Annotated in this window: 61 protein-coding genes, 1 other RNA gene and 1 other annotated feature (2 of these 63 only partly in view); of the genes, 4 read left to right on the forward strand and 58 right to left on the reverse strand. The window is 39.9% G+C overall.

All coding sequences use genetic code 11. The features are described 5' to 3' along the window. On the reverse strand, window positions 1-1335 hold the 5' portion of the coding sequence (gene ilvB / locus CLOL250_RS04285) for a biosynthetic-type acetolactate synthase large subunit (protein WP_008400914.1). Its footprint begins 390 nt before the window's first position; only the first 1335 of its 1725 coding nucleotides appear in the window; its start codon is at window positions 1333-1335; the stop codon falls past the left edge of the window. 87 nt (window positions 1336-1422) lie between these two features. Next, window positions 1423-1686 (reverse strand) — a binding site (T-box leader). Window positions 1687-1800: 114 nt separating this feature from the next. Between ilvB and asnB the strand changes: the two genes are divergently transcribed. Further along, on the forward strand, window positions 1801-3657 hold the full coding sequence (gene asnB, locus CLOL250_RS04290; RefSeq protein ID WP_008400916.1) for an asparagine synthase (glutamine-hydrolyzing): 1857 nt from the start codon (window positions 1801-1803) through the stop codon (window positions 3655-3657). A 358-nt stretch (window positions 3658-4015) separates the two neighbouring features. On the opposite strand, the gene CLOL250_RS04295 is transcribed toward asnB, so the two are convergent. The 25 genes from CLOL250_RS04295 to thiM form a co-directional block, all read right to left on the reverse strand. After that, the gene (locus CLOL250_RS04295) at window positions 4016-4600 is read right to left on the reverse strand and encodes a dipicolinate synthase subunit B (protein WP_044945074.1); all 585 of its coding nucleotides are present in this window, start codon (window positions 4598-4600) and stop codon (window positions 4016-4018) included. Between the two features lie 150 nt (window positions 4601-4750). After that, window positions 4751-5614: a dipicolinate synthase subunit DpsA gene (locus CLOL250_RS04300; RefSeq protein WP_049941083.1), complete on the reverse strand. Its 864-nt coding sequence runs from the start codon at window positions 5612-5614 to the stop codon at window positions 4751-4753. An 84-nt stretch (window positions 5615-5698) separates the two neighbouring features. Beyond that, entirely contained in the window at window positions 5699-7000 is a 1302-nt protein-coding gene (locus CLOL250_RS04305; RefSeq protein ID WP_274922237.1) for a D-alanyl-D-alanine carboxypeptidase family protein, read from the reverse strand. A 108-nt stretch (window positions 7001-7108) separates the two neighbouring features. Next, window positions 7109-7897 (reverse strand): SMC-Scp complex subunit ScpB, encoded by a 789-nt coding sequence (scpB, locus tag CLOL250_RS04310; protein WP_008400920.1) that lies wholly within the window; start codon window positions 7895-7897, stop codon window positions 7109-7111. 10 nt (window positions 7898-7907) lie between these two features. Further along, window positions 7908-8774 carry a segregation and condensation protein A gene (locus CLOL250_RS04315; RefSeq protein WP_008400921.1) on the reverse strand — a complete coding sequence of 289 codons (867 nt, stop codon included), beginning with the start codon at window positions 8772-8774 and terminating at the stop codon, window positions 7908-7910. Between the two features lie 42 nt (window positions 8775-8816). Further along, a complete protein-coding gene (spoIVA, locus tag CLOL250_RS04320; protein WP_044944980.1) occupies window positions 8817-10289 on the reverse strand; it encodes a stage IV sporulation protein A in 1473 nt (490 codons plus the stop codon). 149 nt (window positions 10290-10438) lie between these two features. After that, window positions 10439-11440: an NAD(P)H-dependent glycerol-3-phosphate dehydrogenase gene (locus CLOL250_RS04325; RefSeq protein ID WP_008400923.1), complete on the reverse strand. Its 1002-nt coding sequence runs from the start codon at window positions 11438-11440 to the stop codon at window positions 10439-10441. Between the two features lie 58 nt (window positions 11441-11498). Beyond that, the gene (gene plsY / locus CLOL250_RS04330) at window positions 11499-12176 is read right to left on the reverse strand and encodes a glycerol-3-phosphate 1-O-acyltransferase PlsY (protein WP_008400925.1); all 678 of its coding nucleotides are present in this window, start codon (window positions 12174-12176) and stop codon (window positions 11499-11501) included. Further along, on the reverse strand, window positions 12176-13498 hold the full coding sequence (der, locus tag CLOL250_RS04335) for a ribosome biogenesis GTPase Der (RefSeq protein WP_008400926.1): 1323 nt from the start codon (window positions 13496-13498) through the stop codon (window positions 12176-12178). Before der ends, plsY begins: the two co-directional genes overlap by 1 nt. Next, entirely contained in the window at window positions 13491-14366 is an 876-nt protein-coding gene (pgeF, locus tag CLOL250_RS04340; RefSeq protein WP_044944983.1) for a peptidoglycan editing factor PgeF, read from the reverse strand. The genes der and pgeF overlap by 8 nt, the downstream gene beginning before the upstream one ends. A gap of 17 nt (window positions 14367-14383) precedes the next feature. After that, entirely contained in the window at window positions 14384-14812 is a 429-nt protein-coding gene (locus CLOL250_RS04345; RefSeq protein WP_446714950.1) for a YraN family protein, read from the reverse strand. After that, window positions 14782-15555: a ribonuclease HII gene (locus CLOL250_RS04350; protein WP_008400931.1), complete on the reverse strand. Its 774-nt coding sequence runs from the start codon at window positions 15553-15555 to the stop codon at window positions 14782-14784. The genes CLOL250_RS04345 and CLOL250_RS04350 overlap by 31 nt, the downstream gene beginning before the upstream one ends. A gap of 60 nt (window positions 15556-15615) precedes the next feature. Further along, entirely contained in the window at window positions 15616-16509 is an 894-nt protein-coding gene (lepB, locus tag CLOL250_RS14310) for a signal peptidase I (protein ID WP_008400932.1), read from the reverse strand. A gap of 5 nt (window positions 16510-16514) precedes the next feature. Next, window positions 16515-17372, reverse strand: coding sequence for a ribosome biogenesis GTPase YlqF (gene ylqF / locus CLOL250_RS04360; protein ID WP_008400933.1), 858 nt, complete (start codon window positions 17370-17372; stop codon window positions 16515-16517). Continuing rightward, window positions 17369-17941 (reverse strand): signal peptidase I, encoded by a 573-nt coding sequence (lepB, locus tag CLOL250_RS04365; protein ID WP_008400934.1) that lies wholly within the window; start codon window positions 17939-17941, stop codon window positions 17369-17371. Before lepB (CLOL250_RS04365) ends, ylqF begins: the two co-directional genes overlap by 4 nt. An 80-nt stretch (window positions 17942-18021) precedes the next feature. Continuing rightward, window positions 18022-18372 carry a 50S ribosomal protein L19 gene (gene rplS, locus CLOL250_RS04370; protein WP_008400935.1) on the reverse strand — a complete coding sequence of 117 codons (351 nt, stop codon included), beginning with the start codon at window positions 18370-18372 and terminating at the stop codon, window positions 18022-18024. A gap of 167 nt (window positions 18373-18539) precedes the next feature. Next, window positions 18540-18886, reverse strand: a transfer-messenger RNA (tmRNA) gene (ssrA, locus tag CLOL250_RS13525). A 42-nt stretch (window positions 18887-18928) separates the two neighbouring features. Beyond that, entirely contained in the window at window positions 18929-19318 is a 390-nt protein-coding gene (locus CLOL250_RS04375) for a hypothetical protein (RefSeq protein ID WP_008400937.1), read from the reverse strand. A 151-nt stretch (window positions 19319-19469) separates the two neighbouring features. Continuing rightward, window positions 19470-19937: an SsrA-binding protein SmpB gene (gene smpB / locus CLOL250_RS04380; protein ID WP_008400938.1), complete on the reverse strand. Its 468-nt coding sequence runs from the start codon at window positions 19935-19937 to the stop codon at window positions 19470-19472. Beyond that, window positions 19900-22086, reverse strand: a complete 2187-nt coding sequence (gene rnr / locus CLOL250_RS04385) for a ribonuclease R (protein WP_008400939.1) — start codon at window positions 22084-22086, stop codon at window positions 19900-19902. The genes smpB and rnr overlap by 38 nt, the downstream gene beginning before the upstream one ends. Before the next feature lie 74 nt (window positions 22087-22160). After that, window positions 22161-22403 carry a preprotein translocase subunit SecG gene (gene secG, locus CLOL250_RS04390; RefSeq protein WP_008400940.1) on the reverse strand — a complete coding sequence of 81 codons (243 nt, stop codon included), beginning with the start codon at window positions 22401-22403 and terminating at the stop codon, window positions 22161-22163. A gap of 97 nt (window positions 22404-22500) precedes the next feature. Further along, the gene (thiD, locus tag CLOL250_RS04395; protein WP_008400941.1) at window positions 22501-23301 is read right to left on the reverse strand and encodes a bifunctional hydroxymethylpyrimidine kinase/phosphomethylpyrimidine kinase; all 801 of its coding nucleotides are present in this window, start codon (window positions 23299-23301) and stop codon (window positions 22501-22503) included. A gap of 83 nt (window positions 23302-23384) precedes the next feature. After that, the gene (locus tag CLOL250_RS04400; protein WP_008400942.1) at window positions 23385-24035 is read right to left on the reverse strand and encodes an HAD family hydrolase; all 651 of its coding nucleotides are present in this window, start codon (window positions 24033-24035) and stop codon (window positions 23385-23387) included. Between the two features lie 2 nt (window positions 24036-24037). Beyond that, entirely contained in the window at window positions 24038-24691 is a 654-nt protein-coding gene (thiE, locus tag CLOL250_RS04405; protein WP_008400944.1) for a thiamine phosphate synthase, read from the reverse strand. 15 nt (window positions 24692-24706) lie between these two features. After that, entirely contained in the window at window positions 24707-25528 is an 822-nt protein-coding gene (gene thiM, locus CLOL250_RS04410; protein WP_044944986.1) for a hydroxyethylthiazole kinase, read from the reverse strand. 216 nt (window positions 25529-25744) lie between these two features. Here thiM and CLOL250_RS04415 point away from each other — a divergent pair, with 216 nt between their 5' ends. Further along, the gene (locus CLOL250_RS04415; protein ID WP_008400946.1) at window positions 25745-26725 is read left to right on the forward strand and encodes a hypothetical protein; all 981 of its coding nucleotides are present in this window, start codon (window positions 25745-25747) and stop codon (window positions 26723-26725) included. Between the two features lie 13 nt (window positions 26726-26738). Here the strand turns inward: CLOL250_RS04415 and CLOL250_RS04420 are convergent, their stop codons facing one another. From CLOL250_RS04420 to CLOL250_RS04465, 10 genes are all read right to left on the reverse strand, one after another. Further along, complete coding sequence (locus tag CLOL250_RS04420; RefSeq protein ID WP_008400947.1) at window positions 26739-27464, reverse strand: hypothetical protein; 726 nt, start codon at window positions 27462-27464, stop codon at window positions 26739-26741. Window positions 27465-27477: 13 nt separating this feature from the next. Beyond that, window positions 27478-27963, reverse strand: a complete 486-nt coding sequence (gene coaD, locus CLOL250_RS04425; RefSeq protein ID WP_008400949.1) for a pantetheine-phosphate adenylyltransferase — start codon at window positions 27961-27963, stop codon at window positions 27478-27480. A gap of 1 nt (window position 27964) precedes the next feature. After that, complete coding sequence (gene rsmD, locus CLOL250_RS04430; RefSeq protein ID WP_008400951.1) at window positions 27965-28522, reverse strand: 16S rRNA (guanine(966)-N(2))-methyltransferase RsmD; 558 nt, start codon at window positions 28520-28522, stop codon at window positions 27965-27967. Between the two features lie 62 nt (window positions 28523-28584). Beyond that, on the reverse strand, window positions 28585-30213 hold the full coding sequence (locus CLOL250_RS04435) for a cellulase family glycosylhydrolase (protein WP_008400952.1): 1629 nt from the start codon (window positions 30211-30213) through the stop codon (window positions 28585-28587). An 18-nt stretch (window positions 30214-30231) separates the two neighbouring features. Beyond that, the gene (locus CLOL250_RS04440; RefSeq protein ID WP_008400953.1) at window positions 30232-31482 is read right to left on the reverse strand and encodes a hypothetical protein; all 1251 of its coding nucleotides are present in this window, start codon (window positions 31480-31482) and stop codon (window positions 30232-30234) included. Continuing rightward, a complete protein-coding gene (locus CLOL250_RS04445) occupies window positions 31472-32593 on the reverse strand; it encodes a DUF58 domain-containing protein (RefSeq protein WP_008400955.1) in 1122 nt (373 codons plus the stop codon). The genes CLOL250_RS04440 and CLOL250_RS04445 overlap by 11 nt, the downstream gene beginning before the upstream one ends. Window position 32594: 1 nt before the next feature. Further along, window positions 32595-33545 (reverse strand): AAA family ATPase, encoded by a 951-nt coding sequence (locus CLOL250_RS04450; protein WP_044944989.1) that lies wholly within the window; start codon window positions 33543-33545, stop codon window positions 32595-32597. A gap of 13 nt (window positions 33546-33558) precedes the next feature. Continuing rightward, window positions 33559-35589: an ATP-dependent DNA helicase RecG gene (gene recG / locus CLOL250_RS04455; RefSeq protein ID WP_008400957.1), complete on the reverse strand. Its 2031-nt coding sequence runs from the start codon at window positions 35587-35589 to the stop codon at window positions 33559-33561. Between the two features lie 15 nt (window positions 35590-35604). Then, window positions 35605-37287 (reverse strand): DAK2 domain-containing protein, encoded by a 1683-nt coding sequence (locus CLOL250_RS04460; RefSeq protein ID WP_008400958.1) that lies wholly within the window; start codon window positions 37285-37287, stop codon window positions 35605-35607. A gap of 17 nt (window positions 37288-37304) precedes the next feature. After that, the gene (locus CLOL250_RS04465) at window positions 37305-37664 is read right to left on the reverse strand and encodes an Asp23/Gls24 family envelope stress response protein (RefSeq protein WP_008400960.1); all 360 of its coding nucleotides are present in this window, start codon (window positions 37662-37664) and stop codon (window positions 37305-37307) included. 283 nt (window positions 37665-37947) lie between these two features. On the opposite strand from CLOL250_RS04465, the gene rpmB reads away from it, so the two are divergent. Continuing rightward, window positions 37948-38133, forward strand: coding sequence for a 50S ribosomal protein L28 (gene rpmB, locus CLOL250_RS04470; protein WP_008400961.1), 186 nt, complete (start codon window positions 37948-37950; stop codon window positions 38131-38133). A 351-nt stretch (window positions 38134-38484) separates the two neighbouring features. Here the strand turns inward: rpmB and CLOL250_RS04475 are convergent, their stop codons facing one another. The 6 genes from CLOL250_RS04475 to CLOL250_RS04500 form a co-directional block, all read right to left on the reverse strand. Beyond that, a complete protein-coding gene (locus tag CLOL250_RS04475) occupies window positions 38485-38892 on the reverse strand; it encodes a GerW family sporulation protein (RefSeq protein WP_008400964.1) in 408 nt (135 codons plus the stop codon). Then, window positions 38892-39947 (reverse strand): DUF2953 domain-containing protein, encoded by a 1056-nt coding sequence (locus tag CLOL250_RS14115; RefSeq protein ID WP_274922238.1) that lies wholly within the window; start codon window positions 39945-39947, stop codon window positions 38892-38894. Before CLOL250_RS14115 ends, CLOL250_RS04475 begins: the two co-directional genes overlap by 1 nt. A gap of 32 nt (window positions 39948-39979) precedes the next feature. Beyond that, the gene (locus CLOL250_RS04485) at window positions 39980-40309 is read right to left on the reverse strand and encodes a hypothetical protein (protein WP_044945085.1); all 330 of its coding nucleotides are present in this window, start codon (window positions 40307-40309) and stop codon (window positions 39980-39982) included. Window positions 40310-40341: 32 nt separating this feature from the next. After that, window positions 40342-41769: a hypothetical protein gene (locus tag CLOL250_RS04490; RefSeq protein WP_008400967.1), complete on the reverse strand. Its 1428-nt coding sequence runs from the start codon at window positions 41767-41769 to the stop codon at window positions 40342-40344. 40 nt (window positions 41770-41809) lie between these two features. Continuing rightward, on the reverse strand, window positions 41810-42652 hold the full coding sequence (locus CLOL250_RS04495) for a hypothetical protein (RefSeq protein ID WP_044944992.1): 843 nt from the start codon (window positions 42650-42652) through the stop codon (window positions 41810-41812). A gap of 210 nt (window positions 42653-42862) precedes the next feature. Next, window positions 42863-43198, reverse strand: coding sequence for a LysM peptidoglycan-binding domain-containing protein (locus tag CLOL250_RS04500; RefSeq protein ID WP_008400969.1), 336 nt, complete (start codon window positions 43196-43198; stop codon window positions 42863-42865). A 249-nt stretch (window positions 43199-43447) separates the two neighbouring features. Between CLOL250_RS04500 and CLOL250_RS04505 the strand changes: the two genes are divergently transcribed. Then, window positions 43448-47674 carry a 2-hydroxyacyl-CoA dehydratase gene (locus CLOL250_RS04505; RefSeq protein ID WP_008400971.1) on the forward strand — a complete coding sequence of 1409 codons (4227 nt, stop codon included), beginning with the start codon at window positions 43448-43450 and terminating at the stop codon, window positions 47672-47674. 478 nt (window positions 47675-48152) lie between these two features. Here CLOL250_RS04505 and hisF read toward each other — a convergent pair whose 3' ends face one another. The 16 genes from hisF to CLOL250_RS04585 form a co-directional block, all read right to left on the reverse strand. Continuing rightward, window positions 48153-48914: an imidazole glycerol phosphate synthase subunit HisF gene (hisF, locus tag CLOL250_RS04510; RefSeq protein ID WP_008400973.1), complete on the reverse strand. Its 762-nt coding sequence runs from the start codon at window positions 48912-48914 to the stop codon at window positions 48153-48155. 2 nt (window positions 48915-48916) lie between these two features. Beyond that, window positions 48917-49528: an imidazole glycerol phosphate synthase subunit HisH gene (gene hisH / locus CLOL250_RS04515; protein ID WP_021943968.1), complete on the reverse strand. Its 612-nt coding sequence runs from the start codon at window positions 49526-49528 to the stop codon at window positions 48917-48919. Window positions 49529-49667: 139 nt separating this feature from the next. Next, window positions 49668-50729 carry a HipA domain-containing protein gene (locus CLOL250_RS04520; RefSeq protein ID WP_008400975.1) on the reverse strand — a complete coding sequence of 354 codons (1062 nt, stop codon included), beginning with the start codon at window positions 50727-50729 and terminating at the stop codon, window positions 49668-49670. 21 nt (window positions 50730-50750) lie between these two features. Then, window positions 50751-51521: a Fic family protein gene (locus CLOL250_RS04525; RefSeq protein WP_008400976.1), complete on the reverse strand. Its 771-nt coding sequence runs from the start codon at window positions 51519-51521 to the stop codon at window positions 50751-50753. 9 nt (window positions 51522-51530) lie between these two features. Next, window positions 51531-52508: a hypothetical protein gene (locus CLOL250_RS04530; protein WP_008400977.1), complete on the reverse strand. Its 978-nt coding sequence runs from the start codon at window positions 52506-52508 to the stop codon at window positions 51531-51533. Between the two features lie 85 nt (window positions 52509-52593). Then, window positions 52594-53064, reverse strand: coding sequence for a hypothetical protein (locus CLOL250_RS04535; RefSeq protein ID WP_008400978.1), 471 nt, complete (start codon window positions 53062-53064; stop codon window positions 52594-52596). Continuing rightward, complete coding sequence (locus CLOL250_RS04540; protein WP_008400979.1) at window positions 53061-53507, reverse strand: DUF4869 domain-containing protein; 447 nt, start codon at window positions 53505-53507, stop codon at window positions 53061-53063. Before CLOL250_RS04540 ends, CLOL250_RS04535 begins: the two co-directional genes overlap by 4 nt. Before the next feature lie 75 nt (window positions 53508-53582). After that, window positions 53583-53924 carry a hypothetical protein gene (locus tag CLOL250_RS04545; protein ID WP_008400980.1) on the reverse strand — a complete coding sequence of 114 codons (342 nt, stop codon included), beginning with the start codon at window positions 53922-53924 and terminating at the stop codon, window positions 53583-53585. Beyond that, entirely contained in the window at window positions 53908-54696 is a 789-nt protein-coding gene (locus CLOL250_RS04550; protein ID WP_008400981.1) for a hypothetical protein, read from the reverse strand. The genes CLOL250_RS04545 and CLOL250_RS04550 overlap by 17 nt, the downstream gene beginning before the upstream one ends. 193 nt (window positions 54697-54889) lie before the next feature. Continuing rightward, window positions 54890-55309, reverse strand: coding sequence for an ATPase (locus CLOL250_RS04555; RefSeq protein WP_008400982.1), 420 nt, complete (start codon window positions 55307-55309; stop codon window positions 54890-54892). Next, entirely contained in the window at window positions 55281-55733 is a 453-nt protein-coding gene (locus CLOL250_RS04560) for a DUF4869 domain-containing protein (RefSeq protein ID WP_008400983.1), read from the reverse strand. The genes CLOL250_RS04555 and CLOL250_RS04560 overlap by 29 nt, the downstream gene beginning before the upstream one ends. Continuing rightward, the gene (locus CLOL250_RS04565; protein ID WP_008400984.1) at window positions 55711-55920 is read right to left on the reverse strand and encodes a hypothetical protein; all 210 of its coding nucleotides are present in this window, start codon (window positions 55918-55920) and stop codon (window positions 55711-55713) included. Before CLOL250_RS04565 ends, CLOL250_RS04560 begins: the two co-directional genes overlap by 23 nt. Further along, window positions 55910-56380 (reverse strand): DUF4869 domain-containing protein, encoded by a 471-nt coding sequence (locus tag CLOL250_RS13260; RefSeq protein WP_008400985.1) that lies wholly within the window; start codon window positions 56378-56380, stop codon window positions 55910-55912. The genes CLOL250_RS04565 and CLOL250_RS13260 overlap by 11 nt, the downstream gene beginning before the upstream one ends. A gap of 14 nt (window positions 56381-56394) precedes the next feature. Next, entirely contained in the window at window positions 56395-56718 is a 324-nt protein-coding gene (locus CLOL250_RS04575) for a hypothetical protein (protein ID WP_044944999.1), read from the reverse strand. Window positions 56719-56814: 96 nt separating this feature from the next. Then, window positions 56815-57141: a hypothetical protein gene (locus tag CLOL250_RS04580; protein ID WP_008400988.1), complete on the reverse strand. Its 327-nt coding sequence runs from the start codon at window positions 57139-57141 to the stop codon at window positions 56815-56817. Then, window positions 57138-57671 carry the 3' portion of a hypothetical protein gene (locus CLOL250_RS04585; protein ID WP_008400989.1) on the reverse strand. Its footprint extends 291 nt past the window's final position, so 534 of the gene's 825 nt are visible here — the last part of the coding sequence; its start codon lies off the right edge, out of view — the gene reads right to left on this strand; the stop codon is at window positions 57138-57140. The genes CLOL250_RS04580 and CLOL250_RS04585 overlap by 4 nt, the downstream gene beginning before the upstream one ends.

The raw sequence follows: 57671 nt of genomic DNA on the forward strand, positions 1-57671 counted from the left end.
CTCCTGAATATTCATCTGCACACCACCGTCACCGGAAATACAGATAACATTTTTATCCGGATTACCAATCTTGGCACCGATGGCAGCAGGAAGTCCATATCCCATCGTACCAAGGCCACCGGAGGTTAAGAGCTGGTTCTCTCCGCCAAGTGCGATATACTGTGTTGTCCATAACTGATTCTGCCCTACATCGGTTGTAATGATGAGATTGTCATACATCTCATTAATGGTCTTAATGATCTTCTCCGGTGTAACACCTTTATAAGAATTCATGTTGATCGGATACTGTCTCTTCACCTCCATGATCTCATCTACCCAATCGCTTATATCTAATTTCTTTGCATATTTTAACATCTTTGTAATCGCAAGCTTTGCATCTGCTACGATCGGGATGTCTACCTCGATATTTCTGGAGATTGATGCTGCGTCGATATCGATATGTATGATCTTTGCATTCTTTGCAAATGTGTCGATCGTACCGGTGATACGGTCATTGAATCTGGTTCCGATTGAGAACAAGACATCACATTCCATGATTGCTTTATTGGATGCAAGATTTCCATGCATTCCGATATTACCAACATATAAAGGATGGTCCGTCGGAATTGCTCCCTTACCCATGATCGTAGTAACAACAGGGATTCCTGTCAATTCACATAATTCCTGCATTTCTTTTCTTGCATGCGCGATATTTACACCACCGCCGATCAAAAATACCGGTTTTTTGGCACGATTTAATTCTGCCAGAGCCTTCTTAAGCTGACCGGAATGTACGCCTTCAGACGGCTTATATCCTCTGATATTTACCTCATCCGGATATTCATCCGACCCCATTGCCAACTGGATATCCTTCGGTATATCAACCAGTACCGGACCCGGCTTACCTGTTCTTGCGATATAGAATGCATTCTTGATAATCCTTGCCAGATCTTCTCTCTTTCTGACTGTTACCGCATACTTACAAATACTTCTCGTGATACCTACGATGTCAACCTCCTGAAAGGCATCGTTACCGATCAGATTCATCGGTACCTGTCCGGTAAAACATACAAGTGGAACACTGTCATAGTTTGCTGTTGCAATTCCTGTAACCAGATTGGTTGCACCGGGACCGCTGGTAACCAAGCATACACCAACCTTCCCTGTTGATCTTGCATATCCATCTGCCGCATGAACAAGTGCCTGTTCATGTCTTGGAAGGATCATATCGATTCCTTCCGCATCATATAATGCGTCAAATAAGTCGATCGCTGTTCCACCCGGATAGGCAAACAGTGTATCAACATGTTCTTCCTGTAATGCTTTTACAAACATCTGTGCTCCATTAATCTCCATAACCTATATCCTCCTTTAATTTCATTCATATAAATTTCCTAAAAGAGCTTTTTCACATCCATTAAAAAAGCCCTAAGCCGTATATCAGCTTAGGGCGAATAATCATATCCGTGGTACCACCTAAATTCAGGTTCTTCCTGCTCTTATCCGATACTTGCAAGTTTTACCTGTGTCATATCGTTTTCCTGTAACGGGGAAATCCGTTGAATCCTACTTAGCACTTCATAAGAAATTATGCTTTTCAGTCCACTGCTCGAAGGCTACTTCCATACATCCTAGCTGAAGATTCTCACCACCATCTTCTCTCTGGGAGCCGGTCCTGTATGTACTCCTCCTTGTCATTGCATTTGACATATAAACTGTTGTTACTTTAGCATAAATGAGGAAAAAAGTCAACGTGTTATTTAGGAATAATAACCAAATACTTCTCATACAATTATACGAAAAATATGAAGTGAGTTAGCTATGTGTTCTATCTCTGGATTCTATAATGTACATGGCAGATATACCGAAGCAGAAAATCATTTTCAAAATATTCTATCTGACATGAACATAAAACAAAAACACCGCGGGCCGGATGATGACGGTATCCTTCTGACGGATACCTGCGGTCTGTCGCATACCAGATTATCCATCCGTGATATCAAGGCCGGAATCCAACCAATGACCCGTACGGTCGCAGGCAGAAGCTTTACGATTGTATTTAATGGTGAGATCTATAATACAGATAAATTAAAGCAGCCTCTTATCTCACATGGATACAGTTTTACCACAACATCGGACACCGAAGTCCTGCTGCTCTCCTACATATACTACGGACCTGATTTTGTAGAAAAGGTAAATGGTATTTTTGCATTTGCGATCTATGACCATATGGAGCAGTCCATCTTCCTTTACCGTGATCCGTTCGGGGTAAAACCACTTTACTATACTTTTCTGTCTGACGAAACGCTGGTATTTGCCTCAGAGCGAAAGGCACTGTTCTGTTATCCCGGCACATTTCCTAGACTGGATAAAAAAGGCTTATGTGAAATCTTCGCCATTGGGCCGTCCAAAACTCCGGGCTGTGGCGTATTTAAAGGAATAAATGAAATCAAGCCAGGATATTATCTGCGGTACGATCGTTTCGGTCAATCCACGATCTGCTATTTCCGAATAAAGAGCATGCCTCATACCGACGATTACAAAACAACGATCGAGAAGACTGCCGATCTTCTTAAAAATGCGATCAAACGACAGATTGTATCCGATGTTCCAATCTGTACCTTCCTGTCAGGAGGTATCGATTCCTCGATCGTAAGTGCTGTCTGTGCAAATGAATTAAAAGAACGCGGACAGGTGCTTGATACCTATTCCTTTGACTTTACAGATAATGCGCGTTATTTCAAATCAAATGCCTTTCAGCCGGAACAGGATCGTCCTTATGTCGATCAGATGGTATCCTATCTCGGAACCTCCCATCACTACTTAACCTGTAATATGGAGGAACTTGCCGATCTTCTCTATGACTCGGTTCTGTCGAGGGATCAACCAACCATGGCAGATGTCGACTCTTCGTTATTGTATTTCTGTAAACGGGTGTCCGAACACAATAAGGTTGTTTTGACCGGCGAATGTGCAGACGAGATATTCGGTGGTTATCCATGGTTCTACCGGGAAGATCTGCTTGCATCCGATACATTTCCATGGATGATCGATCTCACACCGAGAAAGCAGCTGTTAGATCCGGAGTTTGCAGATGCCTTACAGATGGATGACTATGTGAAAAATCTTTACCACCAGATCATCTCGGAGATTCCGGTTCTGCCGGAAGAATCAGATATCGAGAAATCCCGCCGCCGGATTGGCTATATGAACATCCGGATGTTTATGCAGACCCTGCTTGACCGTATGGATCGTACCAGTATGTATAATGGTCTGGAAGCCAGAGTACCATTTGCGGATATTCATCTTCTGCAATATGTCTTCAATGTTCCGTGGAAATACAAATACAGAAATCAGACCGAAAAAAGTCTGCTCCGCCATGCTGCCGTGAATCTCGTGCCAAATGAGATCCTGTTCCGGAAGAAAAGCCCGTATCCAAAGACATATAACCCGCTTTATGAAACGATCCTTGCCGACCGCTTAAGAGAAGTGATCGATGATCCTACAAGCCCTGTCAACCGATTTCTGGAAAAAAAAGCAGTTCTGCAGTTTCTGGAATCACCGAAAGATTACGGAAAGCCTTGGTATGGTCAGTTGATGGCAGGTCCACAGATGATGGCGTACTTATTACAGATCAACTACTGGCTGAAAGAATACCAGATCTCCATCGAATTCTGATCATAACACCCACCAGCCGGTGGGTGTTTATATCTTATATACCAGAACTCCAAAATGCCCGATACTCTATCGCCCCTTTTCCAGCAGATTATTTATCTTATAAAAACAAACCTCCTATAAAGTAAATAAAGAGCATGTAACCTATAATTCAGTATGATGCCCTACATAAATTACTAACATTTGCGTAATTTCGTTATGAGACTTGCACCAGCTGTCAGCACCAAGCCCATGTTTGAACCCGTTAGGGTGAGTTTGGGCGACTGCTGACAAATACGCGTGCGAGTCGAATAGAAATGAAGCAAGTCATGTAATTATATAGGGCATCAAATGAAATTAAGGTTACAGGCTCTCATTCTTTTTATTTGTCACATAACACCGGCTGAATCTGCTTCCCCTTTAAAGCCTCCTCTATCGTATCCGGTATCATAGACAGTTTTCCGATCAGGGAATTCGGTTTCTTTACAGGATCATCCTGATAAAAAGGAACAAAATAAATATTTTTCATATTCATAAGCATTCCGATATTCTTAAAATTCATTCCCATCGCATCATTTGTCGATATGCTGATGATCAGTGGTTTATTATTCCTGATATGTGCCTTTGCTGCCATCAGCACAGGAGAATCCGTTATACCGTTACACAGCTTTGCGAGTGTATTTCCGGTACATGGGGCGATCACCAATACATCCAGATATGCCTTAGGACCGATCGGTTCTGCCTCCTGAATCGTAAATATTCCCTTCTTCCCTGTAATCCTCTGAATGTCTTTTACAAATTCATCACTTTTACCAAATCTGGTGTCGTATGTCGCCGAACGATCAGAAAAGATCGGATACACCGATATTCCCATTTTCGTCATTTCCTCTATCTCTATCTTTACTTTATCAAAAGTACAAAAAGAACCGGTTATTGCAACGCCGCAATTGCACCCTGATAAACTCATATCTATAATCCTTTCCATGCTATATGAACTCCATAAAATCAATATTCCGGCAGGTAGTCAGGTTTTTATTTAATTAACTCATAAAACAATTACCTTTGCAGAGAAATTTTATGTTTATTATAGATTATGCAGAACATCATGACATGTGACTCAAAAAAGCAGATACTCCAAAACCGCCTCTCCAAGGATCTCGCCCGAAGTCTTCGGTGAATAGCGTCCCGGAATACCCAGACTGTGTCGGTATCTTATCCCTCTTTCATCCAGATAGGAAAAATCTGTTCCACCGGGCATCGATGCGATATCAAGGATCACTATATTTTGTCGGAACTTTGATAATATATCTCGATTTAATACAGGCGCAGGTATGGTATTATAACAAAAATCAAACTGATCAAGCTTATTGTCTGAGCCAAGCTGATTTAATAGAATCGTATGGCAGTCTCCCATTGCCGCCTTAAAACATGCTTCCACACTTCTGGTTGTAACCGTTACCTCAGCGCCCATACGAAGGAGCTTCTGTGCAAGCACACGGCCACATCTTCCATATCCGGTGACAAGACATTTGCTGTTCTCAATATTAATATCACTCATCATAAAGCTTTCAGCTATAGCCCCCTCCGCCGTAGCAACTGCGTTCTTTAACGCCACACAATCATCCTTCATATAATCATAATATGGTACACCGGCTGCTGTACAGGCATCTGTCAGCCCGGATGGGAGCACTCCCCCGCATACAAAATCAAAAGCTGTAAGACTCCCTGCAATATTTTCTATCGCAAGCTCTGTACATCCATTGATATGGATTCCGTCTTTTGCAACCGGAACAGGTAATAACAATACCCTTTCTTCAACAGTACTGTCATTTCTGAAAGTTTCAGAAAGCATTGGCCAGCTGCTGTATTCATCCTCACAGTCTGGCACTTTATATGTTGTAACATATACTCCCTGTTCTTTTAAATATGCTGCCAGATAATGACAACGCATATCTCCGCCTATCATTACAAACTGTCTCAAATTATATCCTCCTTATAGACTTTCTTACATCTGTCATCTATTATAGATCATACTCTTTCCGATTACTGAATTATTACAGTCTAATCAGAAGAAATTCCTGTCTATGTAGTCTTTTACATATTCCTTCATGAAATCATACAAAGATTCACTTTGAACATTTTCTGTTATTGTCACCGAATAGATTGCAAATGCTTTCCCACCAATTAACAACACCACAGAACCTGCCTGCATTCCTGCATATATCGGGCATTTCAGATACTCAGGCAGCAGATACTTAACCGAGATCTGTTCATCTGTCCGCAAAAGCAGAGTTTCCGAAAAATGACATTCCCAGCCAACTGTCTCTGTATCTTCTTTTATTGTTCCATAAACAGAATCCGAAAGAACCGGTATCTTATTCTTTTGAAGTATATCATCAGTAATTACATGCTCCTGATAATTTGCTAGTCCGTAATTCATTAATTTTTTTGTATCTGCCCATTTATAGGTCTTATTTCCCGGCCACCCACAGCCAAGAAGGGCAACGATCAGTATTTTTCCATCCCGCTCCAACGCTCCGACATAACAATATCCTGCAGATCCGGTAAATCCCGTTTTTCCGGTCAAAGCTCCATCCATCATATTCAGAAAAGCATTATGATTGGAACAGCTAAAGCTTCTCGTTCCCCCTACATTTGTAAAGGAATATGTAGCTGTTCTTGTTATAGCAAGAAACTGTTCCCGTTTCGGTGACTCTCTGATACAATACCGCATGATCCGGGCAAGATCCTCTGCGGTCGTTCCGTGAATCCCATATTCATCCTTTGCATCCAGCCCATTAGGCGTAATAAAATGTGTATTTGTACAGCCGACTTCTATTGCTTTTCGATTCATCAGATCGGCAAATGCTTCAACGCTTCCACCAATATATTCAGCTATTGCAACAGCACTGTCGTTATGACTTTCAAGCATCAGCGAATAAAGCAGATCTTTTAACCGGTATTCTTCACCCTCTCTGATATTCAACTGAACATCCGGCATCTTTGCCGCATAAGAGGATACTATAACGATATCATCGGGATCACCATATTCCAGCGCAAGGATACAGGTTAAAATCTTCGTTGTACTGGCATTTGCCCGAACCTCTTCACCAGCTTTATCATACAGTACCCTGCCATTTTTTCCATCCAACAGGATAGCTGATAAAGCATGAAGGTCATTGTCCGAGAGCTTCACTTCTGAAGCAGTCCGACCGGTATTATTATCCTGCCTGATGCCCTCCGTTCGATAATATGGTATCTGGCATACAGGCATATTTAACGCTTTTACAGGGATCACGGAACCAAGCAGCACGGCTGCTGTCAGAAACCATGCAAACAGAAAACCTGCCGGAATTTTTTGTTTCATTCTTCCCGCAGGTTTCTTTCTTTTTTTATGATATTTTTTATATATTTCAGTCATATCATCACCGGATATATTCTTTATTCATAAAATTATATTCCGTATCCGGCTGCTTTATGACTCATTATCCAAACCAAGTGTGATCTCGTTTGCCTCTTCCTGAGCTTCTTTCTTGAAATCCTCAATCTTATCCGGGCTGATCATCGGAAGTTCTTCCGTGGATGCAACACCAAAGCTTCGCAGAAACTCTTCTGTTGTTCCAAAAAGAATCGGTCGTCCCGGAGCATCCAACCGTCCAACCTCATCTACTAATCCATATTCCATAAGCTTATTGATCGCATGTGCACAGGAAACTCCTCGAATAGCCTCTATCTCCGGTCTGGTGATTGGCTGTTTATAAGCTACGATTGATAAGGTTTCAAGAAGTACATCTGTCAGATTCGGCTTCTTAGGTGTACAGACAACCTTTGTAAGTACATCGTAGTATTCATTTCTGGTACATAATTGATAAGCGTTTTCAAGTTCTACCATCTTGATGCCACGATCTGACTGATTGTAGATCGCAAGTACCTCTTCCATCTGTTTGGACAGCTTTTTTATTTCCATCTCAAGTGCCTTTGCCAATCTGTCAACCGACACAGATTCTCCGATGGAAAACAGTATAGCCTCAACCGCAGATACAAGATATTCTGTACTGTATTCTTTATAAGTAACCGGCTGTTTCTCTGTATTCTCCGGCGTCATATCTTGCTCACCTGCATCTGACAGATCTGCCTGAACTGTTCTGGATACATCTTCCTCATTACTCTTATCGCTGTCATATTCTTTTAAATTATATGCTGCTTCGTTCTCTTTTATCTTATCCATACCTGTTTTATCCTCGTCCTGTCTCATCCGTTTCATTATCAGCCTCTTAAATCGTGTCCGGCTTTTCCTCTGCGGAAGCAGACTCATTCGTATCTTCTTTATCTGCGCTGACAGTAAAACTGTTCAACTCATATGTTTCAATGTCATCCCGAGAATCAATGATGATCTCTCCAAAGATTTCTTCCTGCCGAATCTGGATCGCTCCGATTTTCATAAGCTCTAAGATTGCAAGAAACGTTACTATAATGTTCGACCTTGAAGCCTGCATCTCAAGCAGCGTCCGAAAGTTGATTCCGGCAAGTCCACGAACCTGTTCCCGAATCTCAGCCATCTTAGCTTCCAGAGAGATTTCTTCTCTTTCAATGTTCTTAAACTTACTACGGATCGGATCTACCTTTTCAACCTGTTTCCGCATCACAGACTTAAAAATCTCATTCAGCCTTTCCAGATTGATGTCATATTCAGAGATCAAAGCAACCGTATCTACTGCTGGCTTGAAATTCTTCACCTCAGCAGGAATGCTTTCTTTTTTATAGAATGCCTTTGCGCCATCAAGCTCCAGATCCTTCAGCTCACTTGCTGCATATTTGTACATCTTATATTCCAACAGCCTTCGAACAAGCTCGTCTCTTGGATCTTCTTCCTCTTCGTCATCTTCCGTCACTTTAGGAAGAAGCATTTTGGATTTAATACGAATCAGAGTTGCCGCCATTACGAGGAACTCACTCATAACATCCAGATCTTCCTCCTCCATATGATTCACATAATCCAGATACTGTTCTGTGATCGTTACAATCGGTATATCATAGATATTTACTTTATTCTTTTCGATCAGATGAAGGAGCAGATCAAGCGGTCCTTCAAATACGTTAAGTTTTACATCGATTGCCGACATAGTTTCTCCCTTTATCACTCACAGATACCATGTAAGTCTCTGCATCTGTTCTTTGTATGATTATATAATAATACAGACCAGTCCACCATTTCCGTCATTCACGATCTTTTCCATGGTGTCCTGTAACTTCTGCTTACTTTCTACATTCATCTTGTTTGTCTTAGTATTTAATCCATCTTCTACAAGCTGCTCGATCGATTTTCCAAATATATTAACATCCCAGATATCTTCTCCGTTTTCTCCGGTACTGGTCTTAATATACTCTACCAGATCTTCTGCTTGTTCCTTCGTACCAATGATAGGTGCGATCTCCGTTGTGATATTCGCCTTGATCATATGTACGGAGGGCGCTTCTGCTTTGATCTTAACACCATATTTGTTACCGGATTTTATAAGCTCCGGTGTCTCAAGCGTAATATCCTCTTTTTCGGGCATTACAAGCCCGTATCCGCCATTTTTTACACCTTCAAGTGCATTCATGACTCCATTGCAGAATTTCTTCTTTTCTGCCATTTCCTTTATTTCAGTTATAAAATCATATTCATTATGAATATCTGTTCCCAGCATATCGGAAAGCATCTCGTAATAATATCTGTTATAGATCGTTACCTGTACATTCAATGAACCGTCTGCCAGATTTATATTGTTATATGTATATTTTTCCACATATTCGTTTTCAGGGAACGAACAATGAACCATGTCATAGATATGCTGATTGCCATTCAGTATATCCATGGCATTCTCGATGACACTCTTTTTGATCTTGTTTTCATTTTCCGATACTTCTAACCATTTGGGAATTACAAAATTAATACATGTGATCGGAAAACTGTATAACATGGAAGTAAAGATCTCATTGATATCCTTCCTGTTCAGTTGATCGCAGTTAACCGGAAGAACAGCTACTCCATACTTTTCTACCATCAAATCTGCCAGTTCCTTTGTCTCGGCTGCACCCGGACGATTCGAATTCAATATAACAACAAAGGGTTTCCCGATTGACTTTAACTCTGCAATTGTTTTTTCCTCTGCATCGATATAACTCTCTCTGGCAAGATCGCCAAAGCTTCCATCACAGGTCACCACAATCCCGACCGTTGAATGACTGTTTATAACCTTCTTCGTTCCGATCTCTGCCGCCTTGGCAAATGGAATATCATAATCATACCATGGTGTCTTAACCATACGCTCTTTTCCATCTTCCGTCTGCCCTTCAGCTCCGTCTACCACATATCCGACACAATCGATCAGACGAACCCTCATATCAATCTCATCATCTACCCGGATTTCCACCCCTTCTTTCGGAATGAATTTCGGTTCTGTCGTCATGATTGTCTTACCGGATGCCGATTGCGGCATCTCATCCAGAGCAATTTCGCGGTCATTCTCATCTTTTATGTTCGGAAGAACCATCATCTCCATAAAACGTTTGATAAATGTTGATTTTCCTGTCCGAACAGGTCCGACAATACCCAGATAGATCTCTCCGTTTGTTCTGGCATTGATGTCATTATACACATTAAAGCCTTCCATATATACCTCCTGCATTTCTTACACATTTTCCGTTCCTGTTTTTGTATTCCGCAATATATGTGTCCAACCCGAAATACAAAATCTGTTTCCTATGTAAAGATTATCATATAAGTAATATATGAATGTACTTTTATAAGTATGTCAGAAAATTATTCCTCTACAGATATCTCTGCTTTTCTGTCTCTGGTAAGCAGATCTACCACTGCTTCACGAGCAGGCTTTCCCTCGAACAAAACCTTGTTTACCTCTTCAACGATTGGCATATCAACACCATATTTCTTCGCAAGCTTCAGGGTTGCTTTTGCTGAGTATACTCCCTCTACAACCATTTTAACCTCAGCCATTGCTTCTTTATAGCTCTTTCCCTGTCCGATCAGATAACCGGCATTCCTATTACGACTGTGTCTGGACGTACATGTCACGATCAGATCTCCCATACCTGACAAACCGGCAAGAGTCTCAACGTGAGCGCCCATTGCAGTACCGAGTCTTATTATTTCTGCCATGCCTCTGGTCATTAACGCTGCTTTTGTATTATCTCCGAATCCTAGTCCGTCTGTGATTCCGGCAGCCAGTGCGATAACATTCTTAACCGAGCCTCCAAGCTCGATTCCCGTCACATCTGTACTTGTATAGACACGGAAGACATCATTCATAAATGTATTCTGAATCAGCTTTGCCGTATCCATATCACGTGCACCTGCTACAACAGTAGTCGGAATACCGATACCGACTTCCTCCGCATGGCTTGGACCGGAAAGGACTGCTACCTTTGCCCCCGGTATCTCACTCTCGATAATCTCTACGATCGGAGTCAAAGTTGCTTCCTCAATACCCTTGCTGACATTAACGATCAGCTGTTCGTTTGTAATATAAGGTGCTATCTTTTTTGCAGTGCTTCGGATAAAAGGAGATGGAACCGCACAAATGATCATTTTCTTACCATCTATCGTCTGTTCCAGATCTGTTGTAAATACAATTGTATCGTTCAAATGAACACCCGGCAGACGATCCTTCTGTTCCCTGTATGTATTCAACATCTCGATTTCTTTTTCATCTATAGACCAGACTGTTACATCATGTCCATTTCCAGCCAACAGGTTTGCAAGTGCTGACCCCCAGCTTCCTGCTCCTAAAATACCAATTATCATACTATATACCTCTCCATCTTATAAAACTTCATGGTCGATTAAACCACAAATTATTATCCTATGCCTGTTCTTCTTTTGTTTTTCTTTTATCTTTTAATGAAAACTTATTCTCTGTACCTTTTATAAGTCTTACAATATTCTGTTTGTGCCTGTAAATAGCAAGCAGAGTAATAAGTCCTAATACGATACAGCTTTCAAGCTTCATGGAATCAGATGTAAAACCATAAGAACCGGTATAAGCAAATATCGTATAGGAGACCATCAGTCCGAGTACCAGACAAATAGAACCTACCGATACATATTTTGTTACCACTACGCAAAATACAAACAATCCAAGCTCGATCAACGCAACTCTCCAGTCAAGCAGACCGATCGCAATACCGGAAGTCGCTGCAATTCCCTTACCGCCTTTAAACTGCATATAAAATGGGAAATTGTGCCCAAGAACAACGCCTGCCGCTGTGTAGATCACGAACAAATACACATTCTCAATACCAAGTGCATTCATAATGATATGTGTGATACTGCAGGCTACAACTGATTTGAAAAGATCTCCCAGAAAGACAACCGCTCCCGCTTTCTTTCCCAGAACCCGAAGTGCATTTGTAGTGCCTGCATTTCCGCTTCCATATTCACGGATATCGATACCGTGTAATTTACCATAGATATAGCTTGTCTGGATAATACCGAAAAAATATCCTCCGACCAGACATATGATTCTTGCTAAGATTAACATTATTTTTCTTTTCTCTCCCTGATAATGAATTTTAGAGGTGTACCTCGGAAACCAAATGCTTCTCTGATCTTATTTTCAATATAACGTGTGTAAGAGAAATGCATCAGTTCTTTATCATTTACAAATATTACAAATGTAGGAGGTTTAACCGCTACCTGAGTAATATAAAACAGCTTCAAACGTTTTCCTTTATCTGTAGGCGGCTGCTGCATAGCAACTGCTTCTGTCATGATCTCATTCAATACACCGGTGGCAACACGGAGCGAATGGTTCTCGATAACGGCATCAATCGTTTCGAATAATTTCGGAAGTCTCTGACCTGTGGCTGCTGACACAAATAATAATTCTGCATATGGCATATAGGACAGCTTCTCACGGATCTCCTTTGTAAACTTATAAATAGTCTTATCGTCTTTCTCCACCGCATCCCATTTATTTACAACAATGATCATTCCTTTTCCACGTTCATGAGCAATGCCTGCGATCTTTGCATCCTGATCCGTGACACCCTCTGTCGCATCAATAACCAGTACAGCTACATTACAGCGTTCAACAGCCGATACGGTACGAATGATACTGTAACGCTCGATATCCTCCTTGATCTTGCTCTTTCTTCGAAGTCCTGCAGTATCAATAAATACGTATTCCGTTCCATTTCTCACGATTTCGGTATCGATCGCATCTCTGGTCGTTCCGGCAATATCAGATACGATCACACGATTCTCTCCGAGAAGCTTGTTGATGATCGATGACTTACCTACATTCGGCTTGCCGATAATGGCAATTCTAGGTCTGTCATCTTCCTCTTCATTTTTTGAATCTTCATCAAAATGAGAGACAACCTCATCTAACATATCTCCGATTCCAAGTCTGGATGCACCGGATATCGGAACAGGATCACCCAGTCCGAGATTATAGAACTCGTATACATCATTCATATATTTCTCAAAGCTATCTACCTTATTTACCACAAGGATCACCGGCTTCTTGGATTTACGGAGCATCTGGACTACCTTATGATCATCATCCACAAGTCCCTGTCTGACATCTGTCATAAATATAATAACATCCGCGGTTTCAATGGCAATCTCTGCCTGCTCCCGCATACTTTTTAAAATAATATTGTCGCTTTCCGGCTCAATTCCACCGGTATCTATGATCGTAAAATTATAATCGAGCCAGCTCACATCTGCATAGATTCTGTCTCTGGTTACGCCTGGCGTATCTTTTACAATTGAAATTTTCTCTCCTGCCAGTGCATTGAACAGGGTAGATTTACCTACATTTGGTCGTCCAACGATGGCTACTATCGGTTTACTCATTTACGTTTCCTCCGTCTGCTGTCGATTTCAGCATGATAACAGCTCCCAGATTGCCACGTTTTCCATGGCTCGCCCTGTGTGAAAACAGGAAATCCGGATTGCAGCATGTACATATGTCGGTTACATTTATATGTTCAGGCAATATACCTGCACCAGTCAGATTATAATAATTTGCCCGGTGTAAATCAAGCAAATACTTACCATTTCCAATATTTTTTGTCATTTTCATGTACTGTTCCGGTAAATAAGCATCCTTAAATGCCTCAGCTACATCCTCACTTACCTCATAACAGTTCTGACAAATAGACGGTCCGACCGCACAGATCAGATCCGAAGCCTCACAGCCATATTCTTTATTTAGTGCTTCAACCATATGCCGGCTGATATTCTTAACTGTTCCCCGCCAACCGGAATGATTCATGGCTACAACTTCTTTTACCGGATCGTAGAAGAATACCGGTACACAGTCTGCATAAAATGTGATCAGCGGCAGATCCTTTACATTCGTCATCAGGCCATCTGTCCCCGTTATATCTGATTCTCTTGTGATCCCTTTTCCGGCATCTTCCTCTGTCACTTTGCGGATCACTGTTTCATGTACCTGATCGGAAAATACCAGTCTTCTGTGATCATATCCGACTGCCTGTGCCAGTCTCCTATGGTTCTCCATCACCGCATCCATATCATCTCCACGATGAAAGCTCAAGTTCATCGTAGAATAGATTCCCTCACTGACACCTCCAAGCCTTGTCGAAAACCCATGCACGATACCGGGCAGTTCCAGATTCTTGAATACGATATACGGAACTCCGTTCTTCACTTTTATCTCTGTAGTTTTATCCTGATTGATATATATTATGTTATACATCTTCATACCTCATAGCCTTAATAATATCCTTGATAAGGAAACGCATCCTCAATATGACGAATCTCATTTTCCGTCACAGCAATAACATCAAATCTTACCGGTGTGTTATACGGATCATATCCATATCGTTTCATATAATACACAGCTACCTTACTGATCTGCCGCTGCTTGGCAGGCGTTACTGCTGATTCCGGTGAACCATGTCTGCTGTTGCTCCGGTATTTTACTTCTACAAATATCAGATACCCGTCTTTTCCTGCGATCAGGTCGATCTCTCCGGCAGAAATCCGATAATTTCTGGCAAATATCCGATACCCTGTATCTTTCAGATATAATGCAGCCATGTCTTCATATTCTGTTCCTTTTTTTCTCGTATTATAACGCTCGATACTGACTGTTCCCCTTTTTCTTTCTACTATTCTTTCCAGAAATGTGTAATAAATGATCTTCTGTGGATCTCACATGGTCCAATTGTTTTTAATGCTTCTATATGCTCTTTCGAACCATACCCTTTATTCTTTGCAAATCCATACCCGGGATAGATCTCATCATAAGCGACCATTAACCGATCCCTCGTTACCTTTGCAATAATACTGGCAGCGGCGATCGAAGCCGACTTTGCATCTCCTTTAATGATCGATACCTGTGGTATCTCTACCTCCGGTATTCTGACCGCATCGTTTAATAACAGATCCGGCTTCACGGCAAGCTTATGTATCGCGATCCGCATGGCCTCATAATCCGCATTTAAAATATTGATCTGATCGATCAGCTTCTCATCTGCCATACCGATTCCGTAAGCAACCGCTTTTTCTGTAATCTCATCATATAATTCTTCACGCTTCTTTTCAGAGAGCTGCTTGGAATCATTCAGGTATAGAATATCGCAATTCTCCGGCAGAATGACAGCCGCAGCTACTACCGGACCTGCAAGCGGACCACGGCCTACCTCATCAATTCCACAGATATACTGACAGTCCGCATGCTGTCTCTCATATTCAAACATATGCTCCATCCGGTCAAGCTCTTTTTGATGTGCTGTAAGCTTCTTTTCAGCAGAAAGGATCAGTTTTTTTACACCTTCTCTGTCATCCTCTGCATATCTTTCCATCACCTGTCTGACTGAATGAATATCTGCATTTGCAAATTCGGATTTAATCTCTGTTATACTTTTTCTTTTATTTTCCATCTCATCCTCATATAAGCATAAATGGCTGTTGTTTCTTACACGACAGCCATTTATCTGTACTTATTGTTCTTCTTTATTTAAAAAACCGAATCCACCGGTAAAACGGAATACTGCTTTACCAACAAACTTGTCCTTATGTATATTTCCGACATCTGACAATCTGCTGTCCCGGCTGTTATTCCGGTTGTCTCCCATTACGAAATACTCATCATCTCCGAGCGTAACCGCTTCTGCCGCAAGTCCTCGATGATTTTCTTCGATCACTTCTTTACCATAATTTTCTTCTAACGGCTCATCATTAATATAGATCACACCATCTTCATCAATATAAACGGTTTCGCCGGGAAGACCGATGATTCGTTTGATATAATAGGTCTCATCCTCTTCCTCATAAGGAAATACCACAATATCAAATCTTTCAGGATCTTTAAAGCGATAAGACAGCTTATCGATCCATAAACTATCACCATCATGCAGAGTATCATTCATGGAATCTCCGCTTACTTCTGTACGCTGTCCCACATAGGTAAGAATCAGCCAGCATACCGCAACGATCGCAAGAATATAAATGGCAAGACTAATTAAATCTTTTACGATATTGATCTCCTCTTTCTCCTGCTTTTTCTTTTCTTTTTTCTTCTTTTTTTTCGGCTTATCAACTTCATCCTGAACATGAGTGTTCGATGCCGGATCGGATTCTGCGAAATAATTGGTTATCGCTTCTCCATCCTCATTTAAAACCTTATCAGATGCTTCCTTTTCATCTGCATCCGCCTCTTTTACTGCTTCTTCTGATCTCTGCTGTTCCGGATCGATCCCTTTTTTTTGCAGCTTCGCAAGCTGCTTTTCACGTTTCTTTTCAAGCTTTCTGATCTCTTTTTCACGCTCTTTCCGCATGGGATCATCATCAAATATTGCATTTAACGCTTCTACGCGTTCATTATCTTCTTTCATAATAACTATTTATCCTTTACCATACTCGGACGTTCCAGTGAGATTCTGCCCAACTTGCCCGAACGATAATCATCAAGCAGGAGCGCAGCCGCCTTATCAATGTCTAATTCTCCACCCTTTTTGATGCACGCACGTTTCTCGGCAATCTGTTCCAGAATATGAACACTGTCGTCATCATCATTAATATTATACCTATCTGCAAGGCTCTGACAATAGTTTAATTGTAAAAATTTGATCAATTCATACGCAAGGTCAGTAATACTTAAGATCTCATCATTGATCGATCCGATAAATGCAAGTCGTAATCCAACCTCTTTATCATCAAATTTGGGCCATAATATTCCCGGGGTATCCAATAATTCAATATCCTTTCCAAGACGTATCCATTGCTTTCCTTTTGTAACACCCGGCTTGTTGCCAACCTTTGTACACGCCTTTCTGGCATAAGAATTAATAAATGTAGACTTACCGACATTTGGAATACCGACGATCATGGCACGAAGCGGACGATTAATGATTCCACGCTTTCTGTCACGTTCAATTTTCTCTTTACATGCTTCCTTTACTACATTGCTAATATTCTTCATTCCATCCCCGGATCTGGCATTGATCTTAGCAACAAAAAAACCTTTTTCCTTATAATATGCTTCCCATTCCGCGGTCACAGCTGCGTCTGCCAGATCTGTTTTATTCAATAAAATCAATCTGTATTTATTCGCAGCTAAAGCATCAATATCAGGATTTTTACTGCTGTATGGCACTCTGGCATCGATCAGCTCGATCACAACATCGATCAGCTTGATATCTTCCTGCATCATACGTTTTGCTTTTGTCATATGTCCCGGATACCACTGTATATTCATCGTTTCTTTATCCTTCCTAATAACTCAGCTTTTTTCACGTTTCCCACTTTTAAGAAACGGGAATCTTCGCTGTTATTCACATTATCTCCAAGAAGAAAATATTCATCATCAGCAAGTGTGATCGTGTTCTCTGCAAGCCCTGCCGTAAAGATATAATCACTGAACGGAGTATCCGTAAGTTCTTTATCATTAATGTAGACCTTGCCATCCTTTATCTGCACGGTCTCTCCCGGTAAACCGATCACACGTTTAATATCATAATATTCATCCGGTGTATCAACACTTCTATATGCTACTATGTCATATCGATCCGGAGAGCCAAGAAGGTAACATAACTTATTTACTGTAACCTTATCTTGATTTATGCACACCGGACTCATCGAGTCCCCAACCACATACACAGTCTGAAAACAATAAGATACCATTCCATATCCCAGTACGATTGCAATCAAAACAGACAACAACCAGCCAAATATCGTTCTGACTATACGTTTAAAGCTTCTTTCTTTTCTTCTCTGCCGCCGCTTTTCCCGTCTTATTCTCTTTCTGCGTTCACTTTTATCGCTCATATTCTTACTCCAATATGCTCATATTGCAAAAATGGCTGGAGCTATTAACCCCAGCCACTTTTTCATGTAACCTGTAAAAATTATTTAACAAGCTCTTTAACCTTTGAAGCTTTACCAACTCTTGAACGTAAGTAGTAAATCTTAGCTCGTCTTACTTTACCATGTCTAACTACTTCAATCTTCTCAACAAATGGTGAATGTACCGGCCATGTCTTTTCTACGCCAACACCATTTGAGAACTTTCTGACTGTGAAAGTCTCTCTGTTGCTTCCACCCTGTCTCTTAATAACAGTTCCTTCGAAAATCTGGATTCTCTCTCTGTTACCTTCTTTGATCTTGTTGTGTACCTTAACAGTATCACCTACTGCAAAGTCAGCAACTTCTGCCTTCATCTGAGAAGCTTCAAGATTCTTAATGTAATCGCTATTCATTTTGTGTGACCTCCTTGATATTTAGATGTTCTTACTACCACACCGGTACAGAGGACCATCGATTTTTTTCACAACTCGTTCAGTTTACCATACAAATAAAAAGAATGCAAGAAAAATCTACATCTTTTTGGATGTATGACCTTGCATTCTTTTTGCCATAGTTCATGCTATGGAGCTGGTGGGATTCGAACCCACGTCCAAAAGCTCATTCATCACGGCATCTCCCATCACATTCCGTATTTTAACATTTCCTCAATACCACGCCTACGGACAGGCTGGATACATCGGTAGCTTCATGAATTTTCCGATACCGCAAAGCTTAAGCACCGGAGTTTCCCGTTGGATGATACCAGATCTAAAAGGTACGGGGGACCTTAAAGCTGGCAGTTGCCTTTAATTAGGCAGCGTAAGCTAAATTATCGTTAGCGTTTATATTTAGTCTAAGTTTTAACGTGGTCCTAGTCCACGGATGGCTTCCATGACTGCAAAACCCCTGTCGAAACCAGTCAACCCCTGGTTTATAAAGGAAAGCTCTGTTATCAGGTGCTTTCATATATTACTCAGCAGCTTCTGTGGTATCAGTCTCTGCTGTAGTTGTCGTTTCAGATGTAGTATCTGCTTCAGAAGCTGTGTCTTCAGAAGTATCACTGTCAGTATCTTCAACATCCGTACTGTCTCCGTCTGATGCATCAGATGAAGTTGCAGGGAAAATACTTCCATATCCCTGTTCTGCCCATGTCTGGCTGACATATGCACCGAGCTTCTCAGCCTCTACATACTTTGGAATGGCCTTGTATATCTTTACGCCCAGTGTGGCTGCAAGAATGCATCCGACTAACACGCCAAATATACACCATCCAAGGATTTTCTTTCTCTTTTCGCGCTTCATGATCGCTGCGCGGTTCTTCTTCTCATATTTTCTTTTATCTACTTTACTCTGGCTCACTTGCCTGACCTCCCAGTAAAAATCTTATTGGAGTATATCACATCTGCATGAAATATTCCAGCATTTCACAAAATCTTTAAAACTTCATACAAAATATCGGGAATAATTCTGTTTATCATACTCGGATATTTCTGAAATTCTTTATCAGATCTTACAAATTACGGATCTTGAACTCACGCTCATTCTCTCGCTTGACATCCTTCTTCGCGATGTCCTGACGTTTGTCGTATAATTTCTTACCCTTTGCCAGCCCGATCTCCATCTTGACCAGGCCGTCACGGATATAGACCTTTAATGGAACGATCGTATATCCTTTTACCTGCTGGGCTCCCATCAGTTTATTGATCTCATACTTATGAAGCAACAGCTTTCTGGTACGAAGTGGGTCTTTATTGAATATATTGCCTTTTTCATATGGGCTGATATTCATACGATAAATGTAGATTTCTCCTTTATCGATACTGATAAAAGATTCTTTGATGCTACAATGTCCCTGTCTGACTGATTTCACTTCTGTTCCGGTCAGTGCAATCCCTGCCTCGTACTTTTCTTCTATGAAATAATCAAAATATGCCTTTTTGTTATTTGCGATGAGTTTGTTTCCTCTTTCCTTTGCCATGTCCTGCTTCATCTCCTTCTTTGGCATCTGACCGGATCACAAATTCGATCCGTCTGCTCTGTTTATCTGCAAGCTTTACTTTTACCTTAACGGTATCACCGATCGAGTATTTCTTTCCGGTTGATTCTCCGATCATAGCATATTCATCCTGCGAATACACATAAAAATCGTCATAAAGTGTCGACACATCTACAAATCCCTCAATAGTATTTGGAAGCTCTACAAAGATACCACGGTTGATGACTCCTGATATGATACCTTCAAATTCTTCTCCGATATGATGCTCCATGTATTCCACTTTCTTTAAACGCTCGACCTGACGTTCTGCTTCTTCCGCGCGGCGTTCTTTTCTGGAATTATCATCGCTTACCTTTGGAAGGATCGCATCATAATGCGAAAGTCTTCTGTCATCCAATCTTCCATGGATATTATCCTTAATGATCCTGTGGATCTGAAGATCCGGATATCTTCGGATCGGCGATGTAAAATGGCAGTAATATTTACAGGACAATCCAAAATGTCCTTCACATTCCGTCGAATATCTCGCCTGCCGCATCGTACGAAGTGTCATACGGCTGATCAGATTCTCACATGGCTCACCCTCGATTTTTGATAACAGCTTCTGGAACTCCTTCGGATGAATATTCTCTTTGGATGCCTTAAAGTAATATCCGAACTTGCTGATCAGAATGGATAACTGCTTTACACGCTCCGTATCCGGTGCCTCATGGATACGATATTCAAATGGAATCTGTTGCCAGAAATAGTCTTCAGCGATCGTCTCATTTGCAGCCAGCATAAAGTCTTCAATAATCTGATTCGAACGTCTTCTCTCATACACTCCGATATAAGATACCTGACCGTCTTCATCAACTGTAATCTTAGACTCATCAAAATCAAAATCAATCGAACCTCGCTCATGTCGGATCGTTCTTAACAACTCTGACACATGAAGCATTAATTCAAACATAGGAACCAGTTCTTTATATTTTTCTGTTTCTGCCGGATCATGATCCTCTACGATTGCAGATACACTTGTATATGACATTCTGCGGTCAACATTGATCACCGATTCACAGATCTTATGATTGATGATCTTACCGTTTGCATCTATATCCATCAGGCAGCTAAGCGTCAGACGATCTTTCCCCTCGTTCAGTGAACAGATACCGTTTGACAGCTTATGCGGCAGCATCGGTATGACCTTATCGATCAGATAACAGCTTGTTCCACGCTTCAATGCTTCTTTATCAAGCGGAGAATTCTCCCTTACATAATGTGTAACATCTGCAATATGAACGCCAAGCTTATATAACCCGTTTTCCTCATAGAGTGTGATCGCATCATCCAGATCCTTTGCATCCTCTCCATCGATCGTAACGGTCTGCAACTGTCTGAGATCGGTTCTTCCTGCCATTTCTTTTGATGTTACCTCATCCGGTATATTCTTCACCTCTGCCATAACAACATCCGGAAAATCAACCGGAATATCAAGATCTCTTACAACCGATAATACATCCGTCTCCGGATCATTGATATGTCCAAGTATCTCAACAACACGTCCCTCTGCAGATTTGGACTTTTCTCCATAATTTGTGATCTCCACAACAACCTTATGTCCGGTTACTGCTCCCATGGATTTCTTCTCCGGTATAAAGATGTCACTGTCTAATTTACCATTATCCGGAATCACAAAACCAAAGTTCCGGTTCTTCTGATAGGTTCCGACCAACTGCTTTAAGCCTCGTTCCAGAATCCGTTCTACATGTGCTTCCGTTGATCTGCCCCGGTTACCGGATGCAACACGGATCAGCACCTTATCATTATGGAATGCGCCCATCGTATACTTCTGTGGTACAAAGAAATCTTCCTTATATCCTTCCACACGGACAAATCCAAATCCTCTCTGATTGCTGATGAATGTACCGACAAGGACACCCTTTCCAAGCTTCTGATACTTACCTTTGGAGGTTTTCTCAATCCTGCCCTCATCGACAAGCTCATTTAAGATTTCTAACAGGTCATCCTTATCACGTCCTCCGATCTGAAGCAGATAACAAAGCTCTTTAAATTTCAATGGTCTGTAATCATCGTCATTGATCAGGGTATATATATTCTCTTTTCTTTCATTCTTTAATTCTTCTGTCATAAATACCTCTCCGTATATCTAAAAAGTGCTTACATATAGGATATATGTAAGCACTGATAAATTCTGTATATGAACTAGAACAGCTTAGAATCAAGAAGCAATGCAATTACTATAAAAAGAACACCAAGCACTGTTGTGATCTTTCTGAGAACCGCATCTTTTGAACTTCCTTTATTCTTGCCCCAGTATGAATTATCATAATTACCGCCGGTAATTGAACTTGTCAGACTGGCTGATTTACCTTCCTGTGACAGGACAATAATTGTTAATGCTATACATATAATTACATATACGACCATGATAATTGTCTTTACCATATTGCCACCTCCATTCCAAGTGTTCTGGTGTCAAATGCGCTTTTACACCAACTTTGTCCATAATAACATAGTCATTTGAGATTCGCAACCACTTTTTTCATGATTCTGCAAATCTGCTTTTCAGATCAAAGCCGTGATTCATAGGTCCGCTTCCATGTCCCAGATCCATGCCATCTGCAAGCGCACCGGATATATAGTCTTTTGCGTTCTTTATTGCTTCATCGATCTTATACCCTTTTGCAAGATTTGATGCGATTGCACTTGATAGTGTGCATCCGGTTCCATGAGTATTCGGATTATCGATTCGTTTTCCATAATACCAGTTGACTTTTCCGTCTGAATATAAGACATCATTTGCATCGTTGATACTGTGTCCTCCCTTGCAGAGGACTGCGCAGCCATAGACTTTTGATATTTTTTCAGCTGCACAAACCATATCCTGTTCATCACGGATCGTCATTCCGGCCAATACCTCTGCTTCCGGAATATTCGGAGTAATAACCTCTGCAATCGGAAGCAGACATTCTTTTAAAGCACCGATCGCATCCTCGTCGATCAGCCGGTGTCCGCTGGTTGACACCATAACGGTATCCACAACTACATGTTCTGCCTGATATTCTTTTAACTTATCTGCGATCACACGGATCAACTTCTCGGATGCGACCATACCGATCTTAATCGCATCCGGCAGGATATCCGTAAATACGGCGTCAAGCTGTAAAGCAAGCATCTCAGGCGTTGTCTCCTGAATCCCGGTCACTCCCATTGTATTTTGGGCGGTCAATGCGGTGATTGCGCTCATGGCATAACAACCATTTGCCATAATGGTCTTTATATCTGCCTGGATTCCCGCACCGCCGCCGGAATCGCTTCCGGCTATTGTAAGAACTGTCTTCAACCCTTTGTCTCCTTTACTTTTAAAAATACTTTAGTTATCGGTTTGCTGTACATTTTCATCCATTCTGTGTCATACCGGTTTCTTTAAAGGAAGAAAATATTATATAATTCCTTTGTATTGTCAACATACAGCGTACTGTATTTTTTTAACTCATTTACATGCTCCGCACTCGCAGCATCATAGATACCACATACTTTGAAGCCTGCATCAAATGCCGTTCTTGCTCCATGATAAGCGTCCTCAAACACCCATGTATCAGCAATGTTCGTCTGCATATACTTTGCTGCCTGAATATAGATATCCGGATATTCTTTTCCGATTCCTACCTCCGAGCAGGTAAAGATCTTCTTGAAAAAATGATCCATATGATTATGCTTCAGTACGGCTTCGATATGAACCCTGTCTGTCGCAGTCGCTACTGTCATTGGAATTTTCCGCTCCTGTAAGGCAGATAAGAACTCTATGATCCCCGGCTTTGGTTCTGCTTCATTTCTGTAAAATGCTCCAATAGTTTCATTGATTCCATCTATGATATCAGGAATCGTTTTTGACAAGCCGTAATTCTTTTTTAGGTATTCCGCAGATTCTGTAATCGTAAATGTATACAGTTTTTTTTGAAGATGTGGTTCTGCCTTGATATTCATTTCTGCCAGATATCGTTCTGCCGCATGCTCCCACATTCCCATGGAATCGATCAGTGTTCCGTCTATATCAAAGATCGCACCTTTTATCATCCTTATTCTCCTAACATCTTCTTTGTCTGTTTTTTTAAATCTGCCGTAGCTGCCTCAATATCTGTCTGACCAAAGATCGCACTGATAACTGCGATACCACAAATTCCGCTTTGACTTAATTCCACAACATTATCTCTGGTTATGCCGCCGATTGCAATAACCGGAATATGCACATGCTCACAGATTTCCTGTAACATCTCAAAACTGACTTCTGTTGCATCATTCTTAGATCCGGTTGGAAATACCGCACCAACGCCCAGATAATCCGCTCCATGCTTTTCAGCCAGTTCTGCCTGTTCCACTGTCTGTGCGGATACTCCGATGATCTTATCGTCTCCCAGCACCTTTCTGACATCTAAGGCTTCCATATCCGACTGTCCGACATGCACACCATCTGCACCAATCTTCTTTGCAAGCTCCACATTATCATTGATTACAAACGGCACCTTATATTCTTTGCATAATTTCTGGATCTCAAGAGCTTCCTGATAAAATGCTTTATCATCCAGATTTTTTTCACGAAGCTGGATAAAGGTTGCTCCGCCTTTTAATGCTGCCTCAACCTGACTGATCAGAGTTGCCCCATTCAACCAATGTCTATCTGTTACTGCATATAGCAAAAGCTCCTCCGGCTTTATATGTGTCTGCTTACTCATAGCCTCGTTCACTCCTTATCTGATCTCATACTTTGCCATACTGCAAAGCTTATCTGCATCCATATTATAGATTGCGTCAATAATGCGGTTTCTATAAGTTGAATTGCCATCTGTAGACTCCATATTCGCAAATCCGACTTCTCCGGCAACTCCCATCAGTATAACGGCAGTTGCAGCAGCTTCCAGTTTGTTATCCGGATTTGCTGTCAGATAAGCTGTCATAAGACCGGACAACTGGCATCCGGTTCCTGTGATCTTACCCATCTCCGGTCTTCCGTTCCGAATCACATAACAGGTATCTGCATCTGCTACCAGATCGATTGCTCCTGTAACAGCGATGATACAGCCAAGTTTTCCCGCAAATTTTTTCACAAAATCAACCGCCTGATCGAGAGTATCTTCTGTAACTGCATCAGCCACATCTGCATCTACGCCTTTTGTACTGCCGGAACCAAATGCAAGAGTCTTGATTTCTGATATATTTCCACGGATCACATCAAATTTTATCTCATTTAAAAGCTTCATCGCTGTCTCTGTACGTAGTCTGCTGGCTCCTGCGCCCACCGGATCAAGCAGCACGGCATGTCCCAGCTCATTTGCCTTTTTGCCGGCAGCAAGCATGGATGGGATCGTATTCTTATTTAAGGTCCCAATATTAATATTTAAACCACCACAGATACCGGTGATATCTTCCACATCGTCAATATCATCTGCCATGATCGGACTTCCTCCACATGCCAGAAGCACATTTGCAACATCATTTACTGTTACATAATTCGTGATATTATGCACCAGCGGAGTTTTCGCCTTTACATTTTCAAAACACACCTTGATCATTTTATCTACCTCCTGTAATAGCAGCTTAACTATACTCAGTTTTCTTCTCTTTTTCAACTATTTTACCTGAAAATGCTTTACCTTATCTGAGCTTCTCCTGTTAATCTATCTGTTTTTTGTTTGTAAATATTATACGCAAATTAGGAAATTTATAATTCATAGTAATTACTCTTTTTTCATAAAATACAGATGAACAAATAAACCGGAGTTTTCCCTATGAAGCATCCTGCCTTATCTATCCGCTCATTCTGCTTATATCCTGCTTTCATCCTGCTTGTTATCACACTCTGTCTGAATTCTTCATTTGTTTCCAAAAGTTTTGCAGAGGGTCTTGTACTGTGGTATAACAATCTGGTTCCTCTGCTGCTTCCTTTTCTTCTGATCTCAGGTTTCTTCCTGTCTATGATTGACTGGGAGCATCCAAACCGGGCAGGCTGTCTGATCCTGTTATTCTTATGCGGTCTGTTCTGCGGCTACCCGGTCGGTGCAATCGCTATAGGCAGGCTCTACAAAAATCAAGTTATATCAAAAGATTTCGCCCATGCCATTATGCCCCTCTGCAACAACATCAGCCCTATGTTTCTGATGGGATATGTCTGTAACCGATATCTAAACGGGCAGATAAATACCATCACTGTTCTGGCAGTCATCTATCTGCCACAGATCTGCTATGCCATCCTGTACTATCTGTTATCCAAAAAGCAGTTATCTATTTTACATTTTAAGCCAATCAAAAAAACAGCTCATCTCTCTTCTGATGATCAACCAAATCACCGAATATATCTCTCTGAAACTGCAGGCACTCTGTCCGAATATGCAACGGCACAGGATGATAACTATATGTCTTCTGTTATCGAAAACAGTATAACAACTATCACCATCATAGGAATCTATGTTGCCATTTTCTCTGTTCTATATGATCTTGTAATCGCATTTACCGGAGGCATACCGATTCTTCATATTCTCGCCTGTTACCTTGAGATAACAAAGGGACTGTCGGAATTATCTGCACTCTCCCTTTCTCATGTACAAAAAACAGCTTTGATCCTTTCTGTTACATCATTTGGCGGAATATCCTCCCTGTGCCAATCCATGCATATCCTAAAAGGTACAAAGCTGTCTTTTATATGCTATACATTTGGTAAATGTATCTGCGCAACGTTTAGTTATCTGATAATCTTGTTACTTTTAAGCTAAAATCCGACAATCTCTAGTCATCCAGAAAGTCATCGTCAAAATCATCATCTTCATCGTCTTCTTCATCATCGGAATACTCAGTCTTACCATATACATTATAATTCCGATCCTCTTCTGCAGTTACTTTCTCTTCCGGTACTGCCTGTGGATCATCCTCAGGAGCCGCAGCCTGCTGCGCTGCTCCGGTCATATTTGCAATATCTCCATTAATCTCATTTGTATTATTCAATACAATATCCAGATTTGACTGTAAGGACTGAATCAGGTTATCGTAATTTGCCTTTTCAGCCTCTAATGTTGCATTAATATAATTGCTGACCTCTGTAAGCTTATCCTTAGTGTAATACATAGAACCCAGACGGATCTCATTTGCATCTGCATTTGCTTCGTTTACAATCTGGTCAGCCTGACTTCTTGCCATATCTAAAATCTCATTTGCACGGATATTTGCAAGTTCAACTATCTGGCTCTGATCTACCAGCTTATTTGCCTCCGCAACAGATTCTGTGATAATAGAATCTGCTCTTGTTCTTGCATCTGCAAGGATAGCTTCTTTATTACGCATGATCTTTTTGCAACGCTCAATCTCATTTGGAAGCTTTAACTTCAGTTCATTTAACATCTGTTCCAGATCATCCTTTGGAACAACGATCTTACTGGATGATAACGGCTGATACTTACAATTATCTATAAAAATCTCAATCTCAGAAATCATTTCCTCAATGCCTTTTTTTGCCATGACTTATTTCCTCCTAAAATGCTCTGTTATATTTTTCTTTTATACGATCGACAACTTCTATTGGAACAAACTGTGTAACATCTACCCCATATCTTGCATACTCCTTCACGATACTGGAACTCAGATATGCATATTCAATACTCGTTGTCAAAAATACGGTGTCAATCTCCGGTGCAACTTTACGATTACTCTGTGCAATCTGCAATTCATATTCAAAATCTGTTACAGCTCTTAAGCCTCTGATAATCGTTTTTACACCATTCTGTCTGGCAAAATCAATCAGCAGTCCCCCAAAGCTCTCAACACGAACATTCGGTATATCTGACACCACTTCAGACAACATATTAACACGTTCTTTTACAGAAAACAATGGAGTTTTTGAAGTATTGTTCAAAACGCCGATGATCACTTCATCAAACATCTCCGCAGAGCGTTTAATCACATCCAAATGCCCCAATGTGACCGGGTCAAAACTTCCCGGATAAATTGCACTACTCATTTTATAAAATCTCCTGTATAAATGTATGTTTATTCGTCTTATACTTCTTCACACGATCGATTTCGAATCCTATATCTGTTAAATAATCATATTCTGTATTCAGATCCGATTCAACAATGATCCATGTGTTTTTATCAACAATACCTGAAGACGCAAGACGGTTCAATACCTGTTTTTCTAATAATTTTCCATATGGAGGATCCATAAATATAATATCAAACACAAGTCCTGACCGTTCCAGACTGTCAATCGCCGCAACACAGTCTCCTGTGATGACCCTGGCCTTGTCTTTTAATCCGGTAAATTCCAGATTGCGGTTAATGCAGTCTACTGCCTTCCGATTCTGTTCTACAAGGACTGCCTGCTTTGCTCCACGACTCAATGCTTCGATCGCGATCGCCCCGCTTCCACTGAACAGATCCAGGAATGTACAATCCGGCAATTCTCTCGATATGATATTAAATAAGGTCTCTTTGATCCGGTCTGTTGTCGGTCTGGTATCCATCGTGTCGATCGTTTCCAAACGAAGACTTCTGGCAGTTCCCGCTATTACTCTCATAAATCATGATCTCCCATAGGTTGTTAAAATCTTTTTTTATTGTATATATTTCATCCCTTTTGTCAATAGGAACTCTCAATTTTTTCCTTAATATACCTTCCGCTGTCTGACAGATCATCATCTGTAAAGCCACTTTTCTTTGTACAGGAGGAATCAAATAATGACGATGTCTCGGCTTTATTTGAAATATTCCATGCCGCATAGCTTAGATTCTTATCATCGATCAGATCAAACCATGCATCGGACTGATCATAATCAATCGAACCGTTTCCTGATGCATCACACAAGCCAAACTCCGATACAAAAACCGGGAGTCCGGAATCAAGTGCAGACTGAACCTTATTTCTCAGATCATCCTTATGGGTTGCGGCATAGAAATGAACCGCATACATCAGATTTGTCTGATCTGTGATCGGATCTGCAGCTGCCACGTCTACATCCTGACTCCAAGTTGGTGTTCCGACAATGATAATAGCATCCGGCGCATTTTTTCGTATGATCGGGATGATCGTTTCCGCATAGCTCTTTACGGAATCCCAGGTTGTTCCCCCATTAGGTTCATTTGCGATCTCATAGATCACATTTCCGTAAGAAGCATATTTCTTTGATATCCGATCAAAGAAATCCTTTGCATCATCTATATGCATATTCGGGTCATTGTCATTTAAAATATGCCAGTCAATGATCGCATACAGTCCAAGATCCGTTGCTGCATCAACACCTTTTCCAAGAAGCTCCTCGATCTCTGATTTATTTCCGCCGGAACAATATCCATAGGAATCTCCTGTATCTGTATACATCGCAAAACGCACCAGATTGATACCAAAGGAATCTTTGAAATACTGATAGGTGTCCTTACTTACAAAATCAGCAAACCAGGTAAGTCCGTGTGTACTGACACCTTTTAACCGGAATTTACTGCCGGATGCATCCACCAGATCCGTTCCCGATACTGCAAGTTTTCCATGTACCTTATACGGATCATCTTCTTTTTTACCGATTTTGCTGTCGGTGACCTTATCGCTGCCGGACTGATCTTTTTTATCGCTGTCAGCGGACTGCCCATCTGTCTGAGCTGCATTCTCATCATTTTTCTGCTGATCATCGCCGGTGACAGTTGTTACTTCTTTTCCTGCGATCATCAATGTACAACGAACAGGCTTCACATCCGATGCTGACAAATTATATCCAAAATCAATGCTGCCACCAGCCGGTATCTCCTCATTATAGCTTTCTGCGGTTACATGAACCACCGATCCATCTGCCGTATACTTTCCATTCCAGAGCTGGTCGATCGTTACTTTCCCGGAAAATTCCAGATCAACGCTCCAATCCGTTGCAGCTTTATCGGTCTTATTATAGATCGTGACCGTCTCTGTAGCGGCTGTCATCCCGTTATTTTCCCATGTACTTCCAACCGTTACTTCTGCATATAAGGTCTTCTTGTCATCTGTCGACTTCTGAGTATCGGATGCACCCTTTTCTTTCTTTTGATCAGCGCCATCCTCAGCCTTTTGCTCCGTATCCTGCCCGGATCCCTCTATCACAGCTTCTGTTCCGGCATTCTTCTGTCCGTCCGGATAATTATTTTTCCGACTTTTTGTCACCAGTATAACTGACAGTGCCACAACAGCCGCTGCAAGTACTATGATGACTCCCCATAATACAATCGTCTTTTTCTTCTGGTTCATTTTTGCACTACTCCCTTTTTATTTGCCTTTTTCATTCACCCTTTTATTCTGTCCTGATGCCGCTTTCATTTCTCGTATAACATGGCTGTCCACTTCTCCGGCTCCATATCGGATCTGTTCATATATAACAGAAATACCCTCTACATTTCCAACCTCCGTCTCTGTTATCTCCTGCCTGATATCTTCACAGGTCATCCGTTTGTTAAGTGTGATCACATCCTTATATCGCAGGATCGACTTCTTATAAATTTTTCTTGCCCGTTCTTCAGCTGTCAACCTGTGCATTATGCGTCTATCTGTTATACGTTCTTTATATTGCCTCGGTTCTTCGGCGATAAGCTCGATCACATCATCTGCATGGCTTCTCGGTTTCAAAAGGAAACGAATCACCTGCAACAATATCCGTACCAGAAAGAATATCAGAAGAAGAACTACAAATACCTTTAATATCAAGGTAAATACATCATATCCCTTTACACTGTTCTGATAATATTCATTTAAGGTATCCTGATAATCGAGACCGGTTGCTGCCGTTCCTCCCTTCGTAAGCAGCGTCAGCACAAATACCCATATGACCATGATCGCACCAAATACTGTCTGAACCACCTTTGCAAATGCACGCGCAAGTACATTTACAAACCCGGACAGATCAAGGAAACGACAGGCTCCCATTAATAACAACACAAGCACTGCAAGGAATAATACAACCCTGCCATTTATAACTGCGATATCCCGGATGGATTGCTCCGATATTTCTGTTGTCTGTGAGATATAGCGTTTCAACCCCTGTATATACCGGATCATCATATATATAGCCATAAGTAATGCAACTGCAATATAAGACAGGTTCGACAAAACAGACAGTTTCATGCCGATACTTGCAAAATAAATAATAATTCCTGCTAAGATCGATGGCCATGGTTCGCTCATATCTGTAAGTCCGGAGCCTCTCTTTGCATAAGCAACCGCACATGGCAGCAGATACCCGATATCATAAATCCCTGTAACCATTCGGATCCATACTGTGCCCGGCAAGATAACTAAAAGTCCCGCAAGCACCAGATGTCCAATGGTAAGTAATATATGATTCGGTGCAAAATCTCTGATCAGATAGGACAACAGAAATATTCCTGCGATCCAAATGGCATCCGTAAACCGCGGATCTTGTCTCATAAATATCATGCAGAATGTATACATGAACAATTCCGCCGCTACCACCTCATAAAGATAACGTAATCCTCGCTCCGCCCAATATATCTTATGTGTCATTTAACTCTACCTCCATTCCATGAAGATAAGGTCTGATATCATCGCACCCCTGTATATTCAGATATGGAACTATCATATAAATATTCTTTCCTTTTTCAGCCATATGATCAAGTTCATTCAGCAAATCCTTTTTATGGTATGCAGATACGATCAGATATGTTGTATTACTGTCTACATCTGTCACTTCCTGCTTCAAGACTTCAACAAATCTATCAATTCCGGCATTTTCCGTTATCCGTGCCAGATATTTATCAACCGTAAATCGATGTTCTCCGGAAGAACCAAAATCCACCCATTCCACCTCACCGGATAACAGATCATATCCATTTGCCCGTATCATGACAGGAATCCGGTTATCCAGAAAGTAAGATGCTGCCGTGGATGCTATACTGATACACATTTCCTGTATATAATGAACTCTTATCATGGTGTTCGGCTCCAGGCAGACAAGTATCTTCACCCTCTGTTCTGCCGTGTGCTCATATACATTTACCATCAGGTCGTCGCATCTGGCTGTTGCTTTCCAGTTAATGCTCTTTCTCGGGTCTCCCACACTGTAAGTCCGCAGGCCGGAAAAAGCAAACGGATCCGGAAAAAGACTTCTCCTTGATGTCAGATCACCCAACATACCATCTAAGACCGTATCAAGCTGTATATTAGAAAGTTTTTCAGGGAAAACATACAGATATGCCTGATTTTCTACAGACAGCGCAAATGTCTTCGACATCAGAAAATCCTTTGCCATCAGCTTTACAGCACTGATAAAAAACAAACCTCGCTCTTTCGCCGTAAATGAAAGCTTTCTGACTACCTTCCGGTTTCCCATAATCGAAAACGGATCATTTCTATGATAAAAATCCGTAACAACCGCATTCTCATTTTCCTGAAACTGTAAGGATCTCGCTGTGGAAAACTTCACATGTAAAGTTGTAAGAGGCAGCATCTTTCGATTTGTAATTGTCTCTGTTATCCCTGATTTATCGCCAATCTCCAGATACCTGTCATCAAAATCCAGATCAAGAGAAAGCCCCTGATCCCAGTATTTGCGGTAAATAACAGTCTGTCCGAGATAGATCACCAGAAAACACAATACTGCTATCAGTATCTCCATATTAATTCTCCCAATCTTCAACCGGAACAGCGATCTGATCGACCAGTTCCCTGATCACTGCCTTTTCCTTTTTCTCATCCATGTGTCCTGCCATGATCACACGATGTGCCAGAACATACGGTGCCATATACCGGACGTCATCCGGACGGACAAAGGTTCTGCCCTCCATAGCAGCATATGCCTGCGACAGACGAAGAAGCCCTACCGTGCCTCTGGAGCTTGCACCAACCTGTATCCGGCTGTTATTCCTGGTCGCAAGGATCATGTCTGCTATATATTCCTTTACGCAAGGATGAACAAAAACTTCTCTGACCGCTTCCTGCATCGTCTTTATATGATCTGTATCACAGACCGTCTGAAGTGTATCAAACGGATTCTCAGACATAAAACGATCCATGATCGAAACCTCTGTAGCCTTTGAATTATCTCCCATGGAGATCTTTATAAGGAAACGATCAAGCTGGGCTTCCGGAAGCGGGTATGTACCGGTCGTCTCGATCGGATTCTCTGTTGCAATAACAAAAAACGGTGCTTCAAGCCTATGACTTTCTCCATCGATCGTCACCTGCTGCTCTTCCATTGCCTCAAGCAGACTGGACTGTGTTCTCGGTGTTGCACGATTGATCTCATCTGCAAGCAGGATATTTGTAAATACAGGTCCCTTCACCAATACAAAATCTTCTGATTTACGATTATAGATACTTAAACCTGTAATATCGGATGGCATAAGATCAGGTGTGAACTGAACTCTCTTAAACTGTCCTCCGATGCTTTTGGCAAATGTCTTTGCTAAAAGTGTCTTACCGGTTCCCGGTCTGTCCTCCACCAGTACATGACCTCCCGCAAAAAGTGCAGCCAGTATCACACGTATCTCCTTCTCTCTGCCGATCAGTACTCTCGATATATTCTCACAGATCTTATCTGCCTGTTCTTTTACCTCTGCTATCTTCATCGTTCTAATCTCCTTATAATATCGGTTTTCCATACATCTCATTTCTTGCTGCTACACTTCGGTCAAATTCTGTCCGTATGCGGTCACCATACTTCTCATAGACATCCGATGCTGCCTTTAACATGTCGGCATGTTTATAGATATCTCCCATCTTAAACAGTACATCTCCGCTCTGTCTGATACCAAAGAAATCTCCCGGTCCTCTCCGTTTCAGATCTTCTCCCGCAATATAAAAGCCATCGTTTGAATCTGCAAGTACATTTAATCGTTCCATCACTTCTTTATTTTTCTTTCCACTGATAAAGATACAATAAGACTGCAGATTTCCACGTCCCACACGCCCACGGAGCTGATGCAGAGCTGCCAGTCCAAACCGTTCTGCATTTTCTACCATCATAACCGTGGCATTCGGATTATTGATCCCTACCTCGATAACCGTTGTAGATACCAGTACATCAACCTTTTTTTCATAAAAATCCGTCAGGATACGGTTCTTCTCATCCCCTGTCATCTTGCCATGCAAATAGGCCACATGTATGCTGCTGTCAAGCTTCTGTGACAGATCTTCCGAATACTCAACTACATTTGCCACATCATCTAAGGCTTCGCTTTCCTCCACCATCGGGCATACCACATAGACCTGATGTCCTTTCTTAACCTCTGCCCGGATAAATGCCTGTGCTTTCGGGCGGTAGCTCTCATCCACTACACAGTTTTTGATCGGAATCCGTCCTGCCGGCAGTTCATTAATTACCGAAATATCAAGATCTCCGTACATAATGATCGCAAGGGTTCTCGGAATCGGTGTCGCACTCATAACAAGAACATGTGGCGTTCCCCCTTTTAACGATAATTTCTCTCTCTGTCTTACGCCAAACCGATGCTGCTCATCCGTCACAACAAGCGCCAGATTATCATATTCCACCTTGTCCTGTATCAACGCATGCGTTCCAACGATCACATCCGCACGATGCTCTGCAATCTCCTGATACGCTTCCCGTTTCTCCTTTGCCGTCATCGAACCGGTCAACAGCGTAACATGGATTCCATATGGCTCAAATAAGCCGGTCAGTTCTTTAAAGTGCTGATTTGCAAGTACCTCGGTCGGCGCCATGATCACACCCTGATAACCCTGCGTCGCACAGGCAAATAAAGCGATCGCAGCAACGATCGTTTTACCGGAACCGACATCCCCCTGTACAAGACGGTTCATCACATGCTCTGAATTCATATCTGCCATGATATCTCGAACCGCATCCATCTGTGCCCCAGTCAGACGATACGGAAGGCTCTCGATAAACCCTGTCACCTGCTCCGTAAATGGTATCTTCGCCTGATTGTATTTCACCGTATCATGTTCTTTCAGACTATGCATATTCTCTATAAATTCATAAAATTCATCAAAGGCAACCCGCTTGATCGCAGCTCTTAAGTGATCCTCCGTATCCGGGAAATGGATATGGGTTACGGCTTCATTTGCCCTCATCAGATCATATTCATCCCGAATGTCCTCCGGTATATAATCTGAAAGCGTCTGAATCAGAGGAAGCGTTCCCTTTACCGCTTTCTGGATCGTCTTGCTTGTAATACCCGCCGTACAACCATATACAGGCTGCCATTCTTTTAAAATTTCCTGATATTGGGGCACTGTATAGTACTCCGGCTGGCTCATCGTATACATGCCATTCTTATATTTCACTTCTCCGACAAAGATATAACGATCTCCAATATGAAAATAATTACGCAGAAAAGGACAATTAAACCATGTCAGTTTAATTGTCCCGGTATAATCTTTGGCATAGGCAGTCGCAATCGAGAATCCGCGAAGCTTCTTCACTTCCACCCGACTGTTGATCGTCACACTTACTGCCTGACGCTCATCTGCCTGTATATCCTGAATGTCAACAGGATCCATATATGTAATATAAGTTCTTGGATAATAATGGATAAGGTCACTCACTGTAGAGATACCAAGCTTTGCCAGATTACCGGCTGTTTTTTCTCCTATCCCTTTAATACAAGTTACCTTATCCTTTAATTCCATGTAGTTTTTCTCCCTTTATTCTACAGAAACAATGTAATAATAGATTGGCTGACCACCATAGTAGTTCTGTACATCGCAGTCAGGGAAGCTTTCTTCCACTCTTGCCGCAAATGCCTCTGCATCCTCCTTCTTTACATCTGCTCCGTAATAAATACTGATCAGTTCGCTGTCTTCATCTACTGCATCTTTGATCAGATCGAATGTAACATCCGAAATGTCATTACCAACGGATACCAGTCCCTTATCACCGATACCCATGATATCTCCCTCATGGATGGCTTTTCCATCGATGGAGGTATCTCTGACCGCATATGTTACCTGTCCGCTCTTTACATTTGATACAGCTTCTAACATATTGTTTTTGTTATCCTCTAATGTCATCGTACTGTCAAACGCTATCATTGCACTGATACCCTGTGGCGCATTTGCCGTTGCAAGGACGATGATATTCTTATCTTCACATAAGCCGGCTGCCTGATTGGCTGCAAGAACAACATTTTTATTATTTGGGAATATAAATATATTCTCGGCATGAACCTTCTCGATCGCATTCAGCATATCCTCAGTGCTTGGATTCATCGTCTGACCACCTTCGATCACATAATCAACTCCAAGCTCCGTAAAGAACTCCTTTAATCCATCACCCATGGATACTGCGATGAAACCATATTGTTTCTTTGGCTGCTGTTTTTCTTTCTCTGCCTGTCTTGCAGCTTCCTGTCTGGCTGCTTCTTCCCGTTCTGCCTGCTTGATGACCTTCTCATGATGCTCCAGTCTCATATTATCGACCTTCATATTTGACAGATAACCAAGGGTAAGACCTTTTTCAAATGCCTGGCCCGGATGGTTTGTATGAACATGGATCTTTACGATCTCATCATCTGATACACAGACAATGGAATCACCGATCGACTCTAAGAACTGTTTCAGATCTTCTTCCTCTTTTATGCCGTATGGTTTTTCCAGATTAATAATAAATTCTGTACAATATCCGAACTTGATATCGGCCGACAGATCTTCAGAATACTTTGGATTGTCAACACCGGATACTCCTGCTCCGGAAGGCTTTGTATCTGCAATTACGACACGTCCGAGAATACAGTCAACTGCACCCTTTAATACTTCCATCAGGCCCTGTCCGCCGGAATCCACAACACCGGCCTCTTTTAATACCGGAAGCAGCTCCGGTGTGGAAGCAAGCACTTCATCTCCATGCTTAATGATGGTTTCGCAGAATTCCTCCAATGTAATATCTGTACCTGCACATTCTCTGGCCTTAGTAGCAATACCTCTGGCAACTGTAAGGATCGTTCCTTCCTTTGGCTTCATAACAGCCTTATAAGCTGTCTCAACCGCCTTCTGGAATGCATCAGCAATCTCGATTACTCCGATCTCTGTTTTATCCCCGATCTTCTTGCTGAAACCACGAAGAAGCTGAGAAAGGATTACACCTGAATTACCTCTGGCTCCACGAAGGGAACCGGTTGACATTGCCTTTGCGATATCACTCATTGTCTCCTTACAGGATTCAACTTCCCTTTTTGCTGACATGATCGTCATTGTCATATTTGTACCGGTATCTCCATCCGGTACAGGGAACACATTCAGCTCATTAATATAATCTTTTTTATTATCAAGGTTATTCGCACCGGCTATAAATGCTTTCTTCAGTGCAAGTGCATCAATCGTATTTTTCACTTCTACAGTTCCTCCGTCTAATCTAGAATCTTTACATCTTCAACAAATACATTTACCTGACTGACCTTAAGAGATGTAAAATCTTCTACTTTATATTTTACAGACTGCATCAGATTATCTGTTACAGCCTTGATGCTGACACCATATGCCACAACGATATGAAGCTCTACCACAATATCTCCATTCTCATCAAACGTAACATGAATTCCCTGCGTGATATTGTTTCCTTTTAACTGTTTTACGATTCCGTCTTTTACACTGACAATACCCATACCAACAATGCCAAAGCAATCGAGTGCTGTCATACCTGCTACCTGTGCAACCACATTCTCATCCAGACTGACGGTTCCATTATCATTATTTATATATTCGTTCATAGAAAACCTCCCATGCTTTTGTCCTGTTATATGATGTGCAGGAATCCCATCTCCTTATCATTCTGAAAAGTATATTTAAAAATAGGCAAACCTGTCTCACCATAATTATAAACATATAGTTCTATTATAACAGAGAATATGCAAATTTCAAGACAACCATTTATTGTCTATTCTTTTTAAAAAAATTAAAAATATGCTTGCATATAACAAAATTATCTGATATAGTAACATTTGTTGTGAACTTATGAGAGGATAAGTTTAATAAAAATAAGGAGGTGCTATCATGGCAAAATGTTCAGTTTGTAATAAAGGTGCTCATTTCGGTATCAAAGTGAGCCATTCACATAGAAGAGCAAATAAGATGTGGAAATCAAATGTTAAGTCTGTTAAGGCTATCGTAGATGGTTCTCCAAAGAAGATTTATGTTTGTACTTCATGTTTAAAATCTGGAAAGGTTGAGCGTGCATAGTTCACCTCGTATTCTTTCTAAAAAAGACTGCCATAAAACAATGGCAGTCTTTTTTATTTTCTTTTTTCAGACTGCCGGCCAAGCTTCTATCATAAATTCTCAAAATCTCTCCTGCCGTAACCCGGTCAGGTCATTGACTTTTAGCATCTGCAAAATAATATATATGCCATTAAAAAAAAGATTACAATAAGCAAAAATTCCAGAAACCCTTCTACCAGATAGCTGAATATCATTCCGATTGCAACGAAAAAGAGGGCAAATCCAACTACACGCTTCAAACAACATCACCGCCAAAAAAAGACTTCACATACCATTATAAGATATGCAAAGTCTTTTTCTTTTATGTCTGTTTTATTCCTCTGCCGGTTTCGATGCTTCTTCTACCGCCTGTTCAATCTGCTCTTCTTCCTCTGTCTTTTCCTTCTTAAAGAAGCCGGTGATCCGGTCAACGATCTCAGGTGCCATATCAATGATCTTGCTGATGGCATCCTGATTCTTAATATTAACAAGTCTTGTCTTACCGTTTGAGATAACCAGAACCGCAGCCGGACTGAGCTTTGCTCCGATACCACCGGCCGCATTATTGCCGGTCTGTTTATTGAACGCACCGGCCGCCATACCGAAATTCACATCAAGAAGTGGAATAATGATCGTATCTCCTACCTTGATAGGATCTCCCACTACAGATTTGGATGAAACAAATCCATTCATTCCATGAAACAAAGTGCTGATCGTTCCGTCAATATTTGTATTTGCCATTACTTATTTCCTCCCGAAATCTTTTTTAAATATGCCATAGATCTTTTCACGTATTTATTAAAGTATACCTTGCAGCAATAATATAATATATTATAAACCCTGATTCTTCCTTTTATGAAAATATCCCCTTCCAATATCTTCTTGGAAAAATCCGGAGTTATATCTATTTTATTATAATATAACGGTAAAATCAAACTCAGATATCCAAGCTGTTTTCCGGTAGATGCCGGATCTCCTGAACCATATGTTACCTGCCCTTTGATCTTTGTCGGATTCAGATGCTTTAATAACAGGATCACGTTTCGCTTTAACACCTGAAATGCCTGCTTCGTTGTACCCGCCCGGACGAATTTCTTATACTGCTCCGCCTTATCTTTCATATGGTGCAGTTTTCTTACAACTGCTTCGATCTTATCCTTTACCGCAATAACAAATCGGTCGAACTTCTTACCGATACGGGTAAATATCGTCTCCGGACTTTTTTGAAATTCCGAATGATCTTCTGCAAATTCCCGGTTAGCATCTCTATCTTCTCTGTCGGGATCTGCATCCTGCATCATCTGATCTGACAAACCATCCTGCTGATCGGATTCAGCATCTTCTGCTTCCTGCTTTTCCGTTTTTTTCGCTTTTTCGGCTTCTGCCTGTTCGCGTTTTTCCTGTTTTTTTGCTTTTCGAATCTCTGCCTTTTCCTGTTTTTTCAGTTTTTTTGCTTCTCTGACTTCAGCTTTTTCCCGCATACGAGTTTCTTTTTCACTTTCTGTGACTTCTGTCTCCGTATCTGTTTCTTCCTGGCTTTCTTCCGAAAATCCACCTTCATTGGATACCAGCGTTCCGCCGAATGACCGCAGCCAATATACAAAGCCGTTTTCATCATAATTTGCTTTGAAGCAGAATACAAAACCCAACCATGAGGCTTTTAATTTGCATATAAAATTGTCATGTTTTTCTGCATAAAACCGATACCGGACAGGAACGAATAATAATAAAAGCAACAGTACAAGTACAAGCCCTATCAGGATCAATACTGTAATCAACAGAATCTTTAATATCAATAAGAAAATATGTAACATATGCTCCCCTTATATCAGCACACTGTCATGTCATATAGAAAATAGTCCTTACAATCAAACTTTCCGGTCATACCATATACATCCCGGATAATATCCCGTATAAGAAAAAACGCTCCGGCCTTTGTCATCGACATTCCAACGATAACGATATCATCTGTTCGTTTCTTATAGTACGGCTGCAGGAATTCATTTGCCTCATAAACCTCTAACAGTCCGTCCTCAAACAATGGAAGTGTTATGACATAAACATCCGCACAGGGCTTCCGCTTTTTTATTCTTTTTATCAGTCGGGATGCCGTCTTATCCGGCATAACTCCGGTATAAAGCCGCTTTGCTATTGTCATTTTTTCACTCCCCTGCTCTGTCCGACCTCTCTCTAATCTTCCATAATTCCCTGAATAATCACATAACATGCAAGAACCTCGCTGCGATTTGAACAGCGCACCAGTGCATTATCAATATAATCTTTGATCTCCTGCTGTGTATTAAAGAACACAGGAATTGTAGAAAGTATCTTCGCCATGACCGCACGATTAACTACCTGTGAGTTTCCGGTAAATACCTCTCCGAATTCTTCTATGAGTTTATCCTTTTTCGAAATAATATATTCAGAATCCGCAAGTGCGCCTGTCTCAATCTTCACATGATCGATATCTACAAACATACTGCCGGATAACAGCTTTTCCAGTGTATCAATACGATGATAAGCATCCTCCAGACCAAGGCGGATAATATCCGGCTGATTGGAAGATATGATATCATAGATCGGAGCTTCAAGCACCATCCGGTGTTCTCCCGCTTCCTCCTGTGCGCCTTCATTTGCAACCAGCATATCATATGCATCCGTCGGGAATTCATCTTCATTTTCCATGGATTCATAGATACGTCTGATAATGGATAATGCCCGCATACAGGATTCCGATACTCCTGACTTGCATTCAGCCGCAAGCATCATGCTGTACAGATCATTTACCAGCTCGATCAGCATCATATAATCTGATACGACATCATTGATAAAGCCTGCACTTTTATCCAGAACCGTTGACAGATTCCTGTATCCGTCAAAATCAAGATGTGCATAATCTCCCTCTTTAATAATCTCGTACGCTTCATGCAGAGAAGAATATTCTGTCTCGAATTTCTCCGGAAGCTGTAATAAGGCAGTTTCTTCTACTGTCTCTATAAAATCATCCAATGAACTGATCTCACAACCATTATAAATTGATAAAGTCTGTCCGATAATATCGTAAAATCTTGCCTTTGTCATACGAAGCGGAAGCTGACCTACGATCTGCTGGATCTTCGCATTTACCGCTACCTTATCCTTATCTGCAAAGATGAAGTTAAAGACCTCCGCGCTGAACTGCTCTGCATCAAATTTCTCAAACATCTTCTCAAGTTCTTCGTCCACATTTTCCTCGAATCCATATTCTTTTCGGTTCAGGATATATTCGTACAACTCAAACGCATCAGTATATGCAGTAAGTACCTTCATCTTCTCCGTGATCTTATTTCTCATTCCGGAGATAAGCGCCAGATCCTTGTCATCCAATTGATCCGCATCTCCTGCCAGATAAGTTCCGACCAGCTTATTGATTCCCATAACACATTCATAAATATATGGATCCTCTGCAAAATCTTTGTCTGCCATCAGTTCACGGATCACGACATAGTTTAATGCAAATTTCTGACAGGCATATTCGAAATCTGCCGTCATGACTGCATCTGCAAATTTTGCAAGATTCTCATCCATATTGTTCTTACGGGTTATCTCTGTGATCAGTTTTTTATCTTCATTATACATAACTATCTATTATCCTCTCATTCTTAATTAAATCCATCTCTTATTTATGCTCGTGCGTAAACAAATGATCCTGGCAATATTCCTTGTTGCCTGTACATCTGGAGCAATAACGGAACTGCATGTCCGGTGCTTCCTTATCTGTGATGCCGCATACATAACATTTATGTGTCACATTCTCTGAATTGTTGACACGCACCTGCTTCGCATAATTCCTCCTTCGCTTGATCTGCTTTGGAGAAAGCCGTCTGAAATCCTTTGTGCTGAAATAGAAAATTACAAAGTTTAAAAGTGACATTATGATATTTACACGTCCCATCAGGTTTGCGTTCATAAAATAATATCCTATAAACACCAGATACAAAACAGATAACCACTTCATCTTAACCGGAATGATCATTGCATACAGTACCTGCATATCCGGATAACAAACTGCAACTGCCAAAAATAAAGACAGGCAGATATAATAACTGGATACGATATAGATATGAGAATCCCATGACATCGGAATATGAAATACATACTGACAAAGTATATATGCGATCATCGTTCCTGCCATCGTGAGAAACATACCACCAAATATATACAGGTTGTACAAAAACGTACCGATTGAACGTTCTAATAGATTACCGATACTATAATAAAAAAACAACATAATGATAGTAAAGATACTGACACTTAATTCCGGAGGAGTGATTACCCATGTAAGTAATCTCCAAACTTCTCCCTGCATAACAAATGCAGGAACAAGAATCAGCTTTGATAAAATCTGTGGTGCAAACATCAGAAGCAGATAGCCAATGACATATCCAAGGATCAGATACAGGGACAGATTCTTGATCGCATACCGACCAAACTTCCTTTCAAGCTTGTTTATCATCTTCATGAATGGATCTCCTTTTAATTTCATTCATACTATTTGTTTTCGGTATATAAACAGATTTTCCAACATCTGTTATATCCACAAATCAGGGAACTGCCATATTCCCATCCAATGAGAATATGGCTGATAGTATCCCGACATTATCAAATTATATAATAGAACGAAAAACTTTACAACAGCACAATCATGAAGAATTTCTAACTTTTATATATCTTAATCCACAACCAGCTCCAATCCTTCCGGCAAAACGACCTGATATAAGTTCTTATTGTTCTCAAATAATTCCTGTGGACCGACACCAAAATACATGAATACAGATTCAAAGGTATCTCCTTTTTTCACTGTATAATGCATCTTTCCATCTCCGGATCCTTCCTGTTCTATCGGAATACAGATTTCTTCCCCTTCCTGCATATTATAGACATTTACATACGGATTTGCAGTTATGATGTCACAGAGATTACATTTGTAGTGTTTTGAAAGCTTATATAATGTATCCCCTTTTTCTACTACATGGATCACTCCATTGCAATGATCATAATTTTCCATTTCATACCATCCGGCTTTTTTTATTATTATATTCGGAATCTGAAAAATGTTCCCTTTTCTTCTTATTAAAATATAAATCTTTCTCTACCTTTTTCTAAAATAAAAATTAAATAATAAAAAATCAAGGAAAATCAATCCTAAAATAAATATTAAGTTCGTCAGAAAAGGGAAAAAATCATTGTTTTTTGTAAAACGTTCCACTATAATAGATTCGGTTCAATAAAGAGAAAATTTTGCAAAAAGATTAGGATGGTTTTTATGTACAAATTAGGAATTGACATTGGCTCAACAACCGTTAAAGTTGTTGTTCTTGATGATTCACACAAGATTTTATTTTCTGATTACAGAAGACACTACGCAAACATAAAGGAGACATTACAGTCTCTTATAAATGATGCAAAAGCCAGGCTTGGTGATGTAGAAGTTACTCCGGCGATCACCGGCTCCGGCGGTCTTGCGCTGGCAGAGGTTATCGGTGTACCTTTTACGCAGGAGGTAGTCTGTGTTTCCGAAGCATTACAGGACTATGCTCCACAGACGGATGTTGCGATCGAGCTTGGTGGCGAAGATGCTAAGATCATATATTTTACAAATGGAATCGAACAGCGTATGAATGGTGTCTGTGCCGGTGGTACAGGTTCCTTCATCGACCAGATGGCTACTCTTCTTCAGACAGATGCCAGTGGTCTGAACGAATATGCAAAGGACTATGATACGATCTATCCGATCGCTGCCCGCTGTGGTGTATTTGCCAAGACAGATATCCAGCCTCTGATCAATGAAGGTGCAACCAAGCCGAATCTGGCTGCGTCTATCTTTCAGGCTGTTGTCAACCAGACAATTTCCGGTCTTGCATGTGGTAAGCCGATCAAAGGAAATGTTGCGTTCTTAGGCGGCCCGCTTCATTTCCTCCCGGAACTGAAAAATGCATTTATCCGTACTCTGAATCTGACCGGGGATGCGATCATCGATCCGGGTCATTCTCATCTTTTTGCTGCAACAGGTGCTGCCCTGAATTCCAAGCCGGAGGTATCCAGAACGCTCGGCGAACTCAGCCATTCCTTAGACGGCGAGTTACATATGGCTGAAAATGTACTCCGTCTCCCTCCATTATTCGAAGACGAAGCAGCCTATGAAGCATTCAAGGAGGAGCACAATAAATATAAAGTAAAACGCGGTGACCTTGCTACATATAAAGGAAACTGCTTCATCGGTGTTGATGCCGGTTCTACAACCACCAAGGTAGCTCTTGTCGGTTCAAATGGTGAATTATTATACGACTTCTACAGCAGCAACAACGGAAGTCCGTTAAATACGACGATCAAAGCGATCAAGGATATCTATTCCAAGCTGCCGGAGGGTGCTGTCATCGCCGGTTCATGCTCTACCGGTTACGGCGAAGCCCTGATCAAGCAGGCACTTTCTCTTGATTTTGGCGAAGTAGAAACGATTGCCCACTATACGGCAGCAGCATTCTTTGATCCTGAAGTTGACTGTATCCTCGATATCGGCGGTCAGGATATGAAATGTATCAAGATCAAGAACAAAGTCGTAGATAATGTCATGTTAAATGAAGCATGTTCCTCCGGCTGTGGTTCTTTCATTGAAACATTTGCCAAATCCTTAAATTATGATATTGCGGATTTTGCAAAGATCGCTACAACTGCCAAGACTCCTATCGACCTTGGTTCCAGATGTACGGTATTCATGAATTCAAAAGTAAAACAGGCACAGAAGGAAGGTGCGTCTGTAGCTGATATCTCAGCCGGTCTGGCATATTCCGTTATTAAGAATGCACTTTTAAAGGTTATCAAACTGACGGATCCAAAGGATCTCGGTAAGAACATCGTCGTACAGGGTGGTACCTTCTACAACGATGCTGTCTTAAAGAGCTTCGAGGTAATCTCCGGCAGAACCGCTATCCGACCGGATATCTCCGGTATCATGGGTGCTTTCGGTGCTGCCCTTATTGCCATGAATAAATATAAAGAGGGCTTTAAGACTTCTATGCTGTCGATCGATGAGATCAGCAAGCTGACTTATACCACAAATATGACCAGATGTAAGGGCTGTACCAACAACTGTCTGCTGACGATCAACCGTTTCTCAAACGGTAAGAACTTCATTACCGGAAATCGTTGTGAAAAGGGTGTCGGTCTTAAGAAGAATGCTGATAACATCCCGAATCTGTTCGAATATAAATTAAACAGGATCTTCGACTATACCCCGCTTACACCTGATATGGCAAAACGTGGTGTGATCGGTATCCCTCGTGTTCTGAATATGTATGAAAATTATCCATTCTGGTTCACTTTCCTGACAAAGCTCGGATTCTCGGTAGTACTTTCTCCAAAGTCATCCAGAGATATCTACAGTCTTGGTATTGAATCGATTCCAAGTGAATCCGAATGTTATCCGGCTAAGATCTCACACGGACATGTTATGTGGCTGTTAAAGAATGGTATCACATCCATTTTCTATCCTTGTGTTCCATATGAAATGAACGAAACACCGGAAGCAAATAACCACTACAACTGCCCGATTGTTACATCCTATGCCGAAAATATCAAAAACAACATGGAAGAATTAAAGGATGACAAGATCACCTTTATCCGTCCGTTCGTCGCACTGGATAATGAACAGGCTCTTGTCGATCGTATGTATCGTGAAATGAAAAAATACTACGATGTTACAACCGATGAGATCGCATCTGCTGTCCGTGCTGCATATGAAGAAGCAGAAAAAGTAAAGACCGATATCCGTGAAAAAGGCGAAGAAACTCTTCGATATATCGATGAACACGACATCCTTGGAATCGTCCTTGCCGGTCGTCCATACCATATCGACCCTGAGATCAACCACGGTCTTCCGGAACTGATCAACTCATATAAGATCGCTGTTCTGACAGAGGATTCCGTTGCTCATCTGGGACAGGTAGATCGTCCGCTTATCGTATCTGACCAGTGGATGTACCACTCCAGATTATATAAGGCAGCAAACTATGTTAAGACCTGTGACAATCTGGAACTGATCCAGTTGAACTCCTTCGGCTGTGGTCTGGATGCCGTAACAACCGACTGTGTAAATGATATCCTGACAAAATCAGGAAAGATTTATACCGTTTTGAAGATTGATGAAGTAAGTAACCTTGGTGCTGCCAGAATCCGTATCCGTTCACTGATCAGCGCCGTTAATTCCAGAAAGGAACAGAACTACAAGACCTGCCCGTCAAGCAGTGCGATCAACCGAATCGAATTTACCAAGGATATGATGAAGGACTACACCGTTCTTGCTCCACAGATGTCTCCGATCCATTTCAATCTGCTGGAATCTGCATTCAAAGTTATGGGACTTAATATCGAGATCCTTCCGGATGCAACCAAGGAAACGATCGATGTCGGATTAAAATATGTTAATAACGATGCCTGTTATCCATCTCTGATCGTCGTTGGACAGTTGATGAGTGCCATCACATCCGGTAAATATGATGTAAATAAACTTGCAGTTATCATGAGCCAGACCGGTGGTGGCTGCCGTGCAACCAACTATGTCGGATTTATCAGACGTGCGCTTGCAAAAGCAGGTTACGGCCAGATCCCTGTAATTGCATTATCGGCTCAGGGATTTGAGAAGAACTCCGGTTTCCCTATCACCTTAAAGCTTGCAAAACGGGCAATTCAGGCACTTGTCTATGGTGATGTCTTCATGCGTTGTCTTTACCATACAAGACCATACGAGAAAGAACCGGGATCTGCAAATGCGATCCATAAGAAATGGGAAAAGATCTGTAAGAAGACACTGGAAGAAACAGGAAGCACAGCAAGATTTAAAAAGAATATCAATGGAATCGTACATGACTTCGATACTCTCCCGCTTCTTGACATCAAGAAGCCAAGAGTTGGTATCGTTGGAGAGATCCTTGTAAAGTTCCTTCCATCTGCAAACAACCATCTGGTTGATCTGCTGGAATCAGAAGGTGCTGAAGCTGTTATGCCGGATCTGCTTGATTTCTTCATGTACTGCTTCTACAACAGTAATTATAAATATGAATATCTGGGCAAGACACACAAAGGCGCAATCATCGGAAATGCAGCCATCTCGCTCCTTGAGCATATGAGAAAGCCTGCAACTGATGCTTTAAAGGCAAGCAAACGTTTTGATCCACCTACACCGATCACGCATCTTGCAGAATATGCCAGACCTTTTGTATCCATCGGTAACCAGACCGGTGAAGGCTGGTTCTTAACAGGTGAAATGATCGAGCTGATCAACAGCGGTGCCGCAAATATTGTCTGTGCACAGCCATTTGCCTGTCTGCCAAACCACATTGTCGGCAAGGGTGTTATCAAGCATCTTCGTGAGGCTTATCCGGATGCTAACATTGTGGCAGTCGACTACGATCCTGGGGCATCCGAGGTTAACCAGATCAACCGTATTAAGCTGATGCTGGCAGCGGCCAACAAGAAGCTGAAATAGCCCGCCTGTTTGGACATTGCGGCAAACTGCATATAGACAAATATACTTAACAATTACAAAAACAGACACATATAACTTCTATTCCGCAGATCACTTTCGTTCTGTTTTTCACGTAGCGGTACTAAATTCACCGCTTATCGCGGTTCATTAAGAACCGACGTGAAAAAAGGTCTGCTTCATAGAAATATATGTGTCTGTTTTTTCTTTTATATACGAATGCCTATATGCAGTTTTTATATTTATCGAAGCATTATCATTCTCTACACAAGGCAAGTATTTCATAATAAAAACAGCTACATATATCTTCTATTCCGCAGATCACTTGCGTTCTGTTTTTCACGTAACGGTACTAAATTCACCGCTCTTGCGGTTCATTAAGGACCGACGTGAAAAAAGGTCTGCTTCATAGAGATATTTTGTAGCTGTTTTTATTTACCCTTTTTTTGCATGTATTTTGTTCTTATAGTAAGATAATATCTTATATCATCCGCATAGGGATGCCACGTTCACTTAAATACTTCTTCAGATCTGAGATCTCAAGCTCTTTGTAATGGAATAATGATGCCGCGAGTGCAGCTTCTGCTTTTCCTTCTGTCAGTGCGTCGTAGAAGTGTTCTTTGGTTCCTGCTCCACCGGAAGCAATAACCGGTACATTTACATTCTCTGCAATCGTTCTGGTAAGGTCGATATCGTATCCGGCTTTCGTACCATCACAGTCCATACTGGTTAGTAGGATTTCTCCTGCACCGAGTTCAACTGCTTTCATTGCCCATTCTACTGCATCGATACCGCAGTCAATTCTACCGCCATGTTTGAAGATATTCCAACCGCCATCCGGTCGTTTCTTTGCATCAATGGCAAGAACCACGCATTGACTTCCGAACTTATCGGCTGCTTCTGCGATCAGATTCGGATTGTCGATCGCTGCTGAATTAACCGATACCTTATCTGCACCTTCGCGGAGAATGGCTTTGAAATCATCAACGGTACGGATACCACCGCCAACCGTAAATGGAATAAAGATCGTCTCAGCCACACGTCTGACCATATCTACTACGATATTTCTTTGATCAGAGGATGCAGTGATATCTAAGAATACAAGCTCGTCCGCACCGGCTTTATCATAAGCTGAAGCAACCTGAACCGGATCTCCGGCATCTACCAGATTTACAAAATTAATACCCTTTACAACTCGTCCGTTTTTCACATCCAGACATGGAATAATTCTCTTTGTATGCATGATTATGCCTCCAATTCTATAAAATTCTTCAGGATCTGAAGTCCAACGGTTGAACTTTTCTCCGGATGGAACTGGCAGGCAAATACATTACCATGTTCGATCGAAGCATGGATATTCGTTGAGTAAAATGTGGATGCAGCTACATCTTCCTCATGATCTGCCTTCAGATAATACGAATGAACGAAATATACATATGGATGTTCCGGAAGTCCTTTAAATAACCTTGCTTTCGGATTGATATCAAGTGAGTTCCATCCGATCTGTGGAATCTTAAGTCCCGGTGCATCCGGAATCCGAAGGATCTGTCCATCTACGATTCCCAATCCTGTTACTCCCGGTGTCTCCTCACTTGTCTTAAATAATAACTGAAGTCCAAGACAGATACCCAGAAATGGTTTTCCCGAATCAACGACATCATAAATAACATTTTTCAATCCATATTCATTGATTTTTCCCATTGCATCGCCAAAACTTCCAACACCCGGAAGAATAACTCCAGAGCTGTCCATAATGACATCCCTGTCTCTTGTAATTATGGCTTCTTCGCCAAGAAATTGTACGGCTTTTTCGACGCTTTTGATGTTACCTGCATCGTAATCAATAATCGCTATCATTTGTCTATTTCCTTTCAAATCAGGTATATTTATCAGCATCACTATGCAAATATTTAACTACAAATCAAACAGTGGTATTATAGCATAAAAAAATATATGTGTCTAACCGGAATGACCGGTGAGAAATGATTCACTTTCTTTATTTAAACGCATCTAGATATTTCACATCACCGGATATACGAAATTTACATCTCAGCTCTTGTATAAGTGCGATATCCTCATCAAATCTACCATTCACATAATCTTGTTCAAATAACTCTTCCGTATAAGGCTTTCCATCTTTTAATCTATCTAAAGACTCAGAATTAAATTGCTTTGCATTTACTGCTTGTAATGATTTATCCAATAAAAGTTTCTTCCTAGCATTTAACATGATCTTATAAAAATTCTTTCTCAGCTTAGGAATTATTGGAGTTTCATCAATTATTGAATTGATACTTTCCATATCAATTCTCGGAACAATTCTTTTTATAGCGTTACTGCAATTTGTATCATATCCCGAAGTTAGAATATCACAATAGTTAGCTTTAGTGTGATTAATCAACAAAGCAGCATTGGGAAACACATAAATTTGTTTTAAAACCTCTTTATCATTGCTAAGAACATTAACTATACCATCATCACCAATTACAGGGTATAAAACACTGCCATAATCGTAAGTAGGTGCAAGCGAAACCTCACCGGATTTTTTATTTACTAAAAAAGCCCAATCACCTATATATCTGTCAAAATTAGCTAGAAGGGCATCAACAATAAAAGTATCCCAATATCTCTGAATTGCACTCTCTTTTAATTTTGATAAAATAGGATTATTATTATACACTTCATATATTTGTTCTAACTTAGGTAATTTACCTATGTCTGCTGAATCATACTGCATTCGCATAAATTGCGAAAATTCCTGGCATAAATACTCAAACCCACAAAAATCTTTACAAGCTACAACTAATTCTCCGGCATAATATCCTAATAAAGTTTCATGAGTCGGAACATTAATGCTTGCAGCTATAGAACTACCTAGATATTCAGAAATACAATTATTTATGTTGCTTGTAGTCAATTCATTTAATTTATGACTCTTTTCAGTAAACTTAATCATATAAGGATGCCCATGATATAAAATTCCAAATTTTCGATCAGACCCACCATAACTTGATAGTACATTTACAGGGCAATTACTAAAATCTATTAATTGAGGCATTAACTCACTTCCTCTATTCTATCAGAAAGAATTTAATTTATTAAGCCTTTTCTTCATTGACTTATTTACTTTTGACTGCCAGGTTTTATTTAATTCTTCTTCTAAAAGCAACTTTAAACCGCTTATTTCTTCCGTACGATCATATACCTCTAATGCCAAATAGTAAACATTTTTATCTTCGGTACTTATTATTAATGGTGGATAATTTTGTAAAAGAAGGTAATAATTTAATAATAATCTTCCTGTTCTACCATTCCCATCAGCAAATGGATGTATATTTTCAAATCTTGCATGAAAATATGCTGCAGCAAGTAATACATCTCCATCCCAAGAATTTATTTCGGCTAAAAGATCTTTAATTTCATTTTCTACTTCATCCGGAAAAGCACCAACTTCCTGCATCCCAATAGTATAATCATTTTTCTTAAAATGACCAGGTCTCTCACCCCTACTCCATATAGTGGAATCATAACATCCAGACATTAGTACTCGGTGAAATTGAGATATAATTCTAATACTCAAAGGCTCTTTTTTCTCAAAATTTTCTAAAATACTCTCAAATGCAAATTTCTGATTTTGAGCTTCAAAAATTTCTCTTACACTAACTTCATTAATAGATACATCTTTACCCTCAAAAATATCACGGGTTTCATGATAAGTTAATCGATTTCCTTCAATACTATTACTATTTGTAGCAAAAACTATACTAAAATTCTCCAGAGCATTTCTTAAATCATCTTTTGTTTGTATATTTTGAGCTCTCCACCAATTAATTACAGCATCATTAATCATAGTAGTTTTCTAAAACTCCTTTAATGGTTTTATTGTATTCATTTTTTCACCAGCAGGGAGAATCAGTTCATTAAATCTTAATAATAATTGTTTTTGATAAAAAATCTTTCGGCTGATACTGCATACTTCATAAATTCTATCATTCACAGTGATGAACTCTGGTAAAAAATTGATAAAATCCATAATTTCGTCTAAATGGGCGATGATTCTATTAGTAGCACTATTTAATGCTTTTTGAAATTCTAAACAATCTTGAAATTCTTGTATAAATTTCTTAGCAGATAACAAATGTCCATTTCTACTATAAGCTGTTAACGCATTTAAACAATTATCTCTTAACTCATCCGAGGATAATAACCTTATTATCTTATCCTCGCTCATTTTAGGTGAAAAACTTGCCCCATTATCAAAAATAGGAGCAATTCTATCCTTCTGACCATTAATTCTTAAAATTCCCCAGTTATCATTGGTTCTATCATTGTTATTAATGAAAATATCAATCAATGCTTGTTCAAAAAAATGTTGCTTAATTCCATCAATTACATTAAGTAAAGGATTTTTCTCAAGATGAAACATAAGTTCATCAATATCTACAACATGTGTAGATGTGGAATGTATATTGGAATGACTTCTGAATTTATCAAGTAAATCTCCACTTAAATAGTTTTTTATTGTTCGTATCTCAAGCAAAAATCCATCAATCGCAAAGTCTTTACAAGCAACAATTAATTTATTATTGCGTACACCAAGTATAGTTTTATGGACATCATATCCTAATATTCTATATATTTCACTACCCAAGAATTCTGATAAAGAAGAATAAGAAGCATTTTCATCTTCCATTTGTGATAAACTTCTCGGATATTTAACAATCCATTCGTCATCATCAATTAATATACCATCCTTATTGCAAGCTGTTCCACCATAAAATCCGTTTTTTAAACTTAACGGATTATTGGATAAGTCATAAATATTTATAGTAATCATATTGTATTCTCTATCCAATCATATTTAGCAGGTTCTACACGAAAAAAGAATTGAATCTGATAACATGGTTATACTAAAACCTTCATCAGATATCCGAATTTAACTTACAAAATTTTGACACATTTACAATAGTATCATTTATAGACTGTAAAGTATAAATGCTGTCAACGCTAATTGGTAACCAGCCTAATATTTCTCTAGTAATTATTATAAAATAGTTCTTTGATTCCTTAAAAACTTTACCAATATCCCATTTGGATAGAATTTCACTCGTTTCATCTATAATAAAAACTGCTCCCTGTACTGAATTAAAAATTAAATGATAATCAACACTCAGGGTAGACTCATTTTCCAGGATAAATATTTTATCTTTATCAATCTTATTACCAAAATCGTCAACGATAGTACAAAATACTGAGCTAACGTTTCTTTTGTATTTCGCTAACGTTTTTAAAAAATAAGTTTTCTTTGTGCCAGAATTTCCTGTAATAATGTTATATTTGCCACTCATTTTAAAATTGAACTTTTCTTTTCTATTCTTTAATTCTATGATCATGGCACTAACTCCCATCTAGCTTCCTTTTCATACTCTGCATAGTCTTTATATAGACGCTGCTTCAGCAAGCTATAAGCCTGAAATTTATCTGATGGAAACTTAGCAAGATGTTGCAAATATATAGTAATATCATGCGTTTGTTCTAACTCAAGTAAAATACTATTGCAATTATCTCCAAAAATAGTTCCCCAAATTTTGATAGATTTATTCATATTACAGAGCATCAATGCTTTGGCACCGGTACTAATTTCAAAGATACTAAACAGTATATCTTCATTGTCTTTATCCTGTATACCAATAGGTGTGACAATTGCATTGTCTATCTCATTTAGTATTTTTATATTAATTGCATTCTTTAACCAAGAGTATTCGAATTGTTCCTCAAATTCTAAATCCACTGCATAAATACAATCGTCAGGTCTACCATATCCTATCTTTAACATGTTCTTTTCTGCTAAACCATTTAGTAATAATGAGACAACCTTTTACAGTTGCTCTATCTGTTTGTTTATTAATAATTATTGCGTTATCTCTCTTAAAGTAAATTCATCTCTCACACATCTACCTTTTAGATAGTCTAAAATTACAAATTCAGTATAGTATGGTGCTCCAATTATCCTAAGAATTTCTCCAATATTTTGCCTGTCCGGTGGAATCACTCGCTCCCGAACAAACATAAGTGCATAGTGATTATCCAGATGATACATTCCCTGATATGCTGCGGTAGCAAGAAATGCTGGCATATCCTCTATTGGATAATCTCTACTAGTATCAACTTCATAGGAATCCTTTTCAGTATCATATGTCAAAATACCACATGAAACACCTTTAGGATCAACTATCTTATAAGTTCTTAACATACTCAAACCTCCAATCAAACATATGCTGAATATTTTCCCAATAATAATCGGGAGCTGAATCTCTATCTATTCCTTTAAAAATATCTTTTGGATAACTAAGCTCTTTGAGATATGATCGTGGAACATACTTTAAATTTTCAATCAGATCTTTGCTTCCAATAAAATTATTTACCGGGCCAGATTTACTAATGTCAAATTTTTCAAAGTCATCTTTAAATCTGCAAGAGCACATAAGGGATAAACCGTGATCAAATAAAAATGCTAAATTATAGTTACCATTCTTAAATAATATCTCTAGGTTTGAACTATGTCTATCCCTATTGCACACTAAATAATCTAATGTGAGCATGTCGTAGAGATATTTTCCATATCCAATTCTTTTTAAAAATGTAATTGGGTCCTCATTTTCCATATGTTTTAAATCATAAAAAGCACCAAACGATAAAGATTTCATACCACTTTGTTTGAAGCTGGCAGATCTAGTTAGCCATGTAGTATACTCTTTATTATCAACTACAACTAATGCTTGTATCAACTCATACTGTAAGCAATCATAGCCAAGAGCGTTTGCAATATTTTTGCAAATAACCTCGTTTATACTCTCGAATCCCCAAAAACCATCTATTGAATTATATGAAGACATTTTATAATAATATTTTATTCCATCTATAATCTCTTCAGATTTTAAGAAAGATCCACTGCTCCCACTGGAGTCTCTGGCGATAGCCCATATAAGATGCCTTAAATCTAATGGTGAAAAAAGCATCATCATATAGCAACAACCTCCAATAAAACATATATAATATTTATCATCATCTGTAACAGCCAAATCTGATAATGCATCCAATAATCCCTGATTACTTCCCTTACTCTCGACTACAAGCTCATTATCAAAGAAAAACTAATTAACTAATCTCCAGAAGTGAAACCCTGCACCGGTATCCTCTGTCCATAAATATTTCATATCACAACTCCGTTTCCAGTGTTATCCTATTATTGTCAAACTTCAACACCTTAAAGCTCTTATCAGAAACATTGAGGTCATCACAATTTCGCAGAAAAAGCATATATTGGTTCGATGGCTCAAAATTAATAAAACGTCTGACCTCATCATTAATCAAATTATCGGCATTATCAACCAAAATAAAATTATCTCTGCACTGTTTAATTGATTTCAAGAAATTATCCGATTTGTAATTAAACAATTTTATAGCATTGTATTCATCAGTTAATCGTAAATCTTCTAACATTTCATAAAGCACAGTTTTACCGGTACCGCTATCTCCACCAACAAGAGTTATTCTGTCATCAAATTCCAGATTGTACGAAAACGGATCTGCTCTAAATTTAATATTCTTATAAATCATCTGCTTCTCTCCTTTCATACTCCTTGCCCCACCAAGTATTATATCCTCTTCCTCCGGTCACTATATCAGAATCGTTGAATCTGATTCGCACACCATCCGGAATATTAAAAAGCGTTGGTCTGGACATATAAATTCTTATATTATCCATAGTAAAAATGATATTAAGCACATTCTGACCACATTCCTCTACATTCACCACCTTATCGGGATGCTTCACAATATTAAGTAAGGTCTTGCAGCCGGATGACAAATTACGGATTATACCTAAACCATATTTTGTTTCAATATGCTTATCTGGTGTCAGCTTCGCCTCATCTACTTGCTGAATGAGACTTATTTCATATTGAGACATTTCTTCATTACCTGTATTCAAATTAAAATACAAATCGTTTTGAAGTATCCAGTCCTTTGAGTCTTTTTTATCTGTATATATATCTATCATTCAAGTTTACTTCTTTCACACAATGGACAAAGGTAAAGATCTGGTAATGCATATGAATAAATGATTTTTCTATTAAGCTTAACAATTCTGTCTTGCCCTCTCCGCTGTCTTTTCCAATAAAACATGTATATTTGCTAATTATTTCGATACTGAACTCATGATCTGAAAACTGAAAACTAATCTTCATCAGGATCCTCCTCTTCAGTTGCACACCACAAACAATAATCATCTTCATATTCCTCAACAGTAACCCGAGAGCCATTTACTCGTATATCATTACTTATAAAATCTTCATCCGGTATATCCATATAATGTTCAAGCATAATACTAACGTCTTTCTTTTCTGCAATTTTTAAAAGAAATGGAACGCAATTATCTCCTAATAAGGATCCATAAAACCATCCATTCAGAAAATAAATACAGCATAATGTTTTGCAACCAGTTGAAATCATTTCTGTGCTAATTCCTCTGCCTTTATAGTCTAATAATGCTTCCTCAAATAAAACAGTGGTCCCATCTATTTCTTTTAAAAACTGCCTCACAAATTCATCTTGAAACCACTCCGGCTTTTTATTACGTCTGAAAATCAATCTGGCATCTAATTCAAATTCTTCTAAATTCTCTCTGCCAAATACAATATTTAACATACTCAAACCTCCAACTAAGTGTTCTTACTATCTGGAAATTTAAACCAATACCTATCATATAGCTGCTTTCCTTCACTAATCCTAAATATGTCAGCTCCTATTGGCCTTATTCCATATTTAGCACATTCAGAAAGCAAGTTTTGACGATTATCATCCGGCAACCTGCTGAGCAGCCACTCGTAAATATTTCCTTCAGTGATTTCATTTCTAAATTCCCATATATTATTAAGCTGTTTCTCGTCATATACCTCATAAGTTATAAAATCATCACGTACATCAAGAGACATCAACACTTTCTGTTCAAGCATTACGTCACAACAAAAACGACCTAATCGCATATTATAACCTCCATATCTAACTGTTCTGCACTATATTTTAAATATTCTCCAGCTAAAAAGGGCTTGGTAATAATGAACTTTCTACCTTATCACATCTTACTGCTCTACATTTATCCAATAATCATCTTCAACTGAAATTCCTTTGTTGTACTTAATTAAAAGTACCGGGTCGTAATAAGGAATTCCAACTGCATGCAATTCTTTTGTTAATCCCTGTCTTGTTTCCGGTACCACGCGATCATCTATAAATAATTCTGTTGCAAGGTAATCATCTCCATCACAAAGTAAATATGTGTATGGCAGTATACCACGATCAGATACTAAAATTTTGAAATCTTGTAATACCCCACCGGCAAATCTGAAGGATACAATTGGTACATCTTTTTTCATAATAGTACCCTTTAAGTCACCAAAACTTTTCATACTCCTATCACCTCAACATTTAATATTTTTGCTCGATTTAGAATATAAGAACTTGCCTTTAATGAAGGTAACTCAATACCAGTCAAATCAAACTTCTCTGGTAAATACTTTTGTATATCATACTTATCTGAAATAAATGCTATTAAATCTTCATTATGCCGTGCAAATGGTTTACATTCCATTTTTGAAATACACTGTTTTAAAGGTAAATTTTCGTATTTTCTATCATGTTCAAATAAGCCCAATCCGAAATCAAATAAAGGAGAAATCCTGAACTTACCATCACAATAGATAATACCGAAATTACTTAGATGCCTATCTTCATTTCCTACTAAAAAGTCTAACAGAGACATGACAAGTAAATAATCTGAACAGTCTGACTTAGTCAAATTATTTAAGGTATCAAGGGCAAAAATCCACTTGGTCTCTATGGAACCGGAATAAGGAAATTGTATCTTTTTAGCACTTAAGATTCTGGAAAATGGAACAAATACTTCACCTTGAGTACAAAAATTTTTAGAATATACTCC

The sequence above is a fragment of the Clostridium sp. L2-50 genome, assembly GCF_000154245.1.
Taxonomy (GTDB): domain Bacteria; phylum Bacillota; class Clostridia; order Lachnospirales; family Lachnospiraceae; genus Coprococcus.

Coding starts and splice junctions, on each gene's coding strand:
- asnB (WP_008400916.1), top strand. CDS start 1,801: ATGTGTTCTATCTCTGGATTCTATAATGTACATGGCAGATATACCGAA.
- CLOL250_RS04295 (WP_044945074.1), bottom strand. CDS start 4,600: ATGAGTTTATCAGGGTGCAATTGCGGCGTTGCAATAACCGGTTCTTTT.
- CLOL250_RS04305 (WP_274922237.1), bottom strand. CDS start 7,000: ATGAAACAAAAAATTCCGGCAGGTTTTCTGTTTGCATGGTTTCTGACA.
- scpB (WP_008400920.1), bottom strand. CDS start 7,897: ATGAAACGGATGAGACAGGACGAGGATAAAACAGGTATGGATAAGATA.
- spoIVA (WP_044944980.1), bottom strand. CDS start 10,289: ATGGAAGGCTTTAATGTGTATAATGACATCAATGCCAGAACAAACGGA.
- CLOL250_RS04325 (WP_008400923.1), bottom strand. CDS start 11,440: ATGATAATTGGTATTTTAGGAGCAGGAAGCTGGGGGTCAGCACTTGCA.
- plsY (WP_008400925.1), bottom strand. CDS start 12,176: ATGTTAATCTTAGCAAGAATCATATGTCTGGTCGGAGGATATTTTTTC.
- der (WP_008400926.1), bottom strand. CDS start 13,498: ATGAGTAAACCGATAGTAGCCATCGTTGGACGACCAAATGTAGGTAAA.
- pgeF (WP_044944983.1), bottom strand. CDS start 14,366: ATGTATAACATAATATATATCAATCAGGATAAAACTACAGAGATAAAA.
- CLOL250_RS04350 (WP_008400931.1), bottom strand. CDS start 15,555: ATGGAAAATAAAAGAAAAAGTATAACAGAGATTAAATCCGAATTTGCA.
- lepB (WP_008400932.1), bottom strand. CDS start 16,509: ATGAAAGAAGATAATGAACGCGTAGAAGCGTTAAATGCAATATTTGAT.
- ylqF (WP_008400933.1), bottom strand. CDS start 17,372: ATGAATATACAGTGGTATCCGGGACATATGACAAAAGCAAAACGTATG.
- lepB (WP_008400934.1), bottom strand. CDS start 17,941: ATGAGCGATAAAAGTGAACGCAGAAAGAGAATAAGACGGGAAAAGCGG.
- rplS (WP_008400935.1), bottom strand. CDS start 18,372: ATGAATAGCGATTACATTAAGAATCTTGAAGCTTCTCAGATGAAGGCA.
- smpB (WP_008400938.1), bottom strand. CDS start 19,937: ATGGCAAAGGAAAGAGGAAACAAACTCATCGCAAATAACAAAAAGGCA.
- rnr (WP_008400939.1), bottom strand. CDS start 22,086: ATGACAGAAGAATTAAAGAATGAAAGAAAAGAGAATATATATACCCTG.
- secG (WP_008400940.1), bottom strand. CDS start 22,403: ATGGTAAAGACAATTATCATGGTCGTATATGTAATTATATGTATAGCA.
- CLOL250_RS04400 (WP_008400942.1), bottom strand. CDS start 24,035: ATGATAAAAGGTGCGATCTTTGATATAGACGGAACACTGATCGATTCC.
- thiE (WP_008400944.1), bottom strand. CDS start 24,691: ATGAGTAAGCAGACACATATAAAGCCGGAGGAGCTTTTGCTATATGCA.
- thiM (WP_044944986.1), bottom strand. CDS start 25,528: ATGATCAAGGTGTGTTTTGAAAATGTAAAGGCGAAAACTCCGCTGGTG.
- CLOL250_RS04415 (WP_008400946.1), top strand. CDS start 25,745: ATGAAGCATCCTGCCTTATCTATCCGCTCATTCTGCTTATATCCTGCT.
- CLOL250_RS04420 (WP_008400947.1), bottom strand. CDS start 27,464: ATGGCAAAAAAAGGCATTGAGGAAATGATTTCTGAGATTGAGATTTTT.
- coaD (WP_008400949.1), bottom strand. CDS start 27,963: ATGAGTAGTGCAATTTATCCGGGAAGTTTTGACCCGGTCACATTGGGG.
- rsmD (WP_008400951.1), bottom strand. CDS start 28,522: ATGAGAGTAATAGCGGGAACTGCCAGAAGTCTTCGTTTGGAAACGATC.
- CLOL250_RS04435 (WP_008400952.1), bottom strand. CDS start 30,213: ATGAACCAGAAGAAAAAGACGATTGTATTATGGGGAGTCATCATAGTA.
- CLOL250_RS04440 (WP_008400953.1), bottom strand. CDS start 31,482: ATGACACATAAGATATATTGGGCGGAGCGAGGATTACGTTATCTTTAT.
- CLOL250_RS04445 (WP_008400955.1), bottom strand. CDS start 32,593: ATGGAGATACTGATAGCAGTATTGTGTTTTCTGGTGATCTATCTCGGA.
- CLOL250_RS04450 (WP_044944989.1), bottom strand. CDS start 33,545: ATGAAGATAGCAGAGGTAAAAGAACAGGCAGATAAGATCTGTGAGAAT.
- recG (WP_008400957.1), bottom strand. CDS start 35,589: ATGGAATTAAAGGATAAGGTAACTTGTATTAAAGGGATAGGAGAAAAA.
- CLOL250_RS04465 (WP_008400960.1), bottom strand. CDS start 37,664: ATGAACGAATATATAAATAATGATAATGGAACCGTCAGTCTGGATGAG.
- rpmB (WP_008400961.1), top strand. CDS start 37,948: ATGGCAAAATGTTCAGTTTGTAATAAAGGTGCTCATTTCGGTATCAAA.
- CLOL250_RS04475 (WP_008400964.1), bottom strand. CDS start 38,892: ATGGCAAATACAAATATTGACGGAACGATCAGCACTTTGTTTCATGGA.
- CLOL250_RS04485 (WP_044945085.1), bottom strand. CDS start 40,309: ATGACAATAGCAAAGCGGCTTTATACCGGAGTTATGCCGGATAAGACG.
- CLOL250_RS04490 (WP_008400967.1), bottom strand. CDS start 41,769: ATGTATAATGAAGATAAAAAACTGATCACAGAGATAACCCGTAAGAAC.
- CLOL250_RS04495 (WP_044944992.1), bottom strand. CDS start 42,652: ATGAAGATGATAAACAAGCTTGAAAGGAAGTTTGGTCGGTATGCGATC.
- CLOL250_RS04500 (WP_008400969.1), bottom strand. CDS start 43,198: ATGGAAAATTATGATCATTGCAATGGAGTGATCCATGTAGTAGAAAAA.
- CLOL250_RS04505 (WP_008400971.1), top strand. CDS start 43,448: ATGGTTTTTATGTACAAATTAGGAATTGACATTGGCTCAACAACCGTT.
- hisF (WP_008400973.1), bottom strand. CDS start 48,914: ATGCATACAAAGAGAATTATTCCATGTCTGGATGTGAAAAACGGACGA.
- hisH (WP_021943968.1), bottom strand. CDS start 49,528: ATGATAGCGATTATTGATTACGATGCAGGTAACATCAAAAGCGTCGAA.
- CLOL250_RS04520 (WP_008400975.1), bottom strand. CDS start 50,729: ATGCCTCAATTAATAGATTTTAGTAATTGCCCTGTAAATGTACTATCA.
- CLOL250_RS04525 (WP_008400976.1), bottom strand. CDS start 51,521: ATGATTAATGATGCTGTAATTAATTGGTGGAGAGCTCAAAATATACAA.
- CLOL250_RS04530 (WP_008400977.1), bottom strand. CDS start 52,508: ATGATTACTATAAATATTTATGACTTATCCAATAATCCGTTAAGTTTA.
- CLOL250_RS04535 (WP_008400978.1), bottom strand. CDS start 53,064: ATGATCATAGAATTAAAGAATAGAAAAGAAAAGTTCAATTTTAAAATG.
- CLOL250_RS04540 (WP_008400979.1), bottom strand. CDS start 53,507: ATGTTAAAGATAGGATATGGTAGACCTGACGATTGTATTTATGCAGTG.
- CLOL250_RS04545 (WP_008400980.1), bottom strand. CDS start 53,924: ATGTTAAGAACTTATAAGATAGTTGATCCTAAAGGTGTTTCATGTGGT.
- CLOL250_RS04550 (WP_008400981.1), bottom strand. CDS start 54,696: ATGATGATGCTTTTTTCACCATTAGATTTAAGGCATCTTATATGGGCT.
- CLOL250_RS04555 (WP_008400982.1), bottom strand. CDS start 55,309: ATGAAAGGAGAGAAGCAGATGATTTATAAGAATATTAAATTTAGAGCA.
- CLOL250_RS04560 (WP_008400983.1), bottom strand. CDS start 55,733: ATGATAGATATATATACAGATAAAAAAGACTCAAAGGACTGGATACTT.
- CLOL250_RS04565 (WP_008400984.1), bottom strand. CDS start 55,920: ATGAAGATTAGTTTTCAGTTTTCAGATCATGAGTTCAGTATCGAAATA.
- CLOL250_RS13260 (WP_008400985.1), bottom strand. CDS start 56,380: ATGTTAAATATTGTATTTGGCAGAGAGAATTTAGAAGAATTTGAATTA.
- CLOL250_RS04575 (WP_044944999.1), bottom strand. CDS start 56,718: ATGCGATTAGGTCGTTTTTGTTGTGACGTAATGCTTGAACAGAAAGTG.
- CLOL250_RS04580 (WP_008400988.1), bottom strand. CDS start 57,141: ATGAAAAGTTTTGGTGACTTAAAGGGTACTATTATGAAAAAAGATGTA.